This is a genomic window from Pseudolactococcus piscium (assembly GCF_002441695.1).
Taxonomy (GTDB): Bacteria; Bacillota; Bacilli; order Lactobacillales; family Streptococcaceae; genus Pseudolactococcus; species Pseudolactococcus piscium.
In genome coordinates this window covers 115,343-173,013 of record NZ_JXJW01000003.1, presented here as the reverse complement: position 1 = coordinate 173,013, position 57,671 = coordinate 115,343, and the positions used below count along the sequence as shown (strand labels likewise).

56 protein-coding genes, 1 pseudogene and 1 riboswitch (2 of these 58 running past the window's edge) are annotated in these 57,671 nt (G+C 39.6%); of the genes and pseudogenes, 16 read left to right on the top strand and 41 right to left on the bottom strand.

Annotated features, from left to right (window positions below; translation table 11 throughout):
* The 9 genes from pyrH to RU86_RS02645 form a co-directional block, all read right to left on the bottom strand.
* Window positions 1–632: the 5' portion of a UMP kinase gene (gene pyrH, locus RU86_RS02685; protein WP_047916063.1), read on the bottom strand. Its footprint begins 88 nt before the window's first position; only the first 632 of its 720 coding nucleotides appear in the window; its start codon is at window positions 630–632; its stop codon lies beyond the left edge, outside the window.
* Between the two features lie 218 nt (window positions 633–850).
* A complete protein-coding gene (locus RU86_RS02680) occupies window positions 851–2,035 on the bottom strand; it encodes an acetate kinase (RefSeq protein ID WP_096813933.1) in 1,185 nt (394 codons plus the stop codon).
* Between the two features lie 109 nt (window positions 2,036–2,144).
* Window positions 2,145–3,080: a class I SAM-dependent methyltransferase gene (locus tag RU86_RS02675; protein WP_096813932.1), complete on the bottom strand. Its 936-nt coding sequence runs from the start codon at window positions 3,078–3,080 to the stop codon at window positions 2,145–2,147.
* Between the two features lie 138 nt (window positions 3,081–3,218).
* Window positions 3,219–3,707, bottom strand: a complete 489-nt coding sequence (locus RU86_RS02670) for a GNAT family N-acetyltransferase (RefSeq protein WP_096813931.1) — start codon at window positions 3,705–3,707, stop codon at window positions 3,219–3,221.
* A gap of 62 nt (window positions 3,708–3,769) precedes the next feature.
* On the bottom strand, window positions 3,770–5,104 hold the full coding sequence (murC, locus tag RU86_RS02665) for a UDP-N-acetylmuramate--L-alanine ligase (protein WP_096813930.1): 1,335 nt from the start codon (window positions 5,102–5,104) through the stop codon (window positions 3,770–3,772).
* A 137-nt stretch (window positions 5,105–5,241) separates the two neighbouring features.
* Complete coding sequence (locus RU86_RS02660) at window positions 5,242–5,829, bottom strand: hypothetical protein (RefSeq protein ID WP_096813929.1); 588 nt, start codon at window positions 5,827–5,829, stop codon at window positions 5,242–5,244.
* Between the two features lie 238 nt (window positions 5,830–6,067).
* Entirely contained in the window at window positions 6,068–9,181 is a 3,114-nt protein-coding gene (locus tag RU86_RS02655) for a DEAD/DEAH box helicase (protein ID WP_096813928.1), read from the bottom strand.
* A gap of 182 nt (window positions 9,182–9,363) precedes the next feature.
* Window positions 9,364–10,377, bottom strand: a complete 1,014-nt coding sequence (locus tag RU86_RS02650; protein WP_096813927.1) for a serine hydrolase domain-containing protein — start codon at window positions 10,375–10,377, stop codon at window positions 9,364–9,366.
* The gene (locus RU86_RS02645; protein ID WP_096813926.1) at window positions 10,374–11,042 is read right to left on the bottom strand and encodes a CppA N-terminal domain-containing protein; all 669 of its coding nucleotides are present in this window, start codon (window positions 11,040–11,042) and stop codon (window positions 10,374–10,376) included. The genes RU86_RS02650 and RU86_RS02645 overlap by 4 nt, the downstream gene beginning before the upstream one ends.
* 242 nt (window positions 11,043–11,284) lie before the next feature.
* Between RU86_RS02645 and RU86_RS02640 the strand changes: the two genes are divergently transcribed.
* Complete coding sequence (locus RU86_RS02640) at window positions 11,285–12,001, top strand: CPBP family intramembrane glutamic endopeptidase (RefSeq protein WP_096813925.1); 717 nt, start codon at window positions 11,285–11,287, stop codon at window positions 11,999–12,001.
* A gap of 67 nt (window positions 12,002–12,068) precedes the next feature.
* On the opposite strand, the gene gla is transcribed toward RU86_RS02640, so the two are convergent.
* A complete protein-coding gene (gla, locus tag RU86_RS02635; protein ID WP_418766670.1) occupies window positions 12,069–12,956 on the bottom strand; it encodes an aquaglyceroporin Gla in 888 nt (295 codons plus the stop codon).
* Window positions 12,957–13,444: 488 nt separating this feature from the next.
* Here gla and RU86_RS02630 point away from each other — a divergent pair, with 488 nt between their 5' ends.
* Together RU86_RS02630 and RU86_RS02625 are read left to right on the top strand one after the other, a co-directional pair.
* Window positions 13,445–15,742: a Xaa-Pro dipeptidyl-peptidase gene (locus tag RU86_RS02630; RefSeq protein ID WP_096813924.1), complete on the top strand. Its 2,298-nt coding sequence runs from the start codon at window positions 13,445–13,447 to the stop codon at window positions 15,740–15,742.
* A gap of 3 nt (window positions 15,743–15,745) precedes the next feature.
* Window positions 15,746–16,459 carry a gamma-glutamyl-gamma-aminobutyrate hydrolase family protein gene (locus RU86_RS02625; protein ID WP_096813923.1) on the top strand — a complete coding sequence of 238 codons (714 nt, stop codon included), beginning with the start codon at window positions 15,746–15,748 and terminating at the stop codon, window positions 16,457–16,459.
* Between the two features lie 33 nt (window positions 16,460–16,492).
* On the opposite strand, the gene gltX is transcribed toward RU86_RS02625, so the two are convergent.
* The 11 genes and pseudogenes from gltX to RU86_RS02570 form a co-directional block, all read right to left on the bottom strand.
* A complete protein-coding gene (gene gltX / locus RU86_RS02620; protein ID WP_096813922.1) occupies window positions 16,493–17,941 on the bottom strand; it encodes a glutamate--tRNA ligase in 1,449 nt (482 codons plus the stop codon).
* A gap of 126 nt (window positions 17,942–18,067) precedes the next feature.
* Window positions 18,068–18,553: a 2-C-methyl-D-erythritol 2,4-cyclodiphosphate synthase gene (gene ispF, locus RU86_RS02615; protein WP_096813921.1), complete on the bottom strand. Its 486-nt coding sequence runs from the start codon at window positions 18,551–18,553 to the stop codon at window positions 18,068–18,070.
* A 34-nt stretch (window positions 18,554–18,587) separates the two neighbouring features.
* Entirely contained in the window at window positions 18,588–19,265 is a 678-nt protein-coding gene (ispD, locus tag RU86_RS02610; RefSeq protein WP_096813920.1) for a 2-C-methyl-D-erythritol 4-phosphate cytidylyltransferase, read from the bottom strand.
* Entirely contained in the window at window positions 19,262–20,335 is a 1,074-nt protein-coding gene (locus RU86_RS02605) for a PIN/TRAM domain-containing protein (protein WP_096813919.1), read from the bottom strand. The genes ispD and RU86_RS02605 overlap by 4 nt, the downstream gene beginning before the upstream one ends.
* 317 nt (window positions 20,336–20,652) lie before the next feature.
* Complete coding sequence (radA, locus tag RU86_RS02600; RefSeq protein WP_096813918.1) at window positions 20,653–22,017, bottom strand: DNA repair protein RadA; 1,365 nt, start codon at window positions 22,015–22,017, stop codon at window positions 20,653–20,655.
* Between the two features lie 9 nt (window positions 22,018–22,026).
* Complete coding sequence (locus RU86_RS02595) at window positions 22,027–22,506, bottom strand: GNAT family N-acetyltransferase (protein WP_179296182.1); 480 nt, start codon at window positions 22,504–22,506, stop codon at window positions 22,027–22,029.
* Complete coding sequence (locus RU86_RS02590) at window positions 22,457–22,906, bottom strand: dUTP diphosphatase (protein WP_179296181.1); 450 nt, start codon at window positions 22,904–22,906, stop codon at window positions 22,457–22,459. The genes RU86_RS02595 and RU86_RS02590 overlap by 50 nt, the downstream gene beginning before the upstream one ends.
* A gap of 251 nt (window positions 22,907–23,157) precedes the next feature.
* A complete protein-coding gene (locus tag RU86_RS02585) occupies window positions 23,158–24,909 on the bottom strand; it encodes an ABC transporter ATP-binding protein (protein ID WP_096813915.1) in 1,752 nt (583 codons plus the stop codon).
* Window positions 24,902–26,620, bottom strand: coding sequence for an ABC transporter ATP-binding protein (locus RU86_RS02580; RefSeq protein ID WP_096813914.1), 1,719 nt, complete (start codon window positions 26,618–26,620; stop codon window positions 24,902–24,904). The genes RU86_RS02585 and RU86_RS02580 overlap by 8 nt, the downstream gene beginning before the upstream one ends.
* A gap of 217 nt (window positions 26,621–26,837) precedes the next feature.
* Window positions 26,838–28,654, bottom strand: a pseudogene (locus tag RU86_RS02575) (YhgE/Pip family protein); the annotation flags it as partial.
* 57 nt (window positions 28,655–28,711) lie between these two features.
* Window positions 28,712–29,266 (bottom strand): TetR/AcrR family transcriptional regulator, encoded by a 555-nt coding sequence (locus tag RU86_RS02570; protein ID WP_096813913.1) that lies wholly within the window; start codon window positions 29,264–29,266, stop codon window positions 28,712–28,714.
* Between the two features lie 164 nt (window positions 29,267–29,430).
* On the opposite strand from RU86_RS02570, the gene RU86_RS02565 reads away from it, so the two are divergent.
* The 5 genes from RU86_RS02565 to RU86_RS02545 all read left to right on the top strand — a co-directional run bounded on the left by RU86_RS02565 (window position 29,431) and on the right by RU86_RS02545 (window position 33,929).
* The gene (locus RU86_RS02565; protein WP_096813912.1) at window positions 29,431–30,447 is read left to right on the top strand and encodes a hypothetical protein; all 1,017 of its coding nucleotides are present in this window, start codon (window positions 29,431–29,433) and stop codon (window positions 30,445–30,447) included.
* Entirely contained in the window at window positions 30,444–31,379 is a 936-nt protein-coding gene (locus tag RU86_RS02560) for a hypothetical protein (RefSeq protein ID WP_096813911.1), read from the top strand. The genes RU86_RS02565 and RU86_RS02560 overlap by 4 nt, the downstream gene beginning before the upstream one ends.
* A 138-nt stretch (window positions 31,380–31,517) precedes the next feature.
* Window positions 31,518–32,138, top strand: coding sequence for an alpha/beta hydrolase (locus RU86_RS02555; RefSeq protein WP_096813910.1), 621 nt, complete (start codon window positions 31,518–31,520; stop codon window positions 32,136–32,138).
* Window positions 32,139–32,173: 35 nt separating this feature from the next.
* Window positions 32,174–33,328: a VOC family protein gene (locus tag RU86_RS02550; protein WP_096813909.1), complete on the top strand. Its 1,155-nt coding sequence runs from the start codon at window positions 32,174–32,176 to the stop codon at window positions 33,326–33,328.
* Window positions 33,329–33,338: 10 nt separating this feature from the next.
* The gene (locus RU86_RS02545; protein ID WP_096813908.1) at window positions 33,339–33,929 is read left to right on the top strand and encodes a flavin reductase family protein; all 591 of its coding nucleotides are present in this window, start codon (window positions 33,339–33,341) and stop codon (window positions 33,927–33,929) included.
* A 128-nt stretch (window positions 33,930–34,057) separates the two neighbouring features.
* Here the strand turns inward: RU86_RS02545 and RU86_RS02540 are convergent, their stop codons facing one another.
* From RU86_RS02540 to RU86_RS02490, 11 genes are all read right to left on the bottom strand, one after another.
* Window positions 34,058–35,296 carry a carboxylesterase family protein gene (locus RU86_RS02540; protein ID WP_096813907.1) on the bottom strand — a complete coding sequence of 413 codons (1,239 nt, stop codon included), beginning with the start codon at window positions 35,294–35,296 and terminating at the stop codon, window positions 34,058–34,060.
* A gap of 402 nt (window positions 35,297–35,698) precedes the next feature.
* Window positions 35,699–36,394, bottom strand: coding sequence for a phosphoglycerate mutase (locus RU86_RS02535; RefSeq protein WP_096813906.1), 696 nt, complete (start codon window positions 36,392–36,394; stop codon window positions 35,699–35,701).
* A 267-nt stretch (window positions 36,395–36,661) separates the two neighbouring features.
* Window positions 36,662–37,585 carry a multidrug resistance efflux transporter family protein gene (locus tag RU86_RS02530; protein WP_096813905.1) on the bottom strand — a complete coding sequence of 308 codons (924 nt, stop codon included), beginning with the start codon at window positions 37,583–37,585 and terminating at the stop codon, window positions 36,662–36,664.
* Window positions 37,586–37,662: 77 nt separating this feature from the next.
* Window positions 37,663–38,223 (bottom strand): helix-turn-helix domain-containing protein, encoded by a 561-nt coding sequence (locus RU86_RS02525; RefSeq protein ID WP_096813904.1) that lies wholly within the window; start codon window positions 38,221–38,223, stop codon window positions 37,663–37,665.
* A 178-nt stretch (window positions 38,224–38,401) separates the two neighbouring features.
* Entirely contained in the window at window positions 38,402–39,307 is a 906-nt protein-coding gene (locus tag RU86_RS02520) for a LysR family transcriptional regulator (protein WP_096813903.1), read from the bottom strand.
* A gap of 70 nt (window positions 39,308–39,377) precedes the next feature.
* Window positions 39,378–39,749: an MmcQ/YjbR family DNA-binding protein gene (locus RU86_RS02515; RefSeq protein ID WP_096813902.1), complete on the bottom strand. Its 372-nt coding sequence runs from the start codon at window positions 39,747–39,749 to the stop codon at window positions 39,378–39,380.
* 20 nt (window positions 39,750–39,769) lie between these two features.
* Window positions 39,770–40,051 carry a helix-turn-helix transcriptional regulator gene (locus RU86_RS02510; RefSeq protein WP_047916094.1) on the bottom strand — a complete coding sequence of 94 codons (282 nt, stop codon included), beginning with the start codon at window positions 40,049–40,051 and terminating at the stop codon, window positions 39,770–39,772.
* A 302-nt stretch (window positions 40,052–40,353) separates the two neighbouring features.
* The gene (locus RU86_RS02505; protein WP_047916095.1) at window positions 40,354–41,028 is read right to left on the bottom strand and encodes a methionine ABC transporter permease; all 675 of its coding nucleotides are present in this window, start codon (window positions 41,026–41,028) and stop codon (window positions 40,354–40,356) included.
* A complete protein-coding gene (locus RU86_RS02500; RefSeq protein WP_096813901.1) occupies window positions 41,028–42,065 on the bottom strand; it encodes a methionine ABC transporter ATP-binding protein in 1,038 nt (345 codons plus the stop codon). Before RU86_RS02500 ends, RU86_RS02505 begins: the two co-directional genes overlap by 1 nt.
* 111 nt (window positions 42,066–42,176) lie before the next feature.
* Window positions 42,177–43,019 carry a MetQ/NlpA family ABC transporter substrate-binding protein gene (locus RU86_RS02495; RefSeq protein WP_047916097.1) on the bottom strand — a complete coding sequence of 281 codons (843 nt, stop codon included), beginning with the start codon at window positions 43,017–43,019 and terminating at the stop codon, window positions 42,177–42,179.
* A 113-nt stretch (window positions 43,020–43,132) separates the two neighbouring features.
* On the bottom strand, window positions 43,133–43,963 hold the full coding sequence (locus RU86_RS02490; protein ID WP_096813900.1) for a lactate/malate family dehydrogenase: 831 nt from the start codon (window positions 43,961–43,963) through the stop codon (window positions 43,133–43,135).
* Between the two features lie 71 nt (window positions 43,964–44,034).
* Window positions 44,035–44,127, top strand: a riboswitch (TPP riboswitch).
* Window positions 44,128–44,194: 67 nt separating this feature from the next.
* Between RU86_RS02490 and thiT the strand changes: the two genes are divergently transcribed.
* The 5 genes from thiT (at window position 44,195) to RU86_RS02465 (ending at window position 47,399) form a co-directional block, all read left to right on the top strand.
* A complete protein-coding gene (gene thiT / locus RU86_RS02485; protein ID WP_096813899.1) occupies window positions 44,195–44,737 on the top strand; it encodes an energy-coupled thiamine transporter ThiT in 543 nt (180 codons plus the stop codon).
* 138 nt (window positions 44,738–44,875) lie between these two features.
* Window positions 44,876–45,715, top strand: coding sequence for a DUF368 domain-containing protein (locus RU86_RS02480; protein ID WP_096813898.1), 840 nt, complete (start codon window positions 44,876–44,878; stop codon window positions 45,713–45,715).
* On the top strand, window positions 45,712–46,191 hold the full coding sequence (locus RU86_RS02475; RefSeq protein ID WP_096813897.1) for an aminoacyl-tRNA deacylase: 480 nt from the start codon (window positions 45,712–45,714) through the stop codon (window positions 46,189–46,191). The genes RU86_RS02480 and RU86_RS02475 overlap by 4 nt, the downstream gene beginning before the upstream one ends.
* A gap of 204 nt (window positions 46,192–46,395) precedes the next feature.
* Window positions 46,396–46,971 carry a biotin transporter BioY gene (locus tag RU86_RS02470; protein WP_096813951.1) on the top strand — a complete coding sequence of 192 codons (576 nt, stop codon included), beginning with the start codon at window positions 46,396–46,398 and terminating at the stop codon, window positions 46,969–46,971.
* A 77-nt stretch (window positions 46,972–47,048) separates the two neighbouring features.
* Window positions 47,049–47,399, top strand: coding sequence for a DUF3397 family protein (locus tag RU86_RS02465; protein WP_096813896.1), 351 nt, complete (start codon window positions 47,049–47,051; stop codon window positions 47,397–47,399).
* A gap of 44 nt (window positions 47,400–47,443) precedes the next feature.
* Here the strand turns inward: RU86_RS02465 and RU86_RS02460 are convergent, their stop codons facing one another.
* Window positions 47,444–47,656 carry a YdbC family protein gene (locus RU86_RS02460; protein WP_047916104.1) on the bottom strand — a complete coding sequence of 71 codons (213 nt, stop codon included), beginning with the start codon at window positions 47,654–47,656 and terminating at the stop codon, window positions 47,444–47,446.
* Window positions 47,657–47,738: 82 nt separating this feature from the next.
* Between RU86_RS02460 and RU86_RS02455 the strand changes: the two genes are divergently transcribed.
* Window positions 47,739–48,056, top strand: a complete 318-nt coding sequence (locus tag RU86_RS02455) for a hypothetical protein (RefSeq protein ID WP_096813895.1) — start codon at window positions 47,739–47,741, stop codon at window positions 48,054–48,056.
* 4 nt (window positions 48,057–48,060) lie between these two features.
* Here the strand turns inward: RU86_RS02455 and RU86_RS02450 are convergent, their stop codons facing one another.
* From RU86_RS02450 to RU86_RS02435, 4 genes are all read right to left on the bottom strand, one after another.
* Complete coding sequence (locus RU86_RS02450; protein ID WP_096813950.1) at window positions 48,061–49,203, bottom strand: nicotinamide-nucleotide adenylyltransferase; 1,143 nt, start codon at window positions 49,201–49,203, stop codon at window positions 48,061–48,063.
* A gap of 64 nt (window positions 49,204–49,267) precedes the next feature.
* Complete coding sequence (locus RU86_RS02445) at window positions 49,268–49,903, bottom strand: VTT domain-containing protein (protein ID WP_096813894.1); 636 nt, start codon at window positions 49,901–49,903, stop codon at window positions 49,268–49,270.
* A gap of 187 nt (window positions 49,904–50,090) precedes the next feature.
* Window positions 50,091–51,380, bottom strand: coding sequence for a peptidase U32 family protein (locus RU86_RS02440; protein WP_245810457.1), 1,290 nt, complete (start codon window positions 51,378–51,380; stop codon window positions 50,091–50,093).
* A 262-nt stretch (window positions 51,381–51,642) separates the two neighbouring features.
* The gene (locus RU86_RS02435) at window positions 51,643–52,572 is read right to left on the bottom strand and encodes a peptidase U32 family protein (RefSeq protein WP_096813948.1); all 930 of its coding nucleotides are present in this window, start codon (window positions 52,570–52,572) and stop codon (window positions 51,643–51,645) included.
* Between the two features lie 184 nt (window positions 52,573–52,756).
* Here RU86_RS02435 and RU86_RS02430 point away from each other — a divergent pair, with 184 nt between their 5' ends.
* Window positions 52,757–53,047 (top strand): DUF3270 family protein, encoded by a 291-nt coding sequence (locus tag RU86_RS02430; RefSeq protein ID WP_096813893.1) that lies wholly within the window; start codon window positions 52,757–52,759, stop codon window positions 53,045–53,047.
* A 68-nt stretch (window positions 53,048–53,115) separates the two neighbouring features.
* On the opposite strand, the gene tpiA is transcribed toward RU86_RS02430, so the two are convergent.
* Window positions 53,116–53,874 (bottom strand): triose-phosphate isomerase, encoded by a 759-nt coding sequence (tpiA, locus tag RU86_RS02425; protein ID WP_096813892.1) that lies wholly within the window; start codon window positions 53,872–53,874, stop codon window positions 53,116–53,118.
* A gap of 353 nt (window positions 53,875–54,227) precedes the next feature.
* Here tpiA and menA point away from each other — a divergent pair, with 353 nt between their 5' ends.
* Window positions 54,228–55,178 (top strand): 1,4-dihydroxy-2-naphthoate polyprenyltransferase, encoded by a 951-nt coding sequence (menA, locus tag RU86_RS02420; RefSeq protein WP_096813891.1) that lies wholly within the window; start codon window positions 54,228–54,230, stop codon window positions 55,176–55,178.
* Window positions 55,179–55,310: 132 nt separating this feature from the next.
* On the opposite strand, the gene RU86_RS02415 is transcribed toward menA, so the two are convergent.
* From RU86_RS02415 to RU86_RS02405, 3 genes are all read right to left on the bottom strand, one after another.
* Window positions 55,311–56,459 carry a mannitol-1-phosphate 5-dehydrogenase gene (locus RU86_RS02415; RefSeq protein ID WP_096813890.1) on the bottom strand — a complete coding sequence of 383 codons (1,149 nt, stop codon included), beginning with the start codon at window positions 56,457–56,459 and terminating at the stop codon, window positions 55,311–55,313.
* A 105-nt stretch (window positions 56,460–56,564) separates the two neighbouring features.
* On the bottom strand, window positions 56,565–57,005 hold the full coding sequence (locus RU86_RS02410; RefSeq protein WP_096813889.1) for a PTS mannitol transporter subunit IIA: 441 nt from the start codon (window positions 57,003–57,005) through the stop codon (window positions 56,565–56,567).
* 108 nt (window positions 57,006–57,113) lie between these two features.
* Window positions 57,114–57,671: the final stretch of a BglG family transcription antiterminator gene (locus tag RU86_RS02405; protein ID WP_179296178.1), read on the bottom strand. 1,401 nt of this gene lie beyond the right edge of the window; only the last 558 of its 1,959 coding nucleotides appear in the window; its start codon lies beyond the right edge, outside the window; it ends in the stop codon at window positions 57,114–57,116.

The window sequence follows — 57,671 nt, the reverse complement described above, 5'->3', positions numbered from 1 at the left end:
ATATTATTGTCCATAGACAAACTTGATGCTGTCGAATCCATTATCTTCAAGCCTTGTTTCAAGACTTCGATATGCGTTAACTCTTCAAATTTGATGGCTGCTGCATTGGTCCGTGGGTCATCATTATAGACGCCATCTACGCCATTTTTTGCCATCAAGATGGCATCTGCACCGATTTCAGCTGCTCTAAGTGCTGCTGTCGTATCAGTTGAGAAATATGGTGATCCCGTTCCAGCTGCAAAGATGACGATACGTTCTTTTTCAAGATGGCGTAAAGCACGTCCGCGAACATATGGCTCAGCCAGTTGTTGCATATTAATCGCCGTTTGTACACGTGTGATCACACCAGCACGTTCAAGCGCGTCTGCCATGACAAGGGCATTCATGACAGTCCCTAACATACCAGTATAATCTGCTGGTACACGTTCCATACCTGCTGCAGCGGCTGCCTCTCCACGCCACAGATTACCGCCACCGATCACTAAGGCAATCTCAATACCCAGATCATGAACTTCTTTTAATTCTTTGGCGATTTCCTCAACAGTTGCAATGTCGATACCAACGCCTCGTTCTCCAGCTAGCGCTTCTCCTGATAATTTAATGAGCACACGTTTATATTTTACTTGAGACATAATTCACCTTTCATATAATCCTTTAGACACATTATCTTATCTATTTTACCATAAATTTCATCGTTTTTTAAACAAGCAATTAGATTTCTATTTTTATTTAATCTGATAGGTGCGACGCATTATGATTTATCATATGATAAATTAGTAAAGAGTTCACCAATTCATTTAGCAAAAAAACTATCTAGAGGATGAACACTAGACAGTTTTAATGCAAGACTTTATTTAAATTTTTCGACATCACGCGTGATAACTAACTCTTCATCTGTCGGAATGACAAGCACTTTGACCTTAGCATTAGGCGTTGAAATAATACCATCAGCCCCTACCACGTTTTTACTGTCATCGATATCAAGGCCAAACCATGATAAGCCATCGATAATTGCTTTCCGAACTTCAAATGAATTTTCTCCAATACCTGCTGTAAATACAATAGCATCTGCCCCATTTAAGACAGCGAGATATTGACCGATATACTTCTGGATACGATCGACAAACATATCAAAGGCAAGTGCCGCTTTTTCATCTCCAGCATCCCGACTTTTGATGATATCGCGCATGTCTGAAGACAGCTCAGAGATACCTGCTAATCCAGATTTTTTATTGAAAATGTCAATAACTTCTGAAACATCCGTAATCCCTGTTTTAGCCATAATATATGGGATAATAGAGGCATCTAATTCCCCAGTACGCGTACCCATCATAATTCCCGCAAGCGGCGTGAAGCCCATAGAGGTATCAATCGATTTACCACCAGCAATCGCAGTCAAACTACCCCCATTACCTATATGTGCCGTAATCAACTTAAGGTCGTCTAGTGGTTTACCCAGATAGTCTGCTGCTTTTTGAGCGACGTACATGTGACTTGTCCCATGTGCCCCATATTTTCTCACTGCATACTGATCATAATAGGCATTTGGTACTGGATAACGAAAGGCAACTGGCGGCATCGTAGAATGAAAGGCAGTATCAAAAACAGCAACATGAGTTGCGTTAGGTAGTAAGGCACGGAAGGCATGGATACCAGAGACATTTGCTGGATTATGAAGCGGAGCAAGATCACTCAGTTCTTCGATTTGCTTAGCAACTTCATCTGTAATGAGTACAGATGAGTTGAAGAGTTCCCCACCAGCGACAACACGATGACCTGTTCCCGTAATCTCTGAAAAATGTTCAATTATTTTCAAAGCTTTTAAATCATTCATCAGGATAGAAACCGCTTCTGTATGATTATGAATTGCTTTCGTCACGACCTGTTTATCACCAGCAAAACTAACGGTTGAAACAGATTCTGGCAGCCCGATACGCTCAATCAAGCCTTTAGCAATGACTGTCTCTTCTGGCATTTCATATAGTTGCCATTTCAGACTTGAACTACCTGCATTGATCGCAATTGTTTTTGACATGTTTCTTCTCCTAACATAATGTACTGACACGATAACTCACTGTCTAACACAAGGACAACAAGTTTATTTTTGATAATAGCTGTCTCTTTTGGAAACGCTTTCTGCTAAATTATACCATATTTGCTTTGAATTGCATCATAAAACCTTTGACAATTTCTGGATCTGTTAAGCTTGTCAATGGAAAGACAAAAGGCGCCTTACCTTGCCTTGACTTCTGTAAAACAAAAATCGCTTTTTGATGATGCTCAGTGAACATACCTTCTGGTAAGGTGATGACTGCAGCGATTCTTGCATAGTTGGTTAGCCATTGCTTAAGTAACGCTGACTGACCACTAGACAATAAGTCACTCGGTGCTATAAAAATGGCATAGCTGTCTGCTTTCAGATATTTGAACCCCTGCGCCATTAGCAAGTGATGCGCATAGGTATGTTCATCTAAACTTGCAACAGCTGAGCGCTTTGCAACCTCATCATCAGGATAATAACCGACAGGTAAATCCGATACGAGTAAATCAACTGGGTCAATCACTTGCGGTCTAATCGCATCAATCTGTAAAAATTTAGCATCTGTTTGCATAACATCCGCAATACTGGCAGAGAGGTCAATCATTAGATCATCTACTTCAAAGCCAGTATAAGCAATCGACTTGTCAGAGACACCTGTTAATAAGGTCTCAGCAAGATTACCAGTACCAGAGCCAAGCTCCAACACCGACAAGGTGCTATCACGATAGAGTGTTTCAATCATAAAATTCACGATATAGCCAATCGCATCCGGTGTTAACTGGTGATTTGCCTGCAGATGCATCGCTTTTGCACCTTTTACAAGTGCAAACTGATACACTTTTTGCCACTCTTTTTTCGTCAAAGCAAGCGCTCTTAACTCATCTTGCATCAGCCTTATATCAGACAGGTCAGATTTCCCAGTATAACTTGCATTTTGTTCAATTAACCCCTCATAAAAATGAGTTGATAATTGGCTTTCTAATAGTTGGACATTGCGCAACACTAGCGCAAATGCCTGTTCAATTTTTTCCATGTTCATAACACTTATTATACCACATTCATTTTTATTCATTTTAAGTTTAAGTTAAGTTTCTTAAGTTATAATGAAGTCATTCCTAAAATATTTTTCATAATTACTCCAAAAAACGCATATGGCTATCCCTAGCCTATGCGTTTTTTATTGCTGATTTTCCCAGACCATATCGTACCAAATCCCACCACCATAAGTCGACTTGGATTTACCATCATTTATAAACCCATGCTTCTCATAGTAGCCAATTAAATAATCATGGCAGGTCAAACTAATACCAGCACGTTCTTGTTGTGCTGCAAGTTCTTTCAAAGCTTGTATCAAGCGTTTACCAACTGACTGATCTTGAAATTTTTCTGCTACTGACAAACTCGTTACCGTGATATAGCCACCGCTAACAGGGTTCTTAACCACTGTTTTAAACAGATCATCTGTCAAATGTCGCTCAGTCATGGCAGGCCCTTCAATATAACCTGCAACCTGCCCATCAATTTCTGCAACCAAAAATGTATCTGGGATGATAGCTATCCTAGATTTCATTGCCTCATAGCCTGCAACCTCTGCAGGGGAAAAATTAGCAGTCTCTATTTGAAAAATAACGGCTAAATCTGTTGGTGTTACCTGTCTGATTATCATTTCTTACCTCTTTCATTTTATCGTCACCCTATAATAAAAAGCCATCTCGGCTTTTTATATGTTTACTGGACGTTATTGGTTAATTGTGAAAGCAATGTTTCAAAAGCATACTCATATTTTTGAATATCCCCTGCACCCATAAATACATAGACAGCATTGTCATGATCAAGTAAGGGTGAGACATTATCAACCGTAATGACTTTGGCAGGTTTCTCGATTTTAGCCGCCAAATCTTCAACCTTAACATCACCATGGTCAACTTCACGTGCAGAGCCATATATCTGTGCTAGATAGACCGCATCAGCCTGGTTGAGACTCGTCGCAAAGTCATCGATCAAGGCAATCGTCCTGGTAAAGGTATGCGGTTGGAATACCGCAACGATTTCCTTGTTGGGATATTTTTGACGTGCAGCATCCACTGTTGCTTCAATTTCAGTAGGATGATGGGCAAAGTCATCTATGATCACTTGATCCCCGATAATTTTTTCAGTAAAGCGACGTTTAACGCCACCAAATGTTGCCATATGTTTGGCTACAGCCTGATCATCAAACCCATTTTGATGCATGACTGCAACAACCGCCAAGGCATTTAGGACATTATGCTTACCATAAGTCGGTACCGTGAATTCCCCAATTTTTTGATCATGGAAGTAGGCTGTAAATTTAGACCCCGCTGTCGTTCTCGTCACATCTTTTGCAATGTAGTCATCAGCGTCTTTGAACCCATAACGATAAATCGGTGCTTTAGCAGTCAGTTTTTGCAAATACTGATCATCTCCGTAAATAAAGATCCCTTTGGTGATTTGATTTGCATAGGATTGAAAGGCATCAAAGACATCATCAATACCTGTAAAATAATCGGGATGGTCAAAATCGACATTGGTAATGATTGAGTATTCAGGATGATAAGGTAAGAAATGACGTTCATATTCATCTGACTCAAAAACAAACATAGCTGAATCTGCAGACCCACGGCCAGTTCCATCACCAATCAGATAAGATGTATCTGTGACATGACTCATTACATGCGCTAAAAGGCCCGTTGTTGATGTCTTGCCATGAGCACCTGCTACGCCAATTGACGTAAATTTAGTCATGAATTTCCCTAAAAAGTCATGATATCTTGAATAAGCATAGCCGTTTTTATCGGCATAGGCGACTTCGACATTATTATCATCACGAAAGGCGTTACCTGCAATAATCTCAACATCTGGTGTGATATTCTTAATATCAAACGGGAGGATGGGAATACCTGCAAGTTCTAATCCACGTTGGGTAAAATAATAATCGGTTGAGTCTGACCCTTGTACTGTATGCCCCATTTGGTGCAACATGAGCGCCAATGCAGACATCCCAGACCCTTTTATTCCGATGAAATGGTAAGTTTTTTGTGACATATTTTTTAAAGAAATTGATTAAGATGGCGCGATAACAAGCACTTAATTGCTTGTTATACTAGACGCTATTACTCAACTTCTATCCTTCCTATCTTATATGGGACTTGACCCTGATTGCTTAGCTTGACCTTATCTAGTTAATTGACACTATCGATCGTATCATGTTGCTCATGCTTACTTGCAAAATAATCTTGCTCTGACTCCTCAAACAAGGACCCATTTGTCGCGCGAGCGGCTTTTTTATCAAAGCCCGAGATAGTCTTTCCTAAAGAATGCTGACTACTCACCACTTTTTTATTGGCTAGACCTTTTATCCCTAACTCATCTTTTGAACTTCTCTCTAAGGGGTTGATATAGGCTTTAACCGGTTTAGGTTGGACAGCATTTTCACGCGCCCGTTTTCTAGCTTCCTCAACGACTGATGATTTTTTCTTTTCAGATGACACTGTTGTCGTAGTCGTCTTTTTACCAAGTGGTCGTTTTCCCTCTGTCGTGGGTTGATTACGACGCATCTCAAATGTCATCTCACTTGCTGTTTCATGAGTAGACTCTGATTGCTGCATGCCTTGAAAGCCGTCAGTTGCTGCACTTGATTTAACTGAGAACTCGGGATTGTGAATCAATAAATCTTGATTCGTCATGATCACGCGATTATCTGGTACTAAAACACCGTCATCTGGTATGATAGGAAACACTACTTTATTTTTCTTATATGGATTTTCCATAGTTGGCCTTACTTTCACTTTAATTAAAGAAGCTTAGTCTTAATCGCTCCTATATCATAACCCATGAGCATGCGTTACTGTTTTTAGCAACGCATGACATAAACATCATTACTCACTTTACCAGAGACTGACCCTCATATTTATGTGTATCAAATAATAAAAACCAAATCGGTTCTCAGTCTGCTGCTTACTATTATATTGTACCAGATTTTTTAGGAATAGTCTTCACTACTTCGTATCAAAGTCCTAAAATTGATCTCATTTCATCCTTAGAAATAGCACTCTCATCACTACCGCCATCTAGGACTGTCGCAACCATATCACGTTTGCTATCCTGTAAAGCCATGATTTTCTCTTCAATCGTGCCGCGTGTAATTAGGCGAATGACCTCAACTGTCTTCGTTTGCCCCATACGATGCGCTCTGGAAATAGCTTGCTCCTCAACAGAAGGATTCCACCATAAGTCAATCAAAATCACCACATCCGCAGAAGTTAAATTAAGTCCAGTGCCTCCTGCTTTAAGAGAAATCAAGAAGGCATCTCGTGAGCCAGCATTAAAGGCTTTCACCATCTTCATTCGATCCTTAATAGGGGTCGATCCTGTTAATTGATAGCTCGTAATACCTGTTGCTTCTAGTTGTTTTTCAATATGTGGAAACATTTTTCGAAACTGAGAAAAGATAAGCGGTCTGTGTCCGGCATCTTTTATTTGCTGTAGCAGTTCAGAAAGGCTTTTTAATTTACCAGAAGTTCCTTTATAATCGCTCATGAATAGGGCTGGGGTATCACATATTTGACGTAGCCTTGTAATACCCGCTAAAATTTCAATTTTAGACCGTGAAAATTCGTAGTCATTCATATTCCTAACCCGATTTTGGATGGCCTCAAGCTGGGCGATATAAATCACTTTTTGCGCTTCATCAAGCTCACTATATTGGATCATCTCCAATTTCTCAGGGAGTTCTAATAAGACATCTTGTTTACGGCGTCTCATGACAAAGGGATGGATGATACGTGAAATTGCATCATGCTTCAATTTTCGAAACTGCTTACGTTCTCCTAAAATACCGGGCATAATGATTTGGAAAATCGCCCAAATTTCATCGACTCTATTCTCAATAGGTGTACCAGATAGGGCAAAAGTATGTGTTGCATTAATCTGAGACAAGGCTTTATTGGTCTTAGAATTGAAATTTTTAACTGTTTGTGCCTCATCAATCAATAGATAAGTCAGATTGCGTTTTTGATAAACAGTCACATCTTTCAAAAAACTGCCATAACTGGTGATAAAAATTTGTGTTTTTTCTTTTGATAATAGTGCTGCACGTTCTTGCTTGGTACCATCTACTACCACAACATCTAGCGTTTCAGCAAATTTGGCAAATTCACTAGACCAATTATAAATCAGGCTTGAGGGAGACACAATCAAGCCAACCTCTCCTGGTTTCATGTTACTTGCTAGATAAGTAATGGACTGTAAAGTCTTGCCTAGACCCATATCATCAGCCAATACACCGCCCATGTTATAAGTGCTTAACATATTCATCCAGCGGACCCCATCTTCTTGATAAGGACGCAGTGTGGCATTGATAGCTTGCGGTTTCTCATAAGCAAAGGTATGGGGATTAATCAAATTGTTATATAAGGCTTCGAATTTCTTTGAAAATGTGACACCCGAGCAGTCATCAAATATTTTGGATAGTTGAAAGGCTTTAAATGTTGGCACAGAAATCTTACCGTTGACCACATCAAGCGTTTCAGACATTTCTGCTAGTACTTGCTTGACAGAAGCAAATTTATCATCTAACATCACCAACTGGCCAGATTCAGTTACATAGTAACCGGCATCACTCTGTAAGCGTGCAACTAATTTCGAGAACTCGCCTTCAGACACTTGAGGTAACTTGAAACTGATATCTAGTAGGCCACCATTTTGGTCAATATCGATGTCCACAGCATCTGTAATATGCAAGTCTTGGACAGAGTTAGATAGCACAACATCACCTAGCTTAGAAAATTCTGGTAACATGTGTGCAAAAAAGTCATAAATCGCTTCACCCTGTGGTCGATCAATCTTGGTTTCAAACCCTATAGAAAAGCCAAAGCGTTTTAATAAGTCAAATATATGTTGTTCTAAGCGTAAGTTCCGAGAAAAAACAACCGTGTCTAATTCTCTAAAGCTTGTAATTTGAAAGTCACCATAATCAAACGTTAGCTGCAAATTTAAAAAATGATCGACATCAAATACAAATTTCGGCTTAAACGACCGAATTTTAAAGGCTTCTGGTGTATCAACATAGCCAATTTTTTCAAAAATCTGAAGCGCCTGTGCTAGCCTATCTTTATCATCATAATCAAAATGAATGATTCTAGCGCCATCAGAGGATTTTGGTAGTGTTGCGACGAGATTAATGACTTGAACCTGTTCTGAATTAGTCGTATAAAAAACGTGATCATGATAGATGATCTGTCCACCAAATAAGCGATAACTAGCTGTTTCTTTGACTATTAGTTCTATCACATCATCTAATGGTTTGATATCAAAATGATAGAGATCTCCCTCATCGCTCAAGTCGAGGACACTAAAATAATTAAGTGGTTTCTCTGCGATTTTCATCGTATTATCCAAAGTAGCAGCTAGATCTAATAAATCCGGAACGAGGCCTGCATGCGGTACAAAATAGCGTCCCAATTTTCTAAATAGATTGCTGACCGCCATGTCATCCTGACTTGGTGTTATTTTCAAAAGATAAGTTAAAAAGGCTTGACTTGCATCATCAAAATTAGCCATCAGGAGGGGGACTGAACGCGTCCCACCAACTAAATAGTCACCAGATTTCCGAAGCAAACTAATAAAATGCGGAATATCTTTAATGATATAAGCCCTCGCACTATTAGATAGACGTAGCCTTAATGTGAAAACTAAAAAGTCACCCGCATAATAAAATGAGTCCATCGAATGGGCATCCGTTATCTCTAAGGCGATTGCTAGTTGTCCTGATAAACCTGGCCCCTTATCCTCATTAACTTTGGCAAGAAAATCAGAGGAAGCTAATAGTTCCTTAGATTTTTCGACCTCAGCTTCAAATGCTTTTTTCTCTTCATCAACCGCTTCAGTATCTGATTTTTTTAAATACTCTTCAACAGCAGCAATATGTTTACAGTACCTTTTGTTCCGCTGAAATGCATCGCAAAAACACAAGTCATTTTGCCCATCGAGGTCATAGACGACTTGCTCACCATCGACATCTGCCGATAACTTCATATCACTAATAGACACCTCTGTCATTAGCCCTTGCTCAAATATTTCCATACCTTCAGCTCGAACTCGCGCTGGCATCATTCGACTCATATCATCTGTCCTGTCTCTATCTCTTTTTTGTATCGATTATCTCTAAACCTTTGATATCATCCCAAATTTTAAAAAACAATATACTTTTAGCCGATGTTCTAATTGCTTAAAACATAACCCTATCTCAAGCAAGGACGATCACCCTAAATTTCGGACTATTATACCATATTTTCCGGAAAATTTCACTCATTTTCTAATACTTTCATTGTTTTTACAAAACTATCAATGAGTAAATTACGATCATCAAGCCACTGTAAGCGATCATCCTTGAGATGGACACGATTTGATAAAAAGATGACAGCCTGTTGCGTGATAAGATTCAGCATGACAAATGTCCCGGTATACCCCGTATGGATTAGCCATTGCTGGGACCTATCAGGCTTAGCTATGCTACTTTCGGCCGTTAGAGATAATAAATCCCACCCTAAACTGCGTTGATCTTGTGTCTGGCTATAATTTTGTAATAGTGTGAGATAGCGATCATCTGATAAATAAGCTTGCGCAAAAGCAACCAAATCGTCTACTGTTGAAAATAAGCCTGCAGAGCCAGTGTGTATCCCTAACACTTGTGCTTTAGGATCATGTACCATACCTTTGGGCAGCTGCCAAGCAGTGGCAACCGTATTTTCAGGTGCTACAAATCCAGTATGAGACATCCCAAACGGTAGAAAAATTTCTGACTTTAGAATATTTGATAATGATTGACCATATAGCGTTTCTAGCATGAAGCCCAGTAAGATAAAATTAACATCTGAATAATGAAAGACTTTTTCAGAAGTCGCCTTAATCTGGTTAAGGGCCTGGCGAAGCGCATCATAAGCTAAGGCATTTCTATTTTTTATAAAGGGATCAATTCCCGATGTATGTGTTAAAAGCTGACGAATCGTTAACTTAGCTGCACCCTCCCCTTTAAAGTCAGGATAATGGTCAATCAATAAATCATCTAGGTCAATTTTTTTCGACAAAATGAGGTTAATGACAACCGTACCCGTGCCAACAACTTTCGAAACACTTGCTAAGTCGTAGGCCATGTCGTCTTCCAGAGCAATTTTGACCGGTTTGCATCTATTAAGCCCCAGGGTATACTTTTGCACATTTGTTTTATTAATGATAGCAAAAGAAGCACCTGGAAAAACTCCAGATGCAATATAGGCTTCTATCAATTTAATGGGACCTTCGCTTAACGCAATGGTCATTTAGCAAACCAGATTTCTATATTTTGCGCATCATGCAAAGTTAGAATTTTACCTTTTTTATCAACATAATAAGGCAATCCTAGGTCATCTAATTGCTGTGAAATCTGTTTCAAATCAACTTCTGGCGCGACTTTGAACTCAATCACTTCTATATCCCAAACTTCTTCAGGTTTAGTCATCAGATCAGCACCTGCTGCTTCAGTATAGCTAATCGTGCCAAAAGGCAATGAAACTGAATTACCCTGACTGCTTAAGCCAAAGCCTTCCGTGTAGAAGGCTAAACAAGCGGCAATATTTGCTGTATGTAACTGAATATCACGCAAGACAACATCTGATGTTTCTGACTCCATCGGCACGACTTCGAACAAATCTCCCTCTGGGGACGTTGCCTCAAATCCTTCCTTAAATTCTGGACTTACCAATACGATTTTTTTCAATTTTTTAACACCAGTTACAGCACGTGTTCTCATGCTAGGTGATTCTTCAATAATCAATACGGCATCATTCAAATTCTTGGCAGACTTGCCACCTAAAATCGCTAAGGCATTTTCTTCTGATATCACCTTAAGTCCTAATACATCCTTGTAAAAAGCTAAATTCAAATCACGGTTATTCACCCGAATAACCGGGACCATGCAACTAACATTTTCAAAAATTGTCTTCATCTTATTTTAATCTCAATTCTGTAAGTGGTTTTTTACCTCTAACCATTATAAGCGACAATAGCAAATTTTACAAAAATTTTGTATACGATTATCACATTTTTATTAAAGTTATCCATTTTAATGCTAGTCAAGTCAAATTTCAAGCACTTTATAGCTATTTCCTTAATAAAGAACAAATATTTTAATTTATTTCATCCTAATAAATCGTGTTAATTTTAGTAAAATTATGCTATCGTATAGGTATGGATTATTTCGAAAAAATAGAACTAGAGTTATCACAAAAAGAACCAGATGATCTTTTTACTGATACACCACCAAAACAAAATTGGCTGTCACGGCTATCTTTTATTTGGTTATTAATACTTTGGCAGATTTCTCAAAATATCATTTTATTTTTTAAACAGCCAGAAGATAAAACAAACTTATGGAAAATCAGCTTATTTGTACTGATATTTATTGATTGTGTTTTGCTATCTTATCACTGGGCTAGAAAGCATCAGCTCATCCCTGTCATTAACCGACGCTATTTCCACTTTGGCAAAATTGCTGCAGGTTTTGGGATGATGTTTGCCACTGCCATAATCTCTGGCTTAATCATGCAAATTTCAGGCACTCATAACACAGAAAATCAAGCACTGTTAGAAGAGACTGGTAAAAAACTGCCACCCCTTGTTTTCTTCATTATGACAACGTCAGCAGGATTCTTCGAAGAATTGATTTTTCGAGTAGGACCATTTGAACTCCTATTTAACAAATGGCCTAAAATCGCAGAGATAGTGGCCTGGGGATTGTTTACCGCAGCCCATGGCCCTACAGATTTTGCCAGTTTTGTCACCTATGGTCTCATGAGTTTAGTCCTCACCGGATTATACGCTAAGTATCGTAATTTTTATCTGAATATGTCCGTTCATTTTTTATGGAATGCCTTCGGTATGATTGGTATTTTGATGTCAATGTAGGACAGAAAAACGCCCACTAGTTTGAAACTAGTGGGCGTTTTTTATATAATATTAATACCTTAATTGCTTATAAGAAAATAATTTTAAAGAGAGCGATTGCTGAAAGACCAGCTAAGATTGGTGCTGCAACGGGTACCCATGCATACCACCATTTTGAATCACTCTTGCTTTCGCCAAGAACAGCTTTAGGCAAGATAGCATGTAAGAGACGAGGACCTAGGTCACGCGCTGGATTAAGACCAGGACCAGTTGGTCCGCCCAATGCTGCAACAAGTGCTAGCACTAAGAAACCTAGGGCAATATGGGCAACTGCAAGCGATCCTGCGTTACCAGCTGTTAAGCCAACAACACCTTGTTGTACTTTTGTCGTGATATCCATCTCAGCAACTTTTTTAGCTGCACCACCTGCGCCTTGACCTGTTGCTAATAATTTATCAATAGCAGGGACAATTTCGGCACCGAAGAAGTTTTTAGTTAAACCAAGCGCACCGAAGAAAAGAACAAATGAGCCAAAGAATTCATTTAAGAAGCCATTAATTAAGGCCCCACGACGACTTTCTTTCGTCCCATCATCAGCACTCGCAATTGTAGAGAAAGTACCTAGAATGTGGTTTGGATTCGTTGTGTTCAAGTAGAATGGGCGGTAAACCGTCACAATAATTGCTTGACCAACCATTGCACCAAGAATTTGTGCGATGATATATTGAGCGACATGCGCCCATGGGAAAAGACCAGATGCTGCAAGACCTAGTGTGAAAGCTGGGTTGATATGGTTACCTGAAACATTACCAAACATCAAAGCAGGGATCATTACCCCACAACCATACCCCCAAGCGATTGTCATCCAGCCTGAAGCATATCCTTTAGCACCTTTGAGGTCAACGTTTGCGACCGCGCCGTTACCAAGAATAATAAGAATCGCTGTTCCGAGGAACTCAGCGAGGTATTTTGTCATCCATGTTACGTCCATTTTTGTTCGTAATCTCCTTTAGTTAAATTGTTAAACTGACTGATTAAAGGCATAAAAAAGTAAACCCCAAAAATCAAGATACATTGCTATTGATAGCACTATATTAGTTTATCAGAAAAAGAATGGCGTGTAAAGCTTGCGCAAACGTTTACATTAGGAATTAAGCTCAATTTAAGGCCAATTAGATAAAAATAGCGGTGTTTTCCTAAACTAATCACTTGACATTGGCTTTCGTCTCATGTAAAATTTTTGCTTTAATTATTTTCATCAAGTCGCTTATTTGTAAGCATTAGCGATTATCTGCTAATCCTTTACTACATGATTTAATATATCATATCACCATTTTTAGAGACAAGCCTAGTAGGTTTTGTCTTCTATTTTTGTTATAATTTAAGGTATTGCTAACTTGCTTTTACACACTGACAGGTATAGTGACTGGCAAGTATTCCAGCTAAAACAACGAAGGAGATCAAATGCAATTTAATCACTTTTCTATCATCGATAAACCACTTGCGCAACAGATAATCGAGCTAGCTCAACTGGGTATTGTCTTTGACAGCAAGCTTTCTGCCAAACAAATACTTGAAACCCTGCTAACGACAGCACCAGTTGAGCAAACTAGCTTAGCTGTCAGCCAAGAACAAACACTAGTTGACTTTTTAGCAGCAAATACTAGCTTAACTTGGGATATTTTTTACGGAGTCGGTCTGCAGCTACTTGGCTTTGTCGCAAATTTTGACTTCCAATTCTCTGGTGCTATCACTTTCGCACAAGACCTTAACCTACCGATGGTTGACTTAAACAGCGATATATCAGACACACCTACTTTGATACAAGCCATCTATCTCCTGATGAATTCACGGCAGAAAAACGGGATGACCTTAATCGAGCATTGGGTTTCCGAAGGCTTACTAGCAGCTGATAATCAGTACCACTTCTTTAATGATAAAGCACTTGCCACATTTGACACACAGACTTTAATCCGTGAGGTCGTTTATGTCGAAAGTCCAGTCGACACACAAAATCGCGGGACTTATGATCTGATTAAAGTACAGATCATCCGACCACAGTTTGATGGTAAACTACCAGTTGTCATGACCGCAAGTCCCTATCACCTCGGCATTAACGAGATTGCCAATGATGCTAAACTTCATGAGATGACGGGCAACCTAGCTAAAAAGACACCTCATTTGATTACCTTATCAGATCAAGACACAGCTTTCCCAGACTATGATCAAGTAGACGTCCCAGCTGCTCCTTATAATCAAGCGACCGAGCATTTTACACATGGCTGGACTTATTCACTCAACGACTACTTCTTATCACGAGGCTTTGCCTCAATTTATGTGGCAAGCGTCGGTACTCGTGGCTCTGATGGTTTCCAAACATCTGGAGACTATCAGCAAATAGCCGGTGTGACCGCAGTTATCGACTGGTTAAATGGGCGGACGCGTGCCTTTACAACTAGACAAAAAACACATACCATCACGGCTGATTGGGCAAGCGGTCACGTCGCTATGACAGGTAAATCGTACCTAGGGACACTCGCTTATGGCGCAGCAACGACAGGTGTCTCTGGCCTTGATGTCATTCTCGCTGAGGCAGGTATCACTAACTGGTATGACTATTACCGTGAAAATGGACTCGTCCGAAGTCCTGGCGGTTTTCCTGGAGAAGACTTAGATGTTTTAGCTGAGTTAACCTACTCAAAAAATCTAGATGCTGCCGATTTTGTCAAACACAATACAACTTATCAAGAACAGTTGGCTGACATGACGGCAAAACTAGATCATGAATCTGGTGACTATAATAGCTATTGGCATGCACGAAACTATCTACCAAATGCGGACAAGGTAACAGCTGATATCTTGCTTGTACACGGTCTACAAGATTTCAACGTCACAACATCGCACGTCTTTAATTTTTGGCATGCCTTGCCTGAGCACATTAGGAAACACGCCTTTTTACATCAAGGTAGCCATGTTTACATGAATAACTGGCAATCCATTGATTTTTCAGAGACGATCAATGCCTACTTCACCGCTAAATTACTATCGCGTGACCTAACATTAAACCTGCCAGCCGTTATCTGGCAAAAAAATAATGCTAGCCAATCATTCACAGGATTAGACTCATTTGGGGCACAGGATATCGAGACCATACAACTCGGTTATGATGAAAAACTAGCCCAATTTGACAATCAATATCCCGATGTGACTTTCAAGCAGTATAGCCAAAATTTCCACAAGTTTAAAGCTGACTTGTTCGAAGGCAAGGCAAATGCAACGTGCATCGATATCCATATTCCTGAAAAAATCCGCCTTAATGGACAGATTGTGCTAGACCTACGTCTCAAATTAAATGATAGCAAAGGAATTTTATCAGCCCAAGTATTAGACCTCGGTAACAAAAAACGCTTGACTGATGTTCCGACAACACTCGATCTTAAGACGATTGATCGCGGTCGAAACTTTATGCTAGATGATTTGAAGGAATTGACTTTAGTAGATAAACCCTATCAAGTCGTGACAAAAGGCTTTATGAATCTGCAAAATCGACAAAAACTGACGGAAATTAATTCTGTCACGCCCGATGAATGGACTAAAGTCGAGCTGCGACTGCAACCGACTATCTATGACTTCGAGGCAAATGATACCTTGCGTCTGCTACTTTACAGCACTGATTTCGAACATACCATACGTGATAACCGTGATGTCACCTACCAACTTAATCTGCAAAAATCACGACTCTATATCCCAAAAGAAAGCTAACCTATGACAATTATCGGCCTTATCGGTGGGCAGTACCTCAGCACTCCTGAGCTGCCTTTCCACGAATTCCCTGTTACCTATACACGTACAGCCTTTATCGATGCCCTACAAGATGTCGGGGCAACCGTGATCATGATCCCAATCGATCAAGATCTTGACAAACTAGCGGATACGATTTCCCTTGTTGACAAGGTCCTATTAACGGGGGGCGAGGATGTCTCTCCTGAGTTTTATGGGCAAGATCCCCATATGCGTTTAGGTAATATCAACCCTAACCGAGATCGCTTTGAGCTTGCCGTGATAAAAGAAGTCCTCAAACAAGAAAAAGCCTTATTCGGTATCTGTCGAGGCCATCAGCTGCTTAATGTCGCACTCGGTGGTAGCTTATATCAAGACCTATCCTTGAAAACGACTGAGACCTTTAAACATATGCAGGCGCCAACTAAAGCCATTTTCCCCACTCACTTTATCCAAGTTGATCAAGCATCTAGTTTACGTTTCCTACCAGAAACCTATCACGTCAATTCCTTTCATCATCAAATGATTGATACTGTATCTGATGATCTGACCGTCATCGCCAGTGCTAGTGATGGCGTGATAGAGGCTGTCGAAAACAAGGAAAAACGGTTACTAGGTGTCCAATGGCATCCTGAATGTGCTTGGGCGACAACCACTCACGAACGTGCCATTTTTGACTTTTTTGTCAACGAACTGTAAGAAAAAAAGACCCGATCGGATCTTTTTTTGTTTTTATTTGATAAACTGTGTCAAATGATTGACAGCTTTTTCTTTACCTAATAGGTAGATTGTATCTGGTAATTCTGGGCCATGCATCTCACCTGAAACGGCAATTCTGATCGGCATGAATAAGTTCTTCCCTTTAATGCCAGTTTCTTTTTGGACTGCTTTAATCAATGGGAAGATGTTATCTTTCACATAATCAGCATCTGCCAAATTCTCTAGTTTTTCTTTAAAGGCTTTGATGACAACAGGTGCAGTTTCAGTCTCTAAAACTTCTTTTGCTGCATCCGTTAGGTCAGGAAAGGCTGAATAGAATAAATCTGTTAAAGGAACAATCTCATCGATTGATTTAAGTTGCGGTTGATACAAGGCAACCAAGTGTTTAGACTTGTCATCCAAACGACCTGCTTCACTCAAGAATGGTGTCGCTAGAGCAAACACTTTATCCAAGTCAGCATGTTTAATATAGTCGTTATCTAACCAATCGAGTTTTTTCTGGTCAAAGGCTGCTGGTGATTTTGATAAGCGATTTTCATCGAATAGCTCAATCAACTGTGCTTGAGAGAAAATTTCTTCTTCTCCACCAGGATTCCAACCTAAGAGTGAGATAAAGTTAAAGACTGCTTCTGGTAAATAGCCTTTTTTACGGTAGTCTTCGATAAATTGCAGGGTATTTGTATCGCGTTTTGATAATTTTTTACCAGTTTCTGAGTTAATGATTAAGGTCATATGACCAAATTCTGGAATCGCCCAACCAAGTGCTTCATAAATCATCAACTGTTTAGGTGTATTGGCAATATGGTCATCCCCACGGATAACATGAGAAATTTGCATATCGTGATCATCTACGACAACTGCGAAGTTATAAGTTGGATACCCATCACGTTTTTGAATGACCCAGTCACCGCCAAGATTTTTACCTTCAAACTCGATATCGCCTTTAACGATATCATGCCATTTGTAGATAGCACCTGCGGGTACTTTAATCCGGACTGTTGGCACAACACCAGCAGCTTGTCTATCGGCAATATAAGTCGCAACCTGTTCATCAGTCATGCCAGTATACTCACTGATATAAACTGGTGGTAGTCCTTTAGCTTCTTGCGCTTCACGGTCAGCAGCAATTTCTTCCTCAGTTTTATATGAATGATAAGCATGACCAGACGCTAACAGCTCATCGATAGATGTTTGATAAAGTGACAAACGTTCAGACTGGCGATAGTTTTCATGCGTCTCTGGCGACTCATCCCAATCCATACCAAGCCAACGTAGGTTGTCTAATTGAGACCGTTCCCCATCTTCAACATGACGTTTACGGTCAGTATCTTCGATACGGATGATGAAGTCGCCACCATGGTGACGCGCATATAAATAATTAAAGAGTGCTGTTCTAGCATTCCCAATATGTAATAACCCGGTTGGTGATGGTGCATAACGCACACGAATTTTATTTGTCATTTTTTCTCCTTAAAATAGTCATTCCTATTTTACCAAAATATCAAAAGAAACGCCATCCTTGCTCTTGACGTTTCTATCTCCTACTTGCCTCTATTTATGTGATGTAACTGCTTCAAACAAGCTGTTTTACGATACCTGACTAATTAGGACAACTGCCTCACAGGCCATACCTTCACGGCGCCCGATAAAGCCTAGTTTTTCAGTTGTTGTTGCTTTTATATTTATATTGTCGATCTCTGTGTGTAAGATGTCAGCGATAATCCGCTTCATCTCTTGCAGATGAGGTGCCATTTTGGGTGCTTCTGCTAAAATCGTCGCATCTATATTCCCAATACAATAGCCATTTTCGATCATGACTTGATAAATGTCCGCTAATATTTTTGTCGATGCAATCCCTTGTGTCTCAGGATTGGTATCAGGAAAAGCATGACCGATATCTCCTAATCCCAAAGCACCAATGATAGCGTCTGTAATGGCATGTAATAGGACATCTGCATCTGAATGACCGAGCAACCCTTTTTCATAAGGGATCTTAACCCCCCCTATTATCAGGTCTCGATTTGCCACAAGCTCATGAACGTCATGGCCATGGCCGATTTTAAGTGCGTGCATCTGCCTTACCTCCTACTATTTACTTAAGTTAGCTTTAGCTAGTCGACCGACTTGCTAAAATCGCATTCCCAAAAATCAGATCCTCTGGTGTTGTCATTTTAATGTTTTCATAACTACCCGAAACGATGGTAACTGGGACAGTCGAAAACTGTTCAACCAAACTTGCATCATCAGTGCCTAAAAACCCAGCATCATGGGCTGCCTGATGGACTATTTTAATAAGAGACGTGTCGAAAAGCTGAGGGGTTTGAGCAGACCAAAGGGCTTGTCTAGGTACAGTTTCACTGATTTGGCTCGCTTCATTTACTTGTTTGATCGTATCTTTGACTGGCACTGCCAAAATCGCATTTGTATGTGCTTTAAGATGGGTTAAGTCTGATAAGGTAACAAATGGTCGCGCGCCATCATGAATCATCACATGAGTAGAAGCCACATGAGATAAGGCATGTCTTACAGAGTCCTGTCGTTCATCTCCACCAACAACAAACGTCACCCTGTCCGTTAAATAGCTTGAAAAGTACTGTTTTTCCTCTGCTTTTCCTACCAGAATGACTGCTTTGCAGTCAGAATCAGATAAAAATAAATTTAATGAATAAGTAAATATAGCCTGATCCGCTAGTTTTAAGAATATTTTATTACGGTCCGCGGCCATTCTGGTGCCAGATCCAGCCGCCAAAATAATGGCACTGTATGGTTTATTTACTGCTGTCATCGGACTAGCTCACCAAAAATCATGCGTCCTGCAGATGTTTGTAAGGACTTCGTCACTTCTACAGTCACTTTCTTATCTAGCTTATCAGCAGTTTCTTCGACCACAATCATCGTGCCATCTGGTAAATAACCAATCCCTTGACGTCGCTCAGTCCCTTGCTTGACAATCGTGATCTCGAGTGTATCGCCAACGATAAGCTGAGGTTTGACAGCATTTGCCAAGTCGTTAATGTTTAATACTTTAACGCCTTGGATCTCGGCCACTTTATTAAGATTAAAGTCATTTGTTACCAGTGCAGCACCCGTCTCAGAAGCATAGCGTAGCAATTTTGTATCGACTTCATGAATATCAGTGTAGTCTTTGGCAGACACTGTCACTTTTGCGATTTCTTTCATGTCATTTACTAAATCAAGACCGCGACGACCTTTGGCACGCTTTAGATTATCATTACTGTCGGATAGTAACTGTAGTTCGAGTAAGACAAAATTAGGGACGATGATTTCACCATCTAAAAAGCCTGTCTTCAGGATATCAAAGATGCGACCATCGATCAGCACACTCGTATCTAATAATTTGGCATAGCCTTTTTGTTTACGTCTGTCTCGTTTTTCAGTTTTTTCTGGTTTGATGACAAGTGTTGATTTCTTTTTGCTAAAAAACTTTAAAATATCGGCTTCCCGTTTGGTTGACACACTATAGCCCACATAAACGGCCAACATCATCAATAGAAAGGGGATGATCGTTGACAAAATCGGTATGCGTAATATCCATAATGGCAAACTGGCGATGGCACCAACCACCAAGCCTAGCACACCCCCAAAAAAGCCTAAGGTAATGGTTGGAATATTAATCGTGGCTACTGCCTTGTCAATCTTATCTACAAAATTGAGTAATAGTCTGATAAACATAATCGAAAAAATAAGAAAAATAAGTGCACCGATAAAACTGTTGACGACTATATTATTTTGAAATTGTCTTTGATTGATTAATACCCAAAACTCCGGTAGAAAGGCATCGCCGACTGTTGCACCGACGATGACCATCAAGACATGAATGATAATTCGCTTCATATACTGCTCCTTAATTAATGATGAACTAAAACTAGTCTGGCTTCCTAGTGGTCTATCAATGTACCACATGACCCTACAAGTAGCTGCGCTGTTTATGATTACCTCATGAGTTAGTTCCTAATACCTAGGCATTATAGCCAATCTTGTTAGAAACCCATGATAAGTTACGAAAATAACTACTATTTGAAAGCCTTTGCTTTCTATACTCGTTAACTGATAGAAAGTTAAGTTAAGCCAATCAGCTTATCAAATACATGGCAAATGTTTATACTTTTTAATTTTAGCATATTTACCTTAAAAATACCTGTCTTAACAAGTTAAGCACCAAAAACTTTTTTCAAAACTTCAGCTAAGGTTGTGACACCAACAACTTTAATAGATGGCGGAATAGTCAAGCCCACTAATGCATTTTTGGGTACATAGATCTTTTTAAAGCCAAGTTTTGCAGCTTCATTAATCCGACTTTCAATCCGATTCACGCGCCTGATTTCTCCTGTCAAGCCAATTTCACCGATGAAAGCAACATCTGGTTGTGTTGGTTTCTCCTTATAACTTGAGACAATCGCCACCGCAACTGCTAAATCAATAGCCGGCTCATCTAATTTAACACCGCCAGCTGACTTGAGATAGGCATCCTGATTTTGAAGTAGTAAATTGGCACGTTTTTCGAGGACTGCCATGATTAGGCTGACCCGATTAAAGTCGAGACCTGATGTCGTTCGTCTGGCATTGCCAAAAACTGTCGGTGTGACCAGACACTGGATTTCAACAAGGATAGGACGTGTCCCTTCCATAGAGACTACAATGGCTGATCCCGTTGCACCTTCTAGACGCTCCTCTAAGAAGATCTCACTAGGATTGGTCACTTCAACAAGCCCCTGTGACTGCATTTCAAAGATACCAATTTCATTCGTCGAGCCAAACCGATTTTTCACAGCTCTCAAAATACGAAAAGTGTGCTGGCGTTCGCCTTCAAAATAGAGCACCGTATCTACCATATGCTCTAGCATTCTAGGTCCAGCAAGGCTACCTTCTTTGGTCACATGACCGACGATGAAAGTCGCGATATTATTCGTTTTTGCAATCTGAAGCAGTTCAGCAGTGACTTCTCGAACCTGACTAACAGAGCCCTGAACGCCTGTAATTTCTGGACTCATGACTGTTTGAATCGAGTCTATGACGAGAAAATCAGGTTGCAACTTTTCGATTTCCGACCGAATATTTTGCATGTTGTTTTCAGCATATAGATAGAAGTCAGAGTCTAAATCCCCTAACCGTTCAGCCCGCATCTTAATTTGTTGGGCAGATTCTTCTCCTGATACATATAAGACACGACCAAGATTTGCAAGTTGGACTGAAACTTGTAAGAGAATCGTTGACTTACCGATCCCTGGATCGCCACCAATAAGAATTAAACTACCAGGTACCACGCCCCCACCTAGGACGCGATTAAACTCGCCCATCTCCGTCAGAACACGTGGGGTATCTAAACTTTCGACCTCGCCTAATTTAATGGGTTTTGTTTTCTCGCCAGTTAGGGTAACCCGGGCATTTTTGACTGCCTTAGCTTCTACCTCTTCAACAAATGAACTCCAAGCGCCACAGTTTGGACATCTTCCTAAGTATTTAGCAGACTGGTAGCCACATGACTGACAGACGAATTTTGATTTTATTTTAGCCATTACGTTTTGCTATCCTAATCTTTTAATAAAGTTTTTTTGTTGTTTGTTACTGATATACCCATTTTTTTCGTAAAAACAGTGCGCTGCACCTCTATCTTCACCTGAGTTTAGTCGAATAGCCAAAATACCTTGTTCAAGTGCATACGAGGCGATTGCATCAAGTAATGCTGAACCAATGCCTTGTCCTTGATGAGACGCGTCTACAACCAGACCAAGTACATTTAGCAACTTGTCTGCATAGAGCGGCTCATAATATTCTGCATGACAATAGCCTAATACTAGGCCATCATGCGCCACTACCAGAATAAGCTGTTTGGGATCTGCTAGACTAGTCGTCAAGTTTACTGTCAACTTCTCTAGTGGATAGGGATACCCCAGCAGGCCTGACAAGACTTGTAACCTTTTGGCATCTGCTAACCTAGCAAGTCTAACCTGCATATCAGTTACCTGTACTACCAAATCCGCCAACACGTGTGCCTGCTGCATCATCTGCATCTGCTAATAAATAGGGCACAAAAACACCTTGAGCAATGCGTTCACCCTTAGTCACCTGCACGACACCATCTGTAATATTTTTCATCTGTGTAAAAATATGACCTTCATTATCAGGATTACCATAGTAATCGCCATCGATGACACCGACACTATTAATCATAACCAAGCCTTTTTTACGGGGATTAGAAGAGCGATCATACAGATAAAGCACTTCACCAGCCTGCATATAAGCTTTGATACCTGTCGGAATGAGCTTGATTTCTCCTGCCTGTAAAATCACTGTTTCGGCAGCACTAAAATCGTATCCGGCAGCATGGGCTGTACTTCTTACTGGTAAGCTAAGACCAGCATCTTGATAAGTTGTGACTAATTCAAATCCGCGTGTTTTCATCATATCTCCAATATATTTACTTTTTTCTTTTTTACTATGCTATTACCTATTATACGAAAAAATCCGAGAAAAATCTCAGACTTAATATATGATGTTTAGCAAAGCTGTAAGCGTATTCCTATCATTTCTTTTCACAAGACTTTATATGAAGCAGATAGATTTGATTTGACGAAACATAAAAACGTTGGTCACCATTAAAAAGATGACCAACGTTATCTAGCTAAGAATAAGCTTAAGGTATGCTTATCCACTTTTTATTGGGCGAATTGGGCTTGTTGTAATTGGAAATAGTAGCCTTGTTGTTGCATTAGCGCATCATGACTGCCAATTTCAACAATTTGACCTTGATTCAAGACTAGAATCTTATCAGCATTCTTAATTGTAGAGAGTCTATGGGCAATGATGAAGCTTGTTCGGCCTACCATCATCGACATAAAGGCTTTCTGAATTTTTTGCTCAGTTAGCGTGTCTACCGCACTCGTTGCTTCATCCAAAATCAGCATTTGTGGCTCACTAATCATCGTTCTTGCAATCGTGAGCAACTGACGTTGCCCTTCAGAAAGTTTGAGGGCGTGCTCCCCAATTTCCGTAGCTAATTTGTCGGGCAAGCGCATGACAAAATCATACATGTAAACTGCTTTTAAGGCTGCATAGATGTCCTCATCTGTTGCTGATTTTCGACCGTATCTGAGATTAGCCCTTAAGGAACTCCCAAATAGCCAAGTTTCTTGTAAGACCATCCCAAAACTTTGGCGTAAACTATCGCGTTTTAACTCCCGGATATCCGTGCCATCAATTTCAATACTGCCCTTGTCAACATCATAAAAGCGCATCAATAGATTAATCAGCGTTGATTTTCCGGCACCTGTCTTACCAACGATAGCGATCATTTCACCTGGCGCAACTGTCAATGAAAAATCAGTGATCAACGGTTGTTTGGGATTATAGCCAAAGCTAACCTCACGGAAATCTATTTCTCCCTTAGCATGAGCTAATACACGTGCATCTGGGCTATCTGCCAACTCGATCGGTTGGTCCATGATTTCCTGGGTCCGCTTTAAGCCAGCAAATGCTGTCTGAATCTGTACCGTAATACCGGAAATTTCAATAAAAGGTTTGGTAAACTGACTGGCATAAATCGTAAAACTAGAAATGACACCGATTGTCACAGTGGTTGAGCCTTGTAAGACTAATAAACCACCAACACAGCCAACCGATAGGTAGGCCAGATGGTCAACAAACCGTGACAAGGGATTTGTTAAGGAAGAAGAAAACTGCGCTTTTTGACCTTTGACATAAAGTTCTTGATTTAAACTTTCAAATTGCGATTGGTTAATCGCTTCTCTTTGAAAGGCCTTAACCGTTTTTTGATTACCAATCATTTCTGTGATATAGCCTGAAATAGTGCCTATAATCCGTTGCTGACTCACAAAATCTTGCTGCGAAGCACGCGCGACAAGCCAGGAAACTAGAAAGATGATTGGTGTCGAAATGAGGACAACGAGCGTTAAAACTGGACTTAGATATAACATAAAGCCTAGTGCAATAATGACAACCGTAACGCCTGAAAAAAGTTGATTAAAGACGGCAGCACTAGCAGATGAGATGTTGTCCATATCATTGGTAAAGCGACTGACGATATCGCCATGTGCTGTTTGATCGTAATAACGCAGTGGCAACTGGTTAAGATGTGTGAACGCATCTTTACGCAAGGCTGCGATTGATCGATAAGCCAGTCGATTACTTAAGCGTTGAATGAGCAATTGACTAATCACTGTCACAACCAAAACGCCCAAGAATAGGGATAGCACATGCTGAATGATGGCAAAATTAACTTGACCTTGCTGCGCCATCTGATCGACACTAATCCCGATATAGTAAGTCATCAAAACGACCGTCGTGCCACTAGCAAGACCACAAATAATCGACAAGACCAACTCTAATCGAAAGGCCATCAGGTAGGGTAAAAAGAAACCTAATGAACTAGTATTTTTTGTTTTAGTCATGTGTTTCCTCCTGAGATGCGATAATGGCTTGGTATTCAGGTGATGTGCTTAATAAGTCATCATGACTCCCTTTACCAGCCAAGCGACCATTATCTAAAACGAGTATTTGATTGGCGTGTTGAATTGAGCGAACACGTTGCGAGATGATAATGATTGCACTATCCAGATCACGGGCCAGAGCTTTTCGTAAATCCAAATCTGTTTGGTAATCCAAGGCAGAAAGCGAATCATCCAAGATCAAAAGCCTTGGCTTGCGAATCAAAGCACGAGCAATCGTCAACCGTTGTTTTTGACCACCAGAGAAATTCTTACCATTCTCCATGACCATCGTGTCCAACCCGTCTGGTAGTTTTTCGACAAACTCCCGACATTGGGCTGTCGTGAGAGCCTGCCAACAGGCATCATCTGTAGCAGTTGGATCCCCCCACTGCAAATTCTCTCGAATCGTGCCGTGGAATAAGACTGATGTCTGAGGGACAAAGGCCATTTGTTGCCGTAATTTTTCAAGATTCCAATCACGGACATCTAGCCCATTGACCCTGACATGACCTGCTGCAACATCATAAAACCGTGGAATCAACTGGGTTAAGGTCGATTTACCACTCCCCGTTGCACCTGTAATCCCTAGAAATTCGCCTGCTTTTAGCGTAAAACTGATGTCTTCTAGTGACAAACCAGCTTTGGCTTCATAGCGGAAAGCAACCTTATCAAATTGGATGAAATCTGCTTGATTAGGCGATGTCTTAGCCTGCTCTGGTTGGCTTAAAGACGACACTTGGTCAAATACTTGATTGACACGACCTGCAGAAGCTGCTGCACGTGTGAAGATAACGACAAGGTTAGAGACGACAATCAAGGCAAGCAACATCTGATTCATATAATTAATCAAAGCCAATACTTCACCTGGTGTTAAGTGTCCCGTATTGACTTTGATGCCACCGATATAAATCAAGGCAACAATCCCTAAATTCATGACAAGTGTTGTTGCTGGTGATAATAAGGCTGAAAGATTGGTCACACGTTGATAAACATTTGCCAGGTCATCAGTTGCTTTATCAAAATGTTTGACATCGCTCTTGCGTCTTGCAAAAGCACGAATGACACGTACACCACTTAGATTCTGATTGACTAATTCATTTAACTGGTCCAATTTTTCTTGGACGCGCTTATATAAAGGCACACTGTAACGCACGATAAAAAATAAAATCACACAGAATACAGGTAGTAAAATGAGATAAAGTAAGCCAGTCTGCCAGTCGATATAAAAAGCCATGATAACAGAGCCGATACTTAAGAAGGGCGCACGAACAACTAGTCGAATCAGCATGGCCAAAGCCAATTGTAGCTGATTGATATCGTTCGTTAAACGGGTAATCAAGGTATCTGTCCCGAACTGATTTAAATCCTGATGGGATAATTGGTTGATTTTCTTCATCAGTTGGTTACGCAGTTCAGTACCAAATCCTTGAGAGGCAATAGATGAATAATACTGACAAATAATGGCACAAATCATCCCAATGATCGACATGGCAACCATCCAACCGACCATTTCCCAAACCATTCCCTTATCACCAGCACGTATACCCTGGTCAATCATTTTGGCCATTAATAAAGGCAATACCAATTCAAATACTGCCTCTAAAAATTTGAAAAAAGGCCCTAAAATAATCTGTTTTCGATAGTCCCGTGCATATTTTAATAAACGTCTCACAAAACTCCCTTCATTTTTACATATTAAATATATTGTAGCTCAAATAAGATGGGATAGCAAAAATATGTTTGTTATATTTAGCATTCAAAAAAACACCCATGTGGGAAGTTCCTACTAGCATCAGGACACCTGGGTCATAAACCAGCAAAGTTACGCGCCCCTTCACCACCTTATATCATTAAAAGAAAAAGCCACATGAAGAAGACATGGCTTACTATCAATGAAAAATATGACTTCTTTTTGTTGCTTCTGATATTTTTTTCGATGTTGCTTCTAGATGTGGGAAGAGCCATAACCCGACCGAACCGAAGAGAAGCGCAACAGCGATCAAAATCGCAATAGCAACCCAAGCATTTGCCCAGGATATACCACCTGCTGACTCCCGTAATAGGTTGACAGCATGCGTAAATGGGAGATATGGATTAATGGCTTGGAAGAACTTACCGGATACTTGAATCGGATAGTTCCTACCCCCACCGGAGATAGACAAGACCAAAATAATAATCGCAATTCCCTTACCGATATTACCAAACAGGGCCACAAGTACATAGACCATGGTCATGAATACAATCCAGATCAGTACCGCAAATAAAACACTGTAAAATGGGTTATGAACCGAGACACCTAAACCAAAGTAGTTCCCTAAAGTCACAATCAAGGCCTGACCAATGCCCATCACGATAAAGGTCAGCATACGTGCAGAAAACTGTTCTCTTTTAATAAAGCGTCCTTTATCTTTTTCTCTAAGATGGACTTGCGTTACAGCAAGACTAGAGAATAAGACCGCACCCACCCATAAACAAAGTGCTGTATAAAAAGGTGTACTAGCAGACCCATTATTGGCAATTGGATAGATCGCATTCTCTTGAATGTCTACAGGCTGTGTTAAGAAATCACTTTCTTTAGTCGCATCTAGTTTCAAAAGTTTGACGATATCTCCTAAATCAACTTCTTGCTCACCCTTTCGGATAGCGTCTGCTGCCTTTTGAACGCCTGCTTTAATATTAGGCCAATCGTTGACGATTAAGTCATTTGCGCTATCCAAGGCTTTTTCTAAGTCTGGCATCTTATCATTGATTGTGCCAAGTGTCTGCGTCAAATCTTTACGAATACCTGGGTAGTCAGTTTTGACAAAATTAGCTGCAGCAGCTAATTTTTGCGTGACAAGTGGTAAGTCATTTTGATAAAGTGAGGCACCTTTGTTGATGCCAGCAATGATTGCCCCCATGTTGCCGTTTAACATCGTGCTCGCATCATGTACTTCTTGCTTGATCGCGGGCATTTCGTTCTGATATTTTTCAAGGATGCTAATCGCATTACTAACTGTTGCACTGGTTGCCTGAAGTAGCTTATCAAAATCAATCGCCTGTGCTTGCGTTAACAGATTTTTGGCTAAGGTACCAATCTCATCCAGTAGCGCGTCTATTTTTGACAAATCGCCATTTTGGATGCGCGTATTGACTTTGCCAACTTTATCACTGATCCCACCTAATGTGGTGCTCAAATTTGTTAATTGATTAATCGTAGGCTCCAGATCCTGATTACCCGAGTTTTTCTCAAGTTCTGTCATGAAATTAATGAGGTTCTGGATAGCAGTCTGTTGCGCAGCAATATTGGCTTGGTAGGCTTGTACCAGACCAGCAATTTGCCTTTTTTCGTCCGGTGTCAACTTACCATCTGCTACGGCTTGCTTGATTGTTGTCACAATAGAGGTTGTATTATCAGCAAGATTTTGCAAAGATTGGAGGGTTACCTTCACACTACTTGTAATACCAGGTAGGGCTGTTTTAAGATCTGTTGCGCCTTTTAAACTGATATCAGCAAGCGTACAAGCTTTTTACCAAGTTGCTTGATAGCCGGCAACTGTGTTTGGACTTGATTAATGATGGTGAGGCCTTGTTTTACTTCCTGAATACCATCGGTCATCGTTTTTTGGACACCGTCAAAATCTTGATCAATCATGGCAAGTTGTTTACCAGCATTTTCGATTTCAGGGATTTTTTCTTGCAGTGTCATAATAATTGCCAGTCGATCACAACTAATTTCCATGTATTTTTGATATGTTTCATTTTTTCTCCTGTTTGATACTAACTACGAATAAGGCAATGAGTCACTTCTGTTAATTAGTGCCATTAAAAGGGCTACGATTTGCTCCGGTGATTCCTTACGTTTGCGCTGAATCCATGTTTGTGTCAAACCAAATACGGCATTAACATAATAAGTTATCGCATAAATATCCGTTAAGCTATCTTGCTGCTCCTGTCTCATATCCTCAGATAACAGCGAGCGATCTAAGATCATTTTTAATTGTTCCTGCATAAATTGCTGACTTTCTTTATTCCCATTTTTGGAAAACAAAGCCGCATAAATGTCATTTTTATCTAATAGTTCATACGTTTCGAGCAAGTTTTTTTGTAAATACCCTTTATTCTTTTCAAAAATATAATCAATCGTGTTAAATAAGGCCTTTTGATATTTGGCAATCATATCATCTTTATCTCTATAATACTTATAAAAGCCACTTCTACTGATTTGTGCAACCTTGACTAATTCAGTCGTCGAGATTTGATCAAATGCTTTTTCTTGTAATAATTGGATCATCGCATCACGAAGTCTTACTTTTGTATGTTCTTTTCTATTTTCCACGACGTTTCACCTCTTACAATAAAATAAACACATCGTGTCTACACTAGTATCATTTTCGAACATTTTTCTAATAAAAGGTGTATAATTAAAATCTAAAATGATACTATTTTGGTGTCATCCCTAGTTTAAAACTAGATACTTTTCTATAGGAGCAAACACAAACGATGAAAAAAATTTTGGCTATCATAGCCATACCGACCTTATTAGCCATAGCATTCTTTAGTGCCAGTCATTATCAAACAGGATCACAAACAACAAGCCAAAACGAAAAAGCAATAAAAGGCGACTGGGTTACTTATTCAGTAAGTAAGATAACCCTACCAAAAACGTCTAGTGCTGACAGCATGAAAAAAATACTAGGCGTCAACCCAGCGACTAGCGACAAAATCACATTCACACAAAGTAATGTGACATTTTTCGAAGGATCTCCTAGCCGCTATCAACTACAGCGTAAACAAAAACAATTTAGCGTGAACAATCATAGCTATGATTACGCTTTAAAACAAGGGGGAGATAGCCTAACCCTTAAAATTTCGGGAACAAATGACAAATGGAAAACTTATTACCGTGTCGGTAGTCGGCTTGAAAAGCGTAAGCAAAATGAAATTAAAACAGCCGAAAAAGAACAAAAGGCTGCACTCTCCGAGCTCAACCAAACATGGGCAAAAAAAGCTGAATTTATAGAGAACACAGTCAAAGAAAGTTTGGTTGGTACTTGGTCTGGTCGATTTAAAGCCACACAGACGACAGCACTAGGGGTAGCTTGGGCGCCCGGTATGCAGACCCTAACCTTTGATACAGAAAATCACATCACGTTTCACGCATCCTCGGATAATCTGACAAACTTCGATACACAAGCAATAACTAACGCATATGCTAGCTATCAGATCAATGGCATCTTAGGACTAGAACCTTCTGATTATATCCCTACGGATCCTGAAAACCTGCTGTCGATTATTCGTAACCTATCTAATGAGGAGCTGTTTAGTCGAATTAAACTGATCAGTTTTTCCTACGATGTGACAACCTCAGCTGGTACTATTTCACAAGATGTCACACTCTCAGGCCTATCCTATAAAGATGGCAAACTATCATTTGATGAGCCACTCGTCATTACCCAGTGTGGTGATGAAGGTGTGCAACTTTCTGGTGAAACGACTAAGGTGGTGCCAACAACATGAGCAAGAAACTACTAACGATTTGCTGCCTATTTTTTGCCTGTGTCTCCCTCTCATCCTGTGGAAAATTTTTGAAATCAGAAACGACCTTACTAAAAGGTAACTGGATCTTAGTCCTAGACCCTATTCGGGCTAATAATGGTGCTGATTTACTAACATCAGGGAATGTGGTAGCTAATCAAGTCAATTTTACTAAAGACGCTAACTATACATTTAACCCTAGACAACACACCTTGACCTATCTTAAGTCTCTTAACTATAAAGTCAAATTTGATGCTTCAGGTAACGTTATGACTTTAACAGACGACATCCAAAAACAACCAAAATACTACTATCGACTAGCATCTCGTCAATATAAAGCGCTTGACCGTCGTATCAAGTCGATCAATGAAGCTTGGTTAAATAAGACGCAAGCTTGTTTAGTACAGTATGAAACTGCCATGACGGGGACCTGGTCTAATTCAGTAGCCAATGCACAAGTCAATTTAAAACATGACTCTCCATCTCCTGATGCTAAATTGACCTTATCAACCCCAAAATATTTGGGGTTTGTTGCCTCATTTTTCGGTGGTGCACGTGATGGCTCAATGTCAGTAGACTTTAAACAAAAAGCTATTTCTGATGCTAGATTCAAATTCTCAAAAACAGATCTTGAGAGACTACTTGGCAGCTCATGGGACAATCCACAACAGTTAAAAGATACCCAAAAAAGTATCGAACAGCTTACCTTCAAGGATTTATTCATGACACTGGGAGACGTCACGATGACTTATAAAATCCCTGATTCAACCTTGTCTCAAGCTATCTCCGTATCAGCCTATAGAGCGGTGATTGCCCCAAATATGACGCAGTTCAAAAGCTGTACGGTTACCACATCAGATAGTCACGAGCATACGAGTTTCAAAGCCTATCTCGACTCTGATGGGAAACACTGATGCCAAGGCAAAGGTTTTACTAGCTTTAACGATTCATTTTTCCCTAAATCGAATTTCTTGACATCAACTCGCCCTTTGTTTACAATTGTAAACAAAGGGCGAGTTTTTACTTACCGTATCTATTTATAAGGAGACAAGATGACAAATTATGTGTTTAAAGCTGGTAACAACAACTTAGCACCGCTTTTATTGTTACATAGTACTGGTGGAGATGAGCTTCAACTATTAGCAATTGCTGATCAAATTGCCCCAACCCATCCGATTTTATCGATTCGCGGTCGAATCAATCAACAAGGTAGCAATCGCTATTTTAAGCTTCACGGTTCAGGTGGCTTTACCAAAGCGAATTTTGATCTTGAGTCATTAAATGAAGAAAGTAGCTGGTTAGCTGATGAGATCGTACGACTCGCTAAAAAACATGAGATTAAGTTACAGAATATGATTGCCTTAGGCTATTCAAATGGCGCAAATGTGGCCCTAAATATGTTACTAAAGGGGATCTGTCAGTTTGATAAAGTCATTGCATTTCACGGCATGCAACTTGAAGATATCCCGAAACCACACCAAGTCGATCATACAGAAGTCTTTCTCAGCTATGCTAAGAACGACCCGATCGTGCCAGAAAATGAATTTGCTTTATTAAAAACGGATTTAAAAAAGGCTGGCTGTCAAGTTACCAGTTTTGAGACCACGTCAGGCCATCAGCTAACACAAGATGAAATCATGGCTGCCAAAAATTGGCTAGATAAGACACACTGACCAAACTGGCTACCTAAAAGAAAATGGAGAATTAAATGATGAACGCTAATCATATCGTAACAGAAATCCCCGACAACCTTGTCCTTGGTGGCGTCCACCATGTGACAGCAATCACCTCAAGTGCTCAAAAAATTTATGATTTTTTTACAAATATTTTAGGACTCAGGTTAGCAAAACTAACTGTTAACCAAGATGATTATGAAACTTACCACCTCTTCTTCACCGAAGAAGACGGACACGGTGCAGATATGACTTTCTTTGATTTTAAAGGCATTCCAAAAGGACAACACGGCGTTAATAATATCGAGCGTGCTTCATTTCGTGTCCCGACCGATGCTTCCCTTACTTATTGGGTGACGCGATTTGATGACGCGCATGTTGCACATGGGGAGATTACAAGCAAATTCGGACAAAAAACGCTAGAATTTACTGACTTTGATGGCCAACGCTATCAACTCATCTCAGACCAAAACAACAACGGAGATGCAGCAACTGGTCGCTCATGGCAACTTTCTAATGTACCCGCAGAACATGGCATCACAGGCCTTGGCCCAGTCTTTATCAAAGTAGAAAAACCAGATAACCTCCGCTCAATCTTAGAAACCGTCTTTGGCTTTAAGTATGCTGGTCAAGAAGCCGATTTACACCTCTTTGAAGTCGCAAATGGCGGTAATGGCGCTGCACTCATCCTGCAAGAAGCGAGTGAGCAAGAACCTCATGCCTATCAAGGTTATGGAACAATTCACCATTTGGCTTTAGGCACACCAAATCCCGAAACCTTAAGTTACTGGATTGATCGGATCAAATCATTTCGTTTACCACATTCTGGTTTAGTCGATCGATTTTACTTCTCAAGTGAATATGTCCGAGTTGCACCTGGTGTCCTTTTTGAGATTGCGACTTATACACCCGGAATTGGCGCACTTGATATGGTAAAATCAGGTATGGGTGTTGTGGATAGCTATGAGGAAGCCTTGATGACGTCAGGATTTTGGATTGACCAAACAAAAGCAGCATCCGGTTTATCCCTTAGCCTGCCCTCGCATCTCTTCCCTGGAAATGAAGCCGCAAAAGCCCAACTAGCAGCCAGTTTACGTCCTTTGGACACATCTGATGCTCACCGTGACAGACGTAAAGATCCCCTATGGACTGTCGAAAAAGTACTTGAGCACACCTCTACTAGCAAATAGAAGGAAACACATGAAATCATATCAAGCAGACCAACTAGATGACAAAACGGTCTATAAACTCTTATCAGGCAGTATCGTACCAAGACCAATCGCTTGGCTAACCAGTCAAACTAAAGATGGCTTAGTCAATGTCGCCCCCTTTAGTTTTTTCAATGTTGTGTCAGCTAATCCGCCACTCTTGTCTGTCTCTTTTACCGCAGATAAGGATACCCTGACTAATCTTTTAGCGACAAAAGAAGCCGTCGTCCACCTTGTCAATGGTGATAATGTTGCCATAATGAACGAAACAGCCGCGCTATTACCAGCAGATGTTAGCGAAGCTGAACACTTTTCTCTTGATCTTGAGCCGTCTAAAGTCGTTCAAGTTCCTAGTTTAACAGCTGCAACTGTCCGCTTAGAAACAAGACTTTTCAAGCATATACCACTCCCAGAGACGGGACATCTCGTCCTACTTGAAGTTGTCCATTTCTCATTCGCGGACGATATATTAGATGAATCAAACTTTCATATCGACCTAGACAAGCTCAACCCCATCGCTCGCTTAGCCGGAAATGAGTATGCAGGTTTAGGCGATCATTTTGAGCTGATACGTCCTAAATAAATCTTTTTTAAGACAAAAAAGACGATACCTAAGTTATCGCCTTTTGGGAAGAATGTACGAACCTTTGACTTGTGATTGATACTATATCAGCTACAAGTTTTTTTGAGTTACTGGGCAAGCTAACCTGACTAATTTTTTTGTTTGAACAACCAATTCAACATTTGTTTATCTTGATAAACCAACTGCCAAGATGGGTGATAAACTTTTTTAACGCCAGCAGCCTCCATTTCTTGATCAGAATATAGTGTTAATTTATTATTTTGAGCACCATTAGTTTTTAGAATTTCATACATCATTTTTGATGTATAGCTAGTACATACTTGATCATGTTCGGCTTGCACAAACCAAATTGGCACGTTCTTAGGATAGTCCTTAAGTGCAGTTTCCATAGCAGAGTAGGTTGCCTGGTAGTTTTCAGGTGAGAGTAATAGCTGTTCTTTATTATCAAGCTTATAGGCTAAATCATATTTTTTAGAAATCGGCACGATCGTATCTTTAGCACAAACCACCAGAGCTCCTGCAAATAAATCAGGGTATTGCTGGATGAATCTAAGCGATGCTCCACCACCAGATGATGCACCCGTCAAATAAACTCTATGCGCATCAACAGTCCCTTTATCGATATATTGTTTAATTAATTCTGCCTTGGCTTTGTTAAACGCTGCCATTTTAGTTCGTTCACTTTCGATTTCACTGATACCAAAACTATAATTTTCAGGGTACTGAACCGATAACACAGCTGCTTCAAACCCATGCTCAATCCAAGTAGTTGCGCCCTGATTCGCGACAAGATTGGCACCTTCATATGAAGAAGCTAGAACCTCCCCACCACCATGTTCCCAGATAACAAGTGGTGTCTTTTTATCCGACTTAGGTTGATAGAACCAATAAGTAAGTACTGTACCACTACTATCAGTAAAGGTATTTTTCTTAAATAAGTCACTTGTCTTAGATTTTAAGACGAAATCTTTCTTTTGAGCTGTTAATAATTTATTGCTACTTGTAATCGCCACTTGTTTTACTTTAGGATAATCAACGTCTTTAATATCAAGCGTTAATTGATTACCTGAGACGCTGACTTTATCAATTTTAGCTGTCTCTTGTTTATCTTTCTTTTCTCCTAAAAAAGGATTTGGTGCCACAGTCAACTTAATATCAATATCTTTTGGTTTTAGACTTGCTAATTTGGACATATCTCCATCCATATGATAAATAATTTTATCCAGTTTTTGTCCTTCCGGAGAAACGTAAGCACTCGCTTCTATTTCAGTGACTTTAGCCTCTTTAGTCTTGTTAGTCTGGCAAGCTGCTAGTAGTAACGTTGCGCACAATGCTAAAGCGATTCCTAATTTCTTTTGTATAATCATTTAACTCTCCATCAAGTATGTTGGTCTATATCAATAGACTGATTTTGAAATCACAATTTTTTTAATCAAAATAAGTCAATAGGAATTAGCAATCACTTATTTTGATTTCAGGCTACATAAGAGCACTGTTAAACCTAATTTTTATTCTAGATAATTCTTCCTTTCTCCCTTAAACATAAAAATAACCTAAAAAACGGTGGAAAAAAATTCCATATGTTTTTTAGGTTATGCCCGTATAGGTAACATGCCTTCTTCAAAATTAAGTATATCATATTTTGTAAACGATTTCAAAAATAAGTAAGAAAAAATAAGTATATATTTTTTAAAAAAATCGTGTGGGAATATATTTCCCACACGATTTGATTTAGTGATACAAGACCCTCAATTTTATTAAAATAATAATTATTTGTCTTCCAAGTAGTATTGGGTAACTTTGTTCAAGTTATCGTCAAATTCGAATACTAATGGTGGGAAATTAGGAATCTCAAATTTCAAGATTTCGTCAGCTGACATTTTGTTGATATGTTTAACCAAGGCACGGATTGAGTTACCATGGGCACCAACAAAAACGTTTTTGCCATCTTTAAGTGCTGGTGCAATTTGATCTTCCCAGAAAGGAAGTGCACGTTCTAGTGTTAACTCAAGGTTTTCAGCATCAGGTACGATTGAATCTTCAAGGTGTGCATAACGACGGTCACCATGTGATGAGAATTCAGCATCATGTGCCATTGCATCTGGGCTTACGTTATATGAACGACGCCAGATAAGGACTTGATCATCACCATATTGGACAGCAGCATCAGCTTTATTAAGACCTGTCAACGCACCATAGTGACGTTCGTTTAAGCGCCAAGATTTTACAACTGGTACCCAGAGTTGGTCAGAATATTCAAGGACATAGTTGGTTGTTTTGATTGCACGTTTAAGAACTGATGTGTAAGCAATATCAAATTCAATACCAGCTTCTTTGATAAGTTCACCAGCTTTTTTTGCTTCTGCAATCCCTTGCTCAGCAAGATCTACATCTGCCCATCCCGTAAAGAGATTTTTTTCATTCCATTCAGACAAGCCGTGGCGTGCGAATACTAATTTTACCATGTTTTTATTTCTCCTGTAAGATATATAAGTTATACTTTGGACCCTATGTGTCAAACATAAGCAAGCATAACTCTATTTTTTTGAAACAATACCCTCTTAGTTTACACTATTTTTATCCATTTTACCACTATTTTTAGACTATTTTCATGATTTTTTCAAGTCTTATGTCAAAATCTGATTTGGAAAAATAATTCTCACTTGTCATCACAAGCATTATTACTTTCTCTAAAAACAGAGAGCAGGTCACAGAAGTAAGGTATCTAATTGCTAACTGCGCATCACTTTTAAACAGACGCCTAAAACTACCAGCCCCAACCCAACCAAAGTTAAGCCTTTCGGAAATGTATCTTGCAGGACAAGCATTCCTAATATTACAGAAAATACAACTTCTAAAGATTGCAGTGCTTCTATAGTCGCGAGTTTTCTTATATTTGTATGAACCATTTGTGTCGATAGAAAAAATAGATATGTCGCAATGACACCAGAAAAAAAGGCAACTAAAAAACTTGATGCGACTTGTCCTGTTTCTGGCACACCACTCCTAACATAGCCAATAATTGAACAAACTAGCCATGTCGGGAGACTACAAACTAGCATGGCTAAAATACGTTCATCTGTATTTAGATTAGCGGTATGATGATTAACTATCATGATTTTACGATTCCCTAAGGGGTAGGCAAATGCTGCAATTAAGACCGCAATGAAGGCAACTAACAAGCTTGTCCCATTAGCCAATGCCATATGCTGTAACTCAATGATGACTATGCCTAACAAGATGACACCAAAAATAAGGCCATCTTGCCTACTAATACGACTTTGCTTTCGCTTTGATAAGTTAGGTTCTAAAAATGGCGCAAGCACACTACCTGCAATAATCGTGATTTGCCAAGTGCTTGCTATAAGCCAGCCAGGAGCCAGTGATGATGCAAAACATAAGGGGATATAAAACAAGCCAAAAGCAACCTGACTCCATAAAAACCAGGATTTCCAGTTTGCTTTGATTGTATGAAAAACAAGCCTTAACTGACTATTTCTTTTTACGCTGACAATGATTAAAAAGAAAGGCATCATAAATAGAAACCTTAAAGAGGCCGTCCAAAGCCAATCCCCTCCGCTACTTGCCATCGACTGATTTAAAACAAATGTAACTGAGAAAAAAAATGATGCTAAAACACCTAATAAAAATGCCATGACTCACTACTCCTATGGACTAAAAAATGTGCTAAAAAATAAGCGCTATCGCATATAGCTTACAGGTTAACTATTTTTTATCTGTCAATATCTGCTGGATAAATCATCACACTTATGCCTCTTACCTTAGCATCTGTTTCATTCAAATAAGTATGCGCTATGTTGGCATCAAATTTAAGACATGCATTTTCTTTACATACGATGCGTTCCTCCCCTAACAACATCGTTAGCTGACCCTCTAATATAAAAATTAGCTCCTTTGATCCTTTAACATGTGCTTGTGACACTCTATTTGCATTTGCTGCTAACTCTAGGTAGAAACACTCAAAACTGTCTGTTGGTAGCCAACTAAAAATAGAGGAGATACTGACCAGTTCGTCTTTCGAGTCGATTTTGGTTAGCTCGTCCATATTGACTAGGGTATGCGCTGTTTTAAATTCACTAAAAAAATAAGAGATAGGTACCGACAACCCTGTCGCTATTTTCCACAAACTATCGATTAAAGGGGATGTCAACCCTCTTTCTATATTATTAATACTTGGCTTACTAACACCAGTCAACTCTGATACTTTTTCTAATGAATAGCCTCTATCTTCACGAATTTTTTTTAATCTCATGCCAATTACTTTCGAAATCATACGCCACCCTCTTATATCTATTATCTTGTATTTATTTTACCATTATAGATTTACGCTATCAATATGTCAAGTAATAGCCGATGACTAAGTCATCTATTTTTGAAAATAAGGGCTATACTGTTATAGTAAATCAAAAAAAACGAGATCGATTGATCTCATTTTTGTCATACGGTTAGTGTCAAAATCGATTCTGAGCGAAATAATTTTCTAAACTGCGTTTATATGACTTGACCTCTTCTGATAACGTTGCACTTTTTTTCTTAATGAAAATCAAGGTATTGGCATTGCCATCTTCCAGTGGAATAACTGTGATATCATGCACACTTGCTTGATCGATAAAGCCTGACCCAGTCGCATAGGCATCCGTTCTCTCCAAAATACCATTTAGGGAAGCACGGTCGGTCACATTAAATATTTTTGTATTTTCAAATGTTTCCACTAAATCTTCTGAATAGTACAAGAACTGCTCATTTTCCTGGGTAAACCGGACACGACTCAAGGTTCTCAGATCATCATTTGTTAGAAAGGCCTTACTTGCTAGCGGATGGCTTTGTCTCAAATAAATGTGTGTTTTAAACGTCATCAGCTCATCAAAATCAAGATCTAACTTGTCCAGCATCCTAGTAATACCTAACCTATTTTGGTTATTCAGATAGGCAATCCCTACATCTGAAACGCCATCAGAAACTTCAGTCAAGATATTATAAGTTGTTGACTCAAACAACCTAATATTTTTTATGCTAGGATTTTTCTCAGAAAACTCCACAGAAACTGGGGCTAGGAAATCATAATGTTGACTAGCGATTGAAAAACTATGTTGCAAGGTTGCTGGCGACATGTACTTGGCTTCAAACGTGTCAAAATCTCTCAAGACGCTCTGGGCTTGCTCATAAAAACGCTCACCTGCTATGGTGAGACTGACACCTGTATTGAGCCTGTCAAAAATCTTAAAGCCAAGTTCCACCTCAAGATCCTTGACCGCAATCGACATAGACGGTTGACTGACATACAGTTGTTCACTGGCTTCTCTAAAGGTACCAGTGTTTGCAATAGCGACGATGTATCTAAGTTGCTTAATATTCATTTTTACTCCAATAAAAGTGTATAAACTATATTATACACTTTTATCCTTTTTCACCATTTTTGATAATCACTTAGCCACGTGCTAAATCAGCGATTTCTTTTTGTCTCTTTTTCGTTAAGCCTTTTAAGACTAGGTCATAGGATGCTTTGATCATCATTTTCATCGTCTCATCGGGTACTTGGTTCGCGAGTAAGTCAATGGAGTTCCAATGCAACTTATTCATATAGTAACCAGGTACAATCGCCTCATACTGCTCACGTAACAAGTCACCATCTTCTGGTTTAAGCTTTACTGTCAAAATAGGCTTTCCAGATTTATCCGTACCCATCATGCCAAATAGCTTATCATCAATCAGCAGACGAGTTGCACCCCACTCAGCCTTATAATCTGTTTTGGCAGCCGGAAAAGTCAAGGCATATTGGCATATTTCAGATACTTGCATATGAGCTCCTTTACAAGGCGTTAAGATACAGGTGATTTTTGTTTTCTATTTTCCCAAAGCTCACAGCTATATTTTTCACACCACAAGTCAAAATTTTCTTCATCAGATTTGGTTTGCTTGATAAAAATATCATCTACTTCGACATTCAGTGCTTTAGCAATTTTAAACGCTAAATCCAATGACGGATCATATTTATTATTTTCTACAGCATTGATTGATTGGCGAGTTGAATGTGTTAATCGAGCCAAATCTTCTTGAGAAAATTTCATCGCTTTCCGTAATTTTTTAATATTATTTTCCACAGTGCTTCCTACTTTCTATAGTATCATCTCCTACAACGCGTACGCCAAATAAATCGCACTTATAGTGATTTTTTGTGGTTTAGCACAGAAAATATCAGGTATCGTTCTTTCTGTGCATCTGCCATTTTAGACTGAATTGGTCATTTTACGACTATTTTTTTGGATTTCACCCTCAATTTTGTCAAAAGACCTTTACGCTCTAATTGTAATATAAATTCGTATTTTTGACAAGGAAATGGGATTAAAAAATCTGTCATCATTGACAGATTCATTAGCGATATACTGTTAGGAAACTGCGTTATTTAACGACCTTTAGAAGCTAATTTAACGGCTATATTTCCAAGTAATTGTGTAATAAAAACGATGACTAATACCAGGATCAATGACATGAATGTCACATCTTTTTGATTTCTTTGATAGCCGACTTGAATCGCCATGGCACCTAAACCACCACCACCAACGATACCAGCCATAGCAGTTAAGCCAATCAGATTAATAATCGTAAAGCTTGAAGCACGAATAATCGAAACCAAACCTTCTTTTAAATAAACCCGGAAAATAATACCGAAAGTCCCTACACCCATGGCACGTGCTGCTTCTACCACACCTGGATCTACTTCTAATAGGGCATTTTGAATTTGACGTGCAAAGAAGGGAATTGTCCCGATGACGATCGGTACCGTTACAGCTGTCGTCCCAACACTCGTGTGCACAATCAAGCGTGTAAAAGGTACGATGATCGCTAGCAAAATAATGAAGGGGATTGAGCGACCTATATCGACAACTTTATCCAACACATAGTAGACAACTCGATTTGGTGTTAACCCATCCTTGTTTGTAACCAGTAATACAATCCCGATTATCAAGCCAATAATACCTGCTATGATGCCTGCTATGATTGTCATTTGTAAGGTTTCAAAGGTTGCAACCCGAATATCTGGCCATATTTGATTGACATTTGGAAATAGCTTATCCATCAGACGATTACCTCCTTATTTTCAGTACGGACAACTTTTGAAATACGTACCCCTTGCTCAGCTAGATAGGCACTTACTTCTGTCAGACTTGGTTCTTGACCACTTGCGTCTTCTAGTGTGACGAGTAGGGTACCGATAGGTACATCTTGTAAAAATTCGATATTACCATATAAGATATCCGCTGTAACAGCAAAGCGCTTGTAGAGCTCAATAATAATCGGCTCTGCTGCATTGGAAAATTTGAGTTCATATACTGTTTTATCCGTATAGCGTAATAATTTCTTCTCAGCTTGTTCTACATGCGTTGCTGTTCTGATAAAATCTCGTGTTAGTGGCGCCTTAGGTTCATCAAAGATATCAACGACACGACCATGCTCGATGACACGACCTGTTTCCATAACTGCGACTTTATTACAAATTTCCTTGACAACCTGCATTTCGTGCGTAATAATCACGATCGTAATCCCTAATTTTTGATTAACTTCTTGTAGTAATTCAAGGATTGCTAAAGTCGTTTTAGGGTCTAATGCTGACGTTGCTTCATCACAAAGTAGTATTTTCGGGTCATTAGCTAGTGCACGCGCAATCGCAACACGCTGCTTTTGACCACCTGATAATTTGTTAGGATAGGCATCCTTTTTATCTAAAATCCCAACTAAGCTTAATAAATGATCTACCTTGTCTGCTATTTCTTGTTTTGACAAGCCAGAACCTTTCAGCGGAAAAGCGACATTATCCGCAATCGTGCGTGATGTCATCAAATTAAAATGTTGAAAAATCATCCCAATCTTCTTGCGTTCGTCACGTAAAGCACGAGGCGATAGCTCGACAAGGTTTTTCCCTTCAACGATAACTTGACCAGTTGTTGGTTTCTGAAGTAGGTTAATCACACGAACAAGTGTCGATTTACCAGCACCAGAATAGCCAACGATACCATAGATGTCTCCCTTATCTACCTGAAGAGAGACTTGGTCGACAGCAACCACCTCACTATTTTTTTGTGTGAATCTCACACTAATATCCGTTAAATTTATCATATGATTATTCTACCATTTTCTAAGATAATCTGTTAATCCTTTTTAGTTAATATGACAAAAGCTTGAGTCTCAACTCAAGCTTCTAGCCAAATCCTATCTACCATGCTTACCTTACTTTGTTGTATCCCAAGCAGGGTAGTCATTTGTTGATTGAATAATTTTAGCGATTTCTGGTGTTTGGTAGGCTTTCAAAATTTTCTTGAAATCTTCCTTATTTTTGTCTTCTTTACGGACAGCGATGATATTTTTATAGAGTTCGCTGACTTTGTCTAAGTGGTCAGTATCGATGTAGATTGCTGATTTTTTAGGCGTTGTATGTAACTGGTCAGTCACATAGTTGGTATTGATAAAGGCCGCTGTCACATCCGGTAATGTCGATACCAATTGGTCTGCTTGAATGGCTTTAATCTCAATTTTAGTCTTATAAGACGCAATGTCTTTTACATCTGGTGACTCAGGCGCATCTGCTTTAAGTTTAATGACACCGAGTGCTTGAAGTGCTTGTAAAGCACGACCACCATTTGTTGGGTCATTAGGGATCGCAACTTTATCGCCATCTTTCAATTCTTTTGGATCTTTAATTTTATCAGAGTAAAGACCGAAAGGTGAAATGATTGTATACCCAATATAAGTCAGATCTTTTTTATTCTCTTTATTATAGTTGTTGAGGTAGGCAACGTGTTGGAAGCTGTTCAAATCAAGAGAGCCATCAGCGAGTGCTGGATTTTCTTCTGTATACCCACTAAATAATTTCACGTCAATTTTAATTTTGTCATTTTTCAATGAATCACTAACTTTTTGCCAGATTTCTTTTTGTTGATCACTAGCGACACCCACAGTATACGTTTTAACACCGTCTTTGCTTGCATCCGATTTTTTAGCACCACATGCTGCAAGTGACGCGACTGCAAAGATAGCGATAAGTCCTGTCGCAACTTTAGTCCATTTTTTCATAATTCTTTTCCCCCATAAATTCCTGTTTGATTAGTTGACTAGGATTAGTATAACACTAAGTTGCCCAGGTGCGTCTTATTGATTTTTTATAACAGACTTTAAATTTTTCTATATCAAATACGGTCATAATTCCCTTTAATCGTCTGGATACTGGCTTGTAACCGTTTTCTCTCAGCACTTGAAAGCGAGGGAATCACGCGCTCTACCACACCTTTGTCCAAAGATATTTTTGCTAGCGTACTATAATAGCAACCTACTGATTCATCGTAGGACGAAATCGGCAAAAGTTCCCCTGTATCTTGTTCTAAGACGCTAATTATCCTCGCCACACTTGAGGCGATACCAAAAGCAGTATGCTGCTTGGCTGCATATATCTCCCAACCTGTCTTGGCTGCAAGTTTTTCAATCGTATCCGACACATCAAGGGCAACTTGGCTCTCGCCGTGTTCTCCAATCACCAAAACATCATCACGACCAGATCGATACATGAGTCGATTCGTATCAATTAATGTCCCACTCCCGATGACCTTTTGCTTGTCAACCCCAGTTAATTCAGCTAGATACAAGGCAATAACATCACATGGGTTGGTAACAGAAATGAGCACACCTGAAAATCCTGACTGTACGATTTTAGGTGCAACGTCTTCAACAATTTTCGATGTGACACGTAATTCTGCAAGCCGATCTGTCGCGTTTTCTAATACAGTAATATCCCCTGCACAAAAGACGATTACGTCGGCAGTCTTAAGTGCTGCATCATCATCCTTAATGAGTACAACTTTATTTGGTAAATTATGTATGGTATCCGATAATTCTAGATACTCCGCTTGGACTTTCATTTTATTTTCATCAAGTAATACCAATTCATCAGCTAATCCTTGTAGGCACAAGGTATAGGCTAAAGTTGATCCAACATGCCCTAATCCGATAATTCCGATTCTCATCTTTTTCACACTTTCTTTTCTCGCACGCTTGCAATTCTATACGTATCATGATAAACTAATGGAGTAAAAAATACAAACACAAGGGGTACCGCATATGCGGTTGAGATTTACCCTCAGAACCTGATGCGGTTAATACCGCCGTAGGGATGTGTCGATTTGATCATTGTTTACTATGATTGATCAACTCGCTTCTGATGACCCCTCCTTGTGAAATTATAAGGAGATTTTTTTATGTCGCAAAAACAAGTCTTTAGCATTCGCACCCTAGCAGAAATTGCTATCGTTGCAGCTCTCGCCATGGCGCTTTCGCTAATCCCACTCCAAGTGATGTGGTTTGAAATTAGTCTAGGCACACTACTTATCGCCCTGATCTCACTTCGTCATGGGACACTTATCGGCATCATAACAGGTCTCATCTGGGGACTGCTACATTTTGTACTCGGCAAGGTTTATTTTTTAAGTGTGCCACAGGTACTCATCGAATATGTCCTTGCATTTTCTTTTGCTGGATTTGCTGGGCTGGCAAGGCAACCCTTTATCAAAACGGGTAAAGATCGCTTTATAGTGCTGGCAGTCGTATTAGGCGCTTTGGCTAAATACTTTTGGCACTTTGTCGCGGGGGTTATTTTTTGGAGCGACTATGCCTGGAAGGGCTGGGGCGCAGTGAGCTACTCGCTGATTATCAATGGTGTCAGTTGCCTACTTACCTTGATCGTAGGCAGTATCATCCTGTTAGTCATCAAAAAAGCAGCACCAAAACTTTTTAAAGTTTAAATACCGAATAAAAAGTGTGAAGACTCACACTTTTTTGATATCTTTGATTTATCTGATATAATAATAACATTAGTGTATTTTTAGGTAATATCTAACATATATCTGATAAATAAAGTAAACAAAGGTGGTTACATATCAATGTCATGGTTAATTAGGCTCATCAAAGGTGTCATCATAGCACTTGGTTTTATCCTGCCAGGCGTTTCAGGCGGCGTCCTTGCTGCTATTCTAGGCTTATACGAACGCATGCTTGGATTTCTTGCGCATATTCGTGAAAACTTCAAGGCAAACTTCCTCTACTTTCTACCTGTGGGTATCGGTGGGATATTAGGTGTTGGTCTCTTATCCCGTCCACTAGAATTTCTATTAGTTCATTATCAGGTGATTGTCCTTTGGGGATTTTCAGGTGCCATCATCGGTAGCTTACCATCACTATGGCAAGAATCGGAAAAAGAAAGCCAGCGTGATAAAGCGGATTGGGCTTGGTTGATCGGCACTTTTGTCATCAGTCTCGTCTTCTTATACACCCTGCCCTATCTCTTTGGCACATTACCAGCTAATTTTGCTACCTTTATCTTAGCTGGTGCCCTGATCGCATTAGGGGTACTCGTACCTGGCCTATCGCCATCAAATCTACTCTTAATTTTAGGCCTCTATTCTCCTATGTTGACAGGATTTAAAAATTTCGATTTAGTCAATGTATTTCTACCCATCGCAATCGGCGGTGCCCTCGCTATGTTCTGCTTTGCAAAAGGGATGGAATATCTGTTAACAACCTATCATTCACGCGTCTTTCATTTTATTATAGGGGTTGTCTGTGCCTCAACCATTTTAATCCTCGTACCCAATCCACAAGCTGCTGAAAGTATCAGTTACTCAGGAAGTACCTTACTTACCGCTTTACTTGCGATTGTATGTACAGCACTCGGTTTGATTTTAGGCTTATGGATGAGTCGACTTGAGGACAAATACAAATGAAGAAACAAAAACTAAAAAAGACGCTTGTCGATCAGATTCTTGATAAGGCTGGCATTGTGCATGACGCATTAGCCTTAAATGCACTTAAGGATGACTTACCAGATGGTATCACCAGAGATGACATCTATAAAACTTTAGCGCTTACAAATGGGCGTGATCCGATCATCGGTATTGTCCCATTAACAAGACATCTCTCTGAAAAAAAATTGGCCAAAGTCTCTGGTATGAAGAAAGTCAGCATGATTCCGCAAAAAGACTTGCAGAAAACAACTGGCTACATCCATGGTGCCAATAATCCAATAGGTATTCATCAAAAACATGCATTCCCCATTTATATCGATGAAATTGCTTTGTCAAAACCAGTTATGATTGTATCGGCTGGTGAAGTGGGCCGCAGCATTCGGATTCAACCGCAGCTACTTGCTGAGTTCGTACATGCCAGCTTTGCTGACATCTCAGAACCAGAAACTTACTAAACGATCTTAGAGATCGTTTTTTATATGCTTGCTAATCTAGTAGTTTTATTGTATACTTAATTTATTATTTAGGTTTACAATACAAACCTATTTCAGAAAGGATGATGCCCTTAACTCTATCTCTTATCATAATCAGTCTGCTTTTTTACGCAAGGCATCTCGATGATATCTAGACACCTGTTAAGGCATCAAAAAAATAAAAAAATGACGCATAATAAAACACAACGTCTGGCAATTATCGCTATTGCTGCGGCTTTTCTAGCAATCTCAAGCCAAATTACCATTCCCTTACCCATCGTGCCACTGACACTGCAAACCCTGGCTGTCGGCATTATTGCGACTGTACTTACCCCATTAGACAGTGTACTCGCTATTCTTGTTTATTTAATCCTTGGTGCAATCGGTCTCCCTGTATACGCTGGTGGTGCTGCTGGATTCGGTGTCATTCTCGGACCAACAGGCGGTTTTTTGATTGGTTTCTTATTTCAAGCACTACAGGTTGCTCAGTTAAGTAAACTCGCTCTGTTAATGAAAACAGCACGTGGCAAATTAGCCTTATTTATAATTGCCAATCTGATTGGGACGATTTGGTGTTTGGCTATAGGGACTGCCTGGCTTGCAGTTGTTGCACACTTATCACTTCAAGCAGGATTTAAGCTTGGCTTTTTACCCTTTATTATTCCAGGTATTGTCAAAGCAATTCTTGCAGCAATCATCGGCTACTACATCCGACGTGCCTTGAAAACAAACGCCTACTTTATCAAGTCTACAGCTAAATAATGCTGACGTTTTAAAACACGTATCTTGCTTAACTAGCCAGTGTTGTGTTTTCGAGATAAAAAAGCTAAAATAGTCTTATGTTCATTCACCTATTAATTGCTATTTATCCGATACTATTATTTATACTGATACCACTTCTCTTCAAGTTTTTCAAAATCAGACAGTTTTCGACAATTAATGTGCCAGATATTATGACCGTTTTTTTGATTTTTGGCTTACATCTATTTTCTCGTCAAGTCACGCATATCAGTATCTTGCCTTACTTTTTAATGCTTATCTCAATTATAGCGCTCGTTCTGCTTTTTCTAGACTTATTCTATAATCGACACTTTGATGCCCGCCACTTTCTCCATTTTTTTTGGCGAATCACTTTCTTTGTCACCTTACTGCTCTATATCTTAATGATTATCATCATTTTCAAGACATAAAAAAATTAGCGATTGTTCGCTAATTTTTTTGATCTGTATCTCAATTATTTGGTAAGTTCTTCAACCAGTTTCTGAAATTCTTCATTGGTCAAGGTAACCCCTTTTCCCATCTTGCTATAATCAGGGGACCATTGGCGAATATCAAACTTTGCTGGTGAGCCATTCCATGACACACGTGTCAGTTCTTTCTTCCATCCCTTATCATTTTCAGATAGGACAATCAAATGCTCCTCAATTTCAAATTTAAACTCGCTCATCTTATCTCCATTCCATTTTAAGTCTCACTACTATTATACGCAATCTAACCCAATATTTCTCAAAATATGATATAATTTTGCTATGAAAAAAATATTAGAAAAAATAGGTCATTTGTTTTCGCGGCCTAAGGTAGCAGTAAAGGCAGCTATTGATCTAGAGGTACTCGCAAATCTTGAGCTCGCACAATCCTTTAATCATCCAGTCTATCTCCATTTTAATAAAAAAAATACAGAATTAACAAGCTTTGCGGCCAATATAACCAGCATCACAGAGCGACAAGTCGTGACAAAAGATATCATGTCCAATCAAATTCGGATTATCTTATTAAGTAAAGTAAAAAAAGTAAGTTTTGTACCTGAAAGTGTCAAAACAGCTATGATAGATAAAAAAAAAGCTTAGACTTTTAGTAGTCTAGGCGTTTTATTTCGACTCCAGTCTGTTGCTTAACAGCATCGATAGCATGATGATAGCGACTGAGATAGCCTTTTTCATCTCGTACATCACCTGTATCATCTAGTAAGACAACCTTATCCATCAGATTAAACTCTGCTAATTGGCGCATCAGTTCTTCATGGAACTCGTGTCGCGATGACTCCCATTCCATATTCCGAAAGCCATCATCAATATATTTGGTAATGGGCGGGATGACCAAAATCAAATCCATCTGTTCATCACGAATTATTTTTTGAAACAGCGGTTCCAGCTGAGCCTGATCTTCTTCACTGAGATAGAGTTTAGCATAAACGCGTGTCACGATGGCATCCGTATCCAGAAAAACAATCCCTTGATTGGCAGGTGAATTGATTTCTTTAGAGTTGACATCATATTGCCCCGTAATTAAACGGGCATAGTCAGACATTTCAAGCTCGTCATCATTTATATTTGAATACTCTTCATAGCTTCTTGCATACTCTTCTGAAAATGGGGCATTGATTGATCTGGCTAGCCGCCTAACAAGGGTTGATTTACCCGTAGAGGCAGATCCCATCAAGGTCACGACTTTGGAGAACTGACGACGAAAGACACGGTTAATATCCTGCCAGTAGGCTTGAGGATTTTCACGAATCATCGTAGCTGAAATTTGGATATCATGTCGATCGGCTATCTCAACAGTATAAGTATTGCCATCATCTAGCGGGAAGCGTTTATATAGCTCAGTCACATATTCTGCTTCCCCAACATAAAAAGTGACCTCTAAATTTTCAGATTCAGTATTGGCTTGAATTAACCCAAATAAGCGATTTGTCCAGTCATCCCAGCCATGTGGCATTTCAGGAATCCCATTTTCATCGAGCTTGACAACCTTTATGGCTGCCTCATCATTAAAGGCCTCACGTAAATAGCGAAATCTTTTGTCCAAATGGAGGCCGATTTTAGAGCCACGATCACCATCATATCCTGATACAATCAGTAACACACCTTCATTAAGTGCTGATGTTTTATAAATTTGTTGCTGATGTCCAGTATGCAAGGGCGCAAATGTGCCAAAGTATACGCCAATTTTTTTTCCTGATAATTTACCTTTTGAAATATTATTTGTCTGCATCATTTACCCTATTTCTATCTTTTCACAGTTAGTCTAGCTTTTATCGCGACAGTTAAACAATCACTTATACGGTCCGTTTTTTAATTGATTTCAGAAAGGCAATTACACTTGGTAATAATGTTACCACGATGATACTCATGATGATAGCAGAGAAGTGTTTCTTGACAAACGGAATGTTACCAAATAAGTAACCTGAACCAGTCGCAATCAAGGACCAAGATAGGGCTGCTATAAAGGCACGCTTCACAAATTCTCTGATTGGAAATTGACTGATTCCTGCAACAAATGGCACAAATGTCCGAATAATTGGGATATATCTGCCTAAAATAATGGCGATTGACCCATTTTTCTCGAAATATTGCTCAGCTTCATCAATATGTTTTCTCTTGATCAGTTTACTGAAGAAATGATGTTCAATCAACTTATTACCAACTGTATGCCCAATTAAAAAATTACAGACATCTCCGAAGAAAGCAGCAAAGAAAAATAAGAATAGGAAGATGACCACATTAAAGCCCATTTTAGGATTAGCGGCTAATGCACCAGCTGCAAAAAGTAAGCTATCTCCTGGTAAAAACGGCATCACGATAGCAGCCGTTTCAACAAATATCACGAGAAACAAGATGAGATAGGTCCATCCGCCTACTGATTGTGCCATGCTATAAATATAGTCATCAATATGTAAAATAAAGTTTATCATGATCCTTTTCTTTCCAATTCACGTCTGGTCTAATCCGTCTAGACCTCATATTTTTCGATTTATTACTAAATAAAGTTACTCATTAAATTATAACATAAGTCATCCAGGCTTGAGTGACTTAGCCAGATTTAAGTAGGGCAAATAAGAAAAAAGCATTGAAAATCTAGTCTCAATACTTGCTTATCGGCTAGGCTCTAACAGTCTTTGCCACACCATTTTCTTCATATAAATTAATCAGTCCTGACCCATTTTTACGAATCATATCACCTGGTTCAACACGCGCAGGCACTGTCATCGTAAGTAACTCCATCGGGTTGGGGGCACGATCAATGCGCTCACCTTCCTCATTACGTAAGTTATCAACAGTTGCCGTGAAATGGCGGAAGCCTGGTCCATAAAACTCGATTTCATCTCCAGTTGTGATCACGTTTCTCTGACGTACCGTTGCCGTCATCGTTGTCTCATCAAAGGCCACGACTTCGCCAACAAATTTATACTGGGGAATCTTTCTGCGAGCGCCAAATAGTTGCTCGTTTTCACTCGGTGTTTGATAGTAAAAGCCAGTTGCAAGTTCACGCTGGGCAACTTTCCAAAGTTCATCTACTAAGGCCGGTTTGATGGCATGAAATGCTTCAGGGCTTTCTAAATAAGCATCTACTGCTCTTTTATAGACATTACTGACCGTTGAGACATAATGAATCGACTTCATGCGGCCCTCGATTTTAAAGGAATCAACCCCATTCTCGATCAGATCTGGCACGTGCTCGATCATGCTCATATCCACAGCACTCATCGAGAAATCTTCAGGAATTTCACCCTGGACAGACCGGCGTTCTGCACCATATGGCATATCATAAAGGTCATATTTCCAACGACATGATTGTGAACAACCGCCACGGTTAGCATCACGTTTGCTCATGTAATTTGATAAAACACAGCGACCAGAATAAGAAATACACATAGCGCCATGAACAAAGGCTTCGATTTCAACATCTGTATGCTTGCGAATTTCAGCTAACTCAGCCATGGAAACTTCACGTGCCAAAACAACGCGTTCTAGCCCTAGTTTTTTCCAAAATTCTAAAGTTTCATAGTTAGTTGCACTGGCTTGGGTCGACAGATGGATTGGCAGGCCAGGTGCTTCACTTGCTGCTATAGCGATCAAAGCTGGGTCACTGACGATAACTGCCGCAATGCCGATATCACGTAATGTACGGAACCACTCACCAGCCCCTGCTTCATTGCCTTCGTGGGTGACCATATTAGCCGCGACATAGACTTTAGCGCCGTGGGCTTTGGCAAAGGCAATGCCTTCACGCATTTCGTCAAAGCTGAAATTACCAGCTCTAGAACGCAAACCATAGGCATCGCCTCCGATATAAACTGCATCAGCACCGTAGCTAATCGCTACTTTTAATTTTTCTAAGGTCCCTGCAGGTGCTAGTACTTCAGGACGTTTCAAGGGTGTTTGTTTCACTTTAATTCTCCTATTTTCAAGATAAGATGAGTAAGTTGAAAAGACCTCTAAACGAGACCAAAACTGTTACTTTAACTTAAATAGTATACCATAATTAAGTAACTCTTGTCTTTAGTCCATATAAGGAGAGCTAATGAGTTGCGATTTTTCATGACCTTATTATCCAAAAAAAATCGCAACTCATCTCCTTTGCGATTTTTTAACTTTTAAATTGTATCATAATCCGGTACATTTATAACGTGTATGCAGGCCGCTATAGCTGTCACTGAATTTCATCGGGATCCAAATCATAAAATCCATGGCCTAGTGTCCGCTCAGCTGGATGTAAATTGCGGATGGCCTCATCAAAGGCAAAGCCTTGAGCTGCTGTAAACTGACCTGACATAATCAAGTTTTTTGCTTGCACAAACAGTTCAGCAATTTTCACAAAGTTATCTCCCGGTGTATAAATCCCGTCTAGTTTCCAATGTGTGTAGTCTAAAGCAGTTAATTCACCCAGCTCAGTCATCAAGTTAACATCATCAGAGGCAAAAATATGCGTGCCGTGACTATCTTCATAGATAGAATAATGCGTCTCTTCTTGCTTTGGTTCGCTTAAAAATAAATTTCTATCCCGTGTTTTTTCTTCATCGGTCTTGATAAAATGATAATAATTTTCTAGTAATGGGCGTTTAGACTGATGAATAATCGTTGCACCATAGACTAAAATTTCGCCAAATACAGTCAAATTATCTGACAGGGCAACAAGCTCTTCCTTTGGTAGCTCACGAGATAAAACAGCACCTATGGCCCCTTGTTCTCCCCAGAAATTTACCTGACGACTACTGGTTACCATCGTCGACGCATCATAAATATAGGGTAGCTTGTACCCGTCACGATCAAGCACAAAAATAACGCCCGTATCGCCGACTGTCAGCTGGTCTACCTTAATTTCCTGAAGAAAATCTAAATACGGCTTAATCGTAGCCATTTTATCTGGATGCATAATGGCATTAACAGCTACCGTCACTTTAGCACCAGCCGCATGTGCTAACTCAGTCAATTCACGCAATTCATCCTGGGTAAATTCATGTGGCAATCTAAGTCCATAGGTCTCCTCACCAATATATAAGGTATCTATACCGATTGCGAGTAAGGCCTTAGCCTGTTCAATACTGTCAACTGTAGCAGTAATCATTATTTTCTTTGTCATGCTTTTCATTATACCAAATAAATAGCGCTTTAATCTTATCTCATTGTAATTGATGTTGCGACGCTCACTATCATGTTTGACCATTTTCACCTCCTTGTAACATTAACGTAATATAGTAATTTGATTGTAAGATTTAGATTAAGCTAATCGTGCTATGATTTAAAGGTAGTGCAGAGGAGACAGTATGGAAGCCCCTAGATTTGATGAAGAGTTTAATAATTGGCAATTACCAACGCGTCAATATACGCAGGAAGAAAAGATGGCTGAACATATAAAAACAGCTGATAGAATTAAAGAAATAGCCTTCTTTTCAAATATTGCCACATTTTCAGTCTTTATCGTCATCGGATGCTCTGTATTGATGGCAGTGATGCCAAGTTTCCTAGCAGTTATCATTTCGATTGTCTTATCCTTTACCATGTTGACAGTACTAAAAAAAGCAATCAAAACATGCTTACGTATGATTAAAAAATAAGCCTTCTGGCTTATTTTTTTGTTTTTTTTTCAAAAAAAAAGACCCCTCAAAGGGATCTTTCAGCTCAATTAGTTAACAAAGTCTAAAAGTGCTAGGAAGCTTTCAGCTTCAAGTGATGCGCCACCAACAAGGGCACCATCAACGTTTTCTTTGCTCATGTATTCAGCAACGTTTTCAGGTTTAACAGAACCACCGTATTGGATACGAACTGCGTCTGAAACTGTTTTACCGTAAAGTTTTTCAACTGTGTTACGGACAACACCACATGTTTCGTCAGCTGTATTTGCATCAGCTGATTTACCAGTACCGATTGCCCAGATTGGTTCATAAGCAATAACAAGATTTGATACTTGTTCAGGTGTAAGATCTTTCAATGCTGCAGTGATTTGGCTTTCAACCCATTGTGCTGTTTGACCAGCTTCATAAGTTTCAAGTGTTTCACCGCAACAGATGATTGGTGTCACACCATTTGCAATGATTGCTTTTGCTTTTTTGTTGATATCTTCGTCAGTTTCGTGGAAGTATTCACGACGTTCAGAATGACCAATGATGATATATTTGATACCAAGATCAGCAATAGCAGCTGGTGAATTTTCACCAGTGAAGGCACCAGCATTTTCAAAATAGGCGTTTTGAGCAGCAACTTCGATCACATCACCGTTTAAAATTTCTGCAAGTGGTGCAAGAAATAATGCAGGGCTACCGATAACAGTCTCTACAAGATCAGCAGATGGTGCTTTTCCTTTTACTGCTTCAGCAAAAGCTTTCGCTTCAGCTAAAGTTTTATTCATTTTCCAGTTACCAGCAATAATTGGTTTACGTGACATGAGTCCACCTCTATAAGTTTTTTATTTGGCGGTAGAACGGATTGCCCTACCTACCATGCACTCCTATTTTATCACAAAATGGTAAAATATTCACAATAAAATTACTGTAACGGCTTTTATTTCCAACAAAAAAAGCGTGTAACCGTTTACTTTTACATCCTCATTTTTAGTGGTGTCTCTTAGGACTAGTTGGTCATCTGATATGCCAAGAACAAACTGACTAGATGTCACTTTTAGCTTAAACATGTTAAAATATGAATAGTTGATCCATCTGTCAACTGGTCTTGCTTTGACGAAAAGCGACTCTTCCCCTAAAGCAAGGCATTATTATCTAATAGAAAAGCGAGATAGATATGTCATTCGGTACCTTTTTAAATTTAGTTGAGATTAAGACGAAACTCGCCAGTTTCTTCCCTTTTATAATCGGTGTCTTGTTCTCCATTAGCTATTTTGACCAGATACACTGGATCAATACCTTGATTTTTTTCTGTGGCATGCTTAGTTTTGACATGGCGACCACAGCCATTAACAACTATATGGACTTCAAAAAAGCCAAATCTGATATTTATAAGTATGAGGAAAATATCATCGGTCAACTTGACCTGTCTTTAGGTCTAGTTAGGCGACTTATTTTTGCCATGATTGGCTTTACTTTAGTTACTGGTTTCTACCTAACGACTCAAGCTGGCTGGTTATTCATGCTAATTGGTGGCATGTGTTGCTTTATCGGTATTTTTTATACCTATGGGCCAATCCCTTTATCAAGAATGCCTTTAGGCGAGTTATTCAGTGGCTTTACCATGGGACTGGGGATTTTCTTATTAGTTCTTTGTGTGAATGTCACAAACAAGCCACCATTCTATTTGCAAGTCAATTTCAAAACTGGTCTGTTTCATCTAGATGGGAATATCTGGTCGATCGCTGCCGTTATACTTGCAGCCTTACCGCTTGTTACCTCAATCGCTAACGTCATGCTAGCCAATAATTTGCGAGATCTGGACTTAGATATCCAGAATCATCGCTACACCTTAATCTATTATATCAATCGTCCCGTTGGTATTAAGCTGTTTAAGGCCTTAGCCTTGCTGGGCTATCTAACGATTATTGTTGGTCTCATTAGCGGGATCTATCACTGGCCGGTTTTAATCACCTTTGTGTCACTGCCACTTGTCTGGAAAAATAACCAAGACTTCCAAAGCGCGCTACCCCATCCTAGAAGTTTTGGCTATGCCATCAAGAATTTAGTTGTCTTTAATGCATGCTATGGGTTGGGTCTCTTACTTAGTATCCTCATTTACCGATGACCTAATACTAATACCTTAAAGCACCTAACTTAAGGCACTTATAAAAATAAACGATTAAAAAACCAGTTATCAGGCCGATAGCTGGTTTTTAGATGCTAGTTTAGTCGTCATCTGTCGTGATTAACTGATGTCCTATAAAGCGATTATACTGGCCTCAAGTGCCTTAACTAAGCTCCTATCTTTAAGGCCTGTTACTGCTGTAATCACTGTCTGTAGCGGTTCTGTCGCAAGCCTATTTTGTAGCTCGACGGCTTGTTCATCGGTCGCATCCTTATACTTGAAGAGTTTAGCTGCTGTCGACAAGTGACTGGCAAATGATAGGTTGCGGTCATTTAATTCTCTAATTGGTCTGATGAACCGTTCATTGTAACCCAATTTTCGGATTGGCGTCCTTGCAACTCGGCTGATATCATCCGATAAATGCGGATTAACAAAACGGCCACGGATTTTTTCGTGATAGGCAAGGAGTTCTGCTTCGTCGAACAACTCCCATTTTGCAAGTAAGAGATTTCGGGTCTCTTTTTGCGTATTGACAAGCGCTGTCATCACGCGCGCATCTTGAAGTGCAGTATCAATGGTCTTATAGCCATAGTAAGCCCCATGATAAGCAACTGTCGCATGACCTGTATTGACAGAAAATAATTTGCGTTCGATAAACGGTTCAAGCTCCCTAGCATAATGAACACCTTTTAGATGAATCACCGTATTTTTGAGTTGACTTTCATCAATGACCCACTCACTAAATGGTTCTACAACAACGAACAAAGGATCGACATGTGTTTGACCAGGTACGATCCGGTCAACCGCAGCATTAGGAAAACCAACGTAGGTATCAACATAGGCTATATCAGCCTCAGTCAAAAATGATATTACTTTAGTCTTTAGAAAGTCCGACCCACCTATCATGTTTTCACAAGCAATAAAATCGATTGGCGCGATGATTTTACCTACTCTTCTTGCTTGAATCCCCTTTGCAATCAGCTCAGCGATGAATGGCAAGATATTCGGACCGATCGCTGTCGTGACAATATGGGCATCTTTAATTGCCTGAACCACTGCTTCAGGATCTTTACTATTATTAATACCAGATACATGATGAATTGGGATACGTGTTGCAGCATCTTCTGCTAGTTCGATTTCATAACTACCACGGGCATTCAAAGCATCGATGACTGTTTCATTGACATCTACAAATGTCACGGCAAACTCATTTTCATGAAGCACTTCCCCTATAAACCCTCGTCCGATATTCCCTGCACCAAAATGTACTGCTTTTTTCATCTTATTTCCTTTCAAATTACGATGGTTTATCTTGAAACACGGTGGCTTAATCGCATCATGCCTGATAAGCTATCTATTTTGCTAAAAAACGACTGACTATGGTGCTTATACGTCAACCGAGTTCAACAAGTCTGCTATTTCATCTGCTGTTTGCGCATCTGCAAGTTTGACAACATTATCAACATCTGCACAGAAGATTGAAATTTTTTGAATCAATGCTAAATGCTCATTTCCGACACCTGCTATACCAAAGAGGACTGTCGCAAGTTTAGGCTCTGCATCATCTCCAAAGTTCACACCACGAGGGACTTGAACGATGGTAATCCCTGTTTTAAGGACTTCTTTTTTAGCCGCATCTGTACCATGTGGAATCGCAATAAAATTCCCCATATAAACAGATAACGCTTGATTGCGTTCCAGCATTGCTGGCAGATAATCAGCGGTAACATAGCCACCAGCTAGGAGTTGCTCTCCACAAAAGACGATTGCTTCCTCTTTTGTTGTAAATGCCTGTCCTAGTTGAATCAATTTTTTTTGAATATCCATTTTTCCACCTCTATCATTGTCTTACGTCCTTATGCTTTCATTGTAATCGCTTCCCAAAACGCTGTAAATAAAAGCCTTGTCACATTTTTTTGTGACAAGGCTTAACGCTTATTTATCATATTTGGCAAAACTATCGTTAATGATTTTGCTCAGTAACTCATAGATGATATCAAAATTTCCTGAGCTATAAATGACCGTATAGAGGGTATTCTCGATGATAGAACTAGAAATCTTACCTAATATATACGTATAAACGTCATCTACTGTTTGTGGTGCTGTCAGAAATAAGACACGGTTGGCTGACATCACTTGCTTGTCCATCCCCATCACGTCAATTGGCTGACTTAGTTCAAAAATTTTAAACTCAGGGCGTTTGACACGAGCAGAAACACCATGAATCAGGGCAAGATTCGTTTCGGGAATACCAAATGACGTGCGCTTAAACCGTTCCAACAATTCCCAGTCGATCAGATTGTCTTCCTGCATCAGCTCGTAAAGGGTTGCATCAAAATCACTTGAATTATCAAGTTTAGATAAGCTAAAATTTTGTAAGATGACCTGACTTTTGACAAAGAAGTCTTGAAAATCAAGGGTGTTTTCTGCTGGCACTTCAGAAAAATCTCTAGGCTTGCTTTGATTTCTGATCAAGCGAATATCATGCGTCAT

Excerpts from the sequence above, each read along its gene's own strand:
- RU86_RS02430 (WP_096813893.1), top strand. The coding sequence starts at position 52,757 with ATGGAAGCCCCTAGATTTGATGAAGAGTTTAATAATTGGCAATTACCA.
- ispF (WP_096813921.1), bottom strand. The coding sequence starts at position 18,553 with ATGCACGCACTTAAAATCGGCCATGGCCATGACGTTCATGAGCTTGTG.
- RU86_RS02475 (WP_096813897.1), top strand. The coding sequence starts at position 45,712 with ATGAAGAAACAAAAACTAAAAAAGACGCTTGTCGATCAGATTCTTGAT.
- RU86_RS02605 (WP_096813919.1), bottom strand. The coding sequence starts at position 20,335 with ATGAAGCGAATTATCATTCATGTCTTGATGGTCATCGTCGGTGCAACA.
- RU86_RS02490 (WP_096813900.1), bottom strand. The coding sequence starts at position 43,963 with ATGAGAATCGGAATTATCGGATTAGGGCATGTTGGATCAACTTTAGCC.
- RU86_RS02460 (WP_047916104.1), bottom strand. The coding sequence starts at position 47,656 with ATGAGCGAGTTTAAATTTGAAATTGAGGAGCATTTGATTGTCCTATCT.
- RU86_RS02565 (WP_096813912.1), top strand. The coding sequence starts at position 29,431 with ATGAAAAAAATTTTGGCTATCATAGCCATACCGACCTTATTAGCCATA.
- RU86_RS02495 (WP_047916097.1), bottom strand. The coding sequence starts at position 43,019 with ATGAAAAAATGGACTAAAGTTGCGACAGGACTTATCGCTATCTTTGCA.
- menA (WP_096813891.1), top strand. The coding sequence starts at position 54,228 with ATGTCATTCGGTACCTTTTTAAATTTAGTTGAGATTAAGACGAAACTC.
- RU86_RS02625 (WP_096813923.1), top strand. The coding sequence starts at position 15,746 with ATGACAATTATCGGCCTTATCGGTGGGCAGTACCTCAGCACTCCTGAG.
- RU86_RS02545 (WP_096813908.1), top strand. The coding sequence starts at position 33,339 with ATGAAATCATATCAAGCAGACCAACTAGATGACAAAACGGTCTATAAA.
- RU86_RS02505 (WP_047916095.1), bottom strand. The coding sequence starts at position 41,028 with ATGGATAAGCTATTTCCAAATGTCAATCAAATATGGCCAGATATTCGG.
- RU86_RS02655 (WP_096813928.1), bottom strand. The coding sequence starts at position 9,181 with ATGAGTCGAATGATGCCAGCGCGAGTTCGAGCTGAAGGTATGGAAATA.
- RU86_RS02500 (WP_096813901.1), bottom strand. The coding sequence starts at position 42,065 with ATGATAAATTTAACGGATATTAGTGTGAGATTCACACAAAAAAATAGT.
- RU86_RS02660 (WP_096813929.1), bottom strand. The coding sequence starts at position 5,829 with ATGGAAAATCCATATAAGAAAAATAAAGTAGTGTTTCCTATCATACCA.
- RU86_RS02465 (WP_096813896.1), top strand. The coding sequence starts at position 47,049 with ATGTTCATTCACCTATTAATTGCTATTTATCCGATACTATTATTTATA.
- RU86_RS02680 (WP_096813933.1), bottom strand. The coding sequence starts at position 2,035 with ATGTCAAAAACAATTGCGATCAATGCAGGTAGTTCAAGTCTGAAATGG.
- RU86_RS02550 (WP_096813909.1), top strand. The coding sequence starts at position 32,174 with ATGATGAACGCTAATCATATCGTAACAGAAATCCCCGACAACCTTGTC.
- thiT (WP_096813899.1), top strand. The coding sequence starts at position 44,195 with ATGTCGCAAAAACAAGTCTTTAGCATTCGCACCCTAGCAGAAATTGCT.
- gla (WP_418766670.1), bottom strand. The coding sequence starts at position 12,956 with ATGACAAAATACCTCGCTGAGTTCCTCGGAACAGCGATTCTTATTATT.
- RU86_RS02650 (WP_096813927.1), bottom strand. The coding sequence starts at position 10,377 with ATGACCATTGCGTTAAGCGAAGGTCCCATTAAATTGATAGAAGCCTAT.
- ispD (WP_096813920.1), bottom strand. The coding sequence starts at position 19,265 with ATGACAGCAGTAAATAAACCATACAGTGCCATTATTTTGGCGGCTGGA.
- RU86_RS02585 (WP_096813915.1), bottom strand. The coding sequence starts at position 24,909 with ATGACTAAAACAAAAAATACTAGTTCATTAGGTTTCTTTTTACCCTAC.
- RU86_RS02470 (WP_096813951.1), top strand. The coding sequence starts at position 46,396 with ATGACGCATAATAAAACACAACGTCTGGCAATTATCGCTATTGCTGCG.
- tpiA (WP_096813892.1), bottom strand. The coding sequence starts at position 53,874 with ATGTCACGTAAACCAATTATTGCTGGTAACTGGAAAATGAATAAAACT.
- RU86_RS02450 (WP_096813950.1), bottom strand. The coding sequence starts at position 49,203 with ATGCAGACAAATAATATTTCAAAAGGTAAATTATCAGGAAAAAAAATT.
- RU86_RS02535 (WP_096813906.1), bottom strand. The coding sequence starts at position 36,394 with ATGGTAAAATTAGTATTCGCACGCCACGGCTTGTCTGAATGGAATGAA.
- RU86_RS02410 (WP_096813889.1), bottom strand. The coding sequence starts at position 57,005 with ATGGATATTCAAAAAAAATTGATTCAACTAGGACAGGCATTTACAACA.
- RU86_RS02670 (WP_096813931.1), bottom strand. The coding sequence starts at position 3,707 with ATGATAATCAGACAGGTAACACCAACAGATTTAGCCGTTATTTTTCAA.
- RU86_RS02520 (WP_096813903.1), bottom strand. The coding sequence starts at position 39,307 with ATGAATATTAAGCAACTTAGATACATCGTCGCTATTGCAAACACTGGT.
- RU86_RS02675 (WP_096813932.1), bottom strand. The coding sequence starts at position 3,080 with ATGAACATGGAAAAAATTGAACAGGCATTTGCGCTAGTGTTGCGCAAT.
- RU86_RS02515 (WP_096813902.1), bottom strand. The coding sequence starts at position 39,749 with ATGCAAGTATCTGAAATATGCCAATATGCCTTGACTTTTCCGGCTGCC.
- RU86_RS02525 (WP_096813904.1), bottom strand. The coding sequence starts at position 38,223 with ATGATTTCGAAAGTAATTGGCATGAGATTAAAAAAAATTCGTGAAGAT.
- radA (WP_096813918.1), bottom strand. The coding sequence starts at position 22,017 with ATGGCTAAAATAAAATCAAAATTCGTCTGTCAGTCATGTGGCTACCAG.
- RU86_RS02455 (WP_096813895.1), top strand. The coding sequence starts at position 47,739 with ATGAAAAAAATATTAGAAAAAATAGGTCATTTGTTTTCGCGGCCTAAG.
- RU86_RS02415 (WP_096813890.1), bottom strand. The coding sequence starts at position 56,459 with ATGAAAAAAGCAGTACATTTTGGTGCAGGGAATATCGGACGAGGGTTT.
- RU86_RS02645 (WP_096813926.1), bottom strand. The coding sequence starts at position 11,042 with ATGAAGACAATTTTTGAAAATGTTAGTTGCATGGTCCCGGTTATTCGG.
- gltX (WP_096813922.1), bottom strand. The coding sequence starts at position 17,941 with ATGACAAATAAAATTCGTGTGCGTTATGCACCATCACCAACCGGGTTA.
- RU86_RS02555 (WP_096813910.1), top strand. The coding sequence starts at position 31,518 with ATGACAAATTATGTGTTTAAAGCTGGTAACAACAACTTAGCACCGCTT.
- RU86_RS02590 (WP_179296181.1), bottom strand. The coding sequence starts at position 22,906 with ATGATGAAAACACGCGGATTTGAATTAGTCACAACTTATCAAGATGCT.
- RU86_RS02530 (WP_096813905.1), bottom strand. The coding sequence starts at position 37,585 with ATGGCATTTTTATTAGGTGTTTTAGCATCATTTTTTTTCTCAGTTACA.
- RU86_RS02640 (WP_096813925.1), top strand. The coding sequence starts at position 11,285 with ATGGATTATTTCGAAAAAATAGAACTAGAGTTATCACAAAAAGAACCA.
- RU86_RS02435 (WP_096813948.1), bottom strand. The coding sequence starts at position 52,572 with ATGACAAAGAAAATAATGATTACTGCTACAGTTGACAGTATTGAACAG.
- RU86_RS02560 (WP_096813911.1), top strand. The coding sequence starts at position 30,444 with ATGAGCAAGAAACTACTAACGATTTGCTGCCTATTTTTTGCCTGTGTC.
- RU86_RS02630 (WP_096813924.1), top strand. The coding sequence starts at position 13,445 with ATGCAATTTAATCACTTTTCTATCATCGATAAACCACTTGCGCAACAG.
- RU86_RS02445 (WP_096813894.1), bottom strand. The coding sequence starts at position 49,903 with ATGATAAACTTTATTTTACATATTGATGACTATATTTATAGCATGGCA.
- murC (WP_096813930.1), bottom strand. The coding sequence starts at position 5,104 with ATGTCACAAAAAACTTACCATTTCATCGGAATAAAAGGGTCTGGGATG.
- RU86_RS02540 (WP_096813907.1), bottom strand. The coding sequence starts at position 35,296 with ATGATTATACAAAAGAAATTAGGAATCGCTTTAGCATTGTGCGCAACG.
- RU86_RS02480 (WP_096813898.1), top strand. The coding sequence starts at position 44,876 with ATGTCATGGTTAATTAGGCTCATCAAAGGTGTCATCATAGCACTTGGT.
- RU86_RS02595 (WP_179296182.1), bottom strand. The coding sequence starts at position 22,506 with ATGATGCAGCAGGCACACGTGTTGGCGGATTTGGTAGTACAGGTAACT.